At 41.8% G+C, this 57,671-nt stretch carries 46 protein-coding genes, 1 tRNA gene and 3 rRNA genes (2 of these 50 only partly in view); 40 read left to right on the top strand and 10 right to left on the bottom strand.

The window, feature by feature from the left end:
• Nucleotides 1-1,320: the 3' portion of a 5-methyltetrahydropteroyltriglutamate--homocysteine S-methyltransferase gene (metE, locus tag AB6N04_RS19200; protein WP_369309817.1), read on the top strand. 960 nt of this gene lie to the left of the window's left edge; the window shows 1,320 of its 2,280 coding nt (coding positions 961-2,280); its start codon lies beyond the left edge, outside the window; its stop codon occupies nt 1,318-1,320.
• 216 nt (nt 1,321-1,536) lie between these two features.
• On the opposite strand, the gene AB6N04_RS19205 is transcribed toward metE, so the two are convergent.
• Nucleotides 1,537-1,926 carry a YidB family protein gene (locus AB6N04_RS19205; RefSeq protein ID WP_369309818.1) on the bottom strand — a complete coding sequence of 130 codons (390 nt, stop codon included), beginning with the start codon at nt 1,924-1,926 and terminating at the stop codon, nt 1,537-1,539.
• Between the two features lie 381 nt (nt 1,927-2,307).
• On the opposite strand from AB6N04_RS19205, the gene ltnD reads away from it, so the two are divergent.
• From ltnD to tatC, 17 genes are all read left to right on the top strand, one after another.
• On the top strand, nt 2,308-3,216 hold the full coding sequence (ltnD, locus tag AB6N04_RS19210) for an L-threonate dehydrogenase (RefSeq protein WP_369312194.1): 909 nt from the start codon (nt 2,308-2,310) through the stop codon (nt 3,214-3,216).
• Nucleotides 3,213-4,490 (top strand): 3-oxo-tetronate kinase, encoded by a 1,278-nt coding sequence (gene otnK, locus AB6N04_RS19215; protein WP_369309819.1) that lies wholly within the window; start codon nt 3,213-3,215, stop codon nt 4,488-4,490. Before ltnD ends, otnK begins: the two co-directional genes overlap by 4 nt.
• Nucleotides 4,483-5,124 carry an aldolase gene (locus AB6N04_RS19220; RefSeq protein ID WP_369309820.1) on the top strand — a complete coding sequence of 214 codons (642 nt, stop codon included), beginning with the start codon at nt 4,483-4,485 and terminating at the stop codon, nt 5,122-5,124. The genes otnK and AB6N04_RS19220 overlap by 8 nt, the downstream gene beginning before the upstream one ends.
• A 10-nt stretch (nt 5,125-5,134) precedes the next feature.
• A complete protein-coding gene (otnI, locus tag AB6N04_RS19225) occupies nt 5,135-5,914 on the top strand; it encodes a 2-oxo-tetronate isomerase (protein ID WP_369309821.1) in 780 nt (259 codons plus the stop codon).
• A gap of 12 nt (nt 5,915-5,926) precedes the next feature.
• Nucleotides 5,927-6,694 (top strand): DeoR/GlpR family DNA-binding transcription regulator, encoded by a 768-nt coding sequence (locus AB6N04_RS19230; RefSeq protein ID WP_369309822.1) that lies wholly within the window; start codon nt 5,927-5,929, stop codon nt 6,692-6,694.
• 62 nt (nt 6,695-6,756) lie between these two features.
• Nucleotides 6,757-7,716 (top strand): D-erythronate dehydrogenase, encoded by a 960-nt coding sequence (denD, locus tag AB6N04_RS19235; protein WP_369309823.1) that lies wholly within the window; start codon nt 6,757-6,759, stop codon nt 7,714-7,716.
• A 10-nt stretch (nt 7,717-7,726) separates the two neighbouring features.
• Nucleotides 7,727-9,103, top strand: a complete 1,377-nt coding sequence (locus AB6N04_RS19240; protein ID WP_369309824.1) for a GntP family permease — start codon at nt 7,727-7,729, stop codon at nt 9,101-9,103.
• A 425-nt stretch (nt 9,104-9,528) separates the two neighbouring features.
• A complete protein-coding gene (gene udp / locus AB6N04_RS19245) occupies nt 9,529-10,287 on the top strand; it encodes a uridine phosphorylase (RefSeq protein ID WP_206086341.1) in 759 nt (252 codons plus the stop codon).
• A gap of 273 nt (nt 10,288-10,560) precedes the next feature.
• Nucleotides 10,561-11,343: a tyrosine-protein phosphatase gene (locus AB6N04_RS19250; protein ID WP_369309825.1), complete on the top strand. Its 783-nt coding sequence runs from the start codon at nt 10,561-10,563 to the stop codon at nt 11,341-11,343.
• A 137-nt stretch (nt 11,344-11,480) separates the two neighbouring features.
• Nucleotides 11,481-12,011: a DedA family protein gene (locus AB6N04_RS19255; protein ID WP_369309826.1), complete on the top strand. Its 531-nt coding sequence runs from the start codon at nt 11,481-11,483 to the stop codon at nt 12,009-12,011.
• 112 nt (nt 12,012-12,123) lie between these two features.
• A complete protein-coding gene (gene rmuC, locus AB6N04_RS19260; protein WP_369309827.1) occupies nt 12,124-13,479 on the top strand; it encodes a DNA recombination protein RmuC in 1,356 nt (451 codons plus the stop codon).
• A 74-nt stretch (nt 13,480-13,553) separates the two neighbouring features.
• A complete protein-coding gene (ubiE, locus tag AB6N04_RS19265; RefSeq protein ID WP_369309828.1) occupies nt 13,554-14,309 on the top strand; it encodes a bifunctional demethylmenaquinone methyltransferase/2-methoxy-6-polyprenyl-1,4-benzoquinol methylase UbiE in 756 nt (251 codons plus the stop codon).
• Between the two features lies 1 nt (nt 14,310).
• The gene (locus AB6N04_RS19270) at nt 14,311-14,964 is read left to right on the top strand and encodes an SCP2 domain-containing protein (protein ID WP_369309829.1); all 654 of its coding nucleotides are present in this window, start codon (nt 14,311-14,313) and stop codon (nt 14,962-14,964) included.
• Nucleotides 14,951-16,585: a ubiquinone biosynthesis regulatory protein kinase UbiB gene (gene ubiB / locus AB6N04_RS19275; RefSeq protein ID WP_369309830.1), complete on the top strand. Its 1,635-nt coding sequence runs from the start codon at nt 14,951-14,953 to the stop codon at nt 16,583-16,585. Before AB6N04_RS19270 ends, ubiB begins: the two co-directional genes overlap by 14 nt.
• Nucleotides 16,586-16,698: 113 nt before the next feature.
• A complete protein-coding gene (gene tatA / locus AB6N04_RS19280; RefSeq protein WP_369309831.1) occupies nt 16,699-16,980 on the top strand; it encodes a twin-arginine translocase TatA/TatE family subunit in 282 nt (93 codons plus the stop codon).
• A 3-nt stretch (nt 16,981-16,983) separates the two neighbouring features.
• Nucleotides 16,984-17,544, top strand: a complete 561-nt coding sequence (tatB, locus tag AB6N04_RS19285; RefSeq protein ID WP_369309832.1) for a Sec-independent protein translocase protein TatB — start codon at nt 16,984-16,986, stop codon at nt 17,542-17,544.
• 3 nt (nt 17,545-17,547) lie between these two features.
• On the top strand, nt 17,548-18,318 hold the full coding sequence (tatC, locus tag AB6N04_RS19290) for a Sec-independent protein translocase subunit TatC (protein ID WP_369309833.1): 771 nt from the start codon (nt 17,548-17,550) through the stop codon (nt 18,316-18,318).
• A 111-nt stretch (nt 18,319-18,429) separates the two neighbouring features.
• Here tatC and rfaH read toward each other — a convergent pair whose 3' ends face one another.
• A complete protein-coding gene (rfaH, locus tag AB6N04_RS19295; RefSeq protein WP_369309834.1) occupies nt 18,430-18,924 on the bottom strand; it encodes a transcription/translation regulatory transformer protein RfaH in 495 nt (164 codons plus the stop codon).
• A gap of 164 nt (nt 18,925-19,088) precedes the next feature.
• Here rfaH and pepE point away from each other — a divergent pair, with 164 nt between their 5' ends.
• The 3 genes from pepE (at nt 19,089) to fre (ending at nt 22,111) form a co-directional block, all read left to right on the top strand.
• Nucleotides 19,089-19,814 carry a dipeptidase PepE gene (pepE, locus tag AB6N04_RS19300; RefSeq protein WP_369309835.1) on the top strand — a complete coding sequence of 242 codons (726 nt, stop codon included), beginning with the start codon at nt 19,089-19,091 and terminating at the stop codon, nt 19,812-19,814.
• Between the two features lie 112 nt (nt 19,815-19,926).
• Nucleotides 19,927-21,399, top strand: a complete 1,473-nt coding sequence (gene ubiD / locus AB6N04_RS19305) for a 4-hydroxy-3-polyprenylbenzoate decarboxylase (RefSeq protein ID WP_369309836.1) — start codon at nt 19,927-19,929, stop codon at nt 21,397-21,399.
• 10 nt (nt 21,400-21,409) lie between these two features.
• Nucleotides 21,410-22,111, top strand: a complete 702-nt coding sequence (fre, locus tag AB6N04_RS19310) for an NAD(P)H-flavin reductase (protein ID WP_369309837.1) — start codon at nt 21,410-21,412, stop codon at nt 22,109-22,111.
• A 691-nt stretch (nt 22,112-22,802) separates the two neighbouring features.
• Here fre and fadA read toward each other — a convergent pair.
• Entirely contained in the window at nt 22,803-23,969 is a 1,167-nt protein-coding gene (fadA, locus tag AB6N04_RS19315) for an acetyl-CoA C-acyltransferase FadA (RefSeq protein WP_369309838.1), read from the bottom strand.
• A gap of 4 nt (nt 23,970-23,973) precedes the next feature.
• Nucleotides 23,974-26,166 carry a fatty acid oxidation complex subunit alpha FadB gene (gene fadB / locus AB6N04_RS19320; RefSeq protein WP_369309839.1) on the bottom strand — a complete coding sequence of 731 codons (2,193 nt, stop codon included), beginning with the start codon at nt 26,164-26,166 and terminating at the stop codon, nt 23,974-23,976.
• 257 nt (nt 26,167-26,423) lie between these two features.
• Here fadB and pepQ point away from each other — a divergent pair, with 257 nt between their 5' ends.
• The 9 genes from pepQ to AB6N04_RS19365 all read left to right on the top strand — a co-directional run bounded on the left by pepQ (nt 26,424) and on the right by AB6N04_RS19365 (nt 40,311).
• Nucleotides 26,424-27,758 carry a Xaa-Pro dipeptidase gene (pepQ, locus tag AB6N04_RS19325; RefSeq protein ID WP_369309840.1) on the top strand — a complete coding sequence of 445 codons (1,335 nt, stop codon included), beginning with the start codon at nt 26,424-26,426 and terminating at the stop codon, nt 27,756-27,758.
• A complete protein-coding gene (locus tag AB6N04_RS19330; RefSeq protein ID WP_369309841.1) occupies nt 27,758-28,372 on the top strand; it encodes an IMPACT family protein in 615 nt (204 codons plus the stop codon). The genes pepQ and AB6N04_RS19330 overlap by 1 nt, the downstream gene beginning before the upstream one ends.
• Before the next feature lie 28 nt (nt 28,373-28,400).
• Nucleotides 28,401-29,852: a Trk system potassium transporter TrkH gene (gene trkH / locus AB6N04_RS19335; RefSeq protein ID WP_369309842.1), complete on the top strand. Its 1,452-nt coding sequence runs from the start codon at nt 28,401-28,403 to the stop codon at nt 29,850-29,852.
• A 50-nt stretch (nt 29,853-29,902) separates the two neighbouring features.
• Nucleotides 29,903-30,427, top strand: a complete 525-nt coding sequence (gene hemG, locus AB6N04_RS19340; RefSeq protein WP_369309843.1) for a menaquinone-dependent protoporphyrinogen IX dehydrogenase — start codon at nt 29,903-29,905, stop codon at nt 30,425-30,427.
• Nucleotides 30,428-30,922: 495 nt separating this feature from the next.
• Nucleotides 30,923-32,462, top strand: a 16S ribosomal RNA gene (locus AB6N04_RS19345).
• Between the two features lie 88 nt (nt 32,463-32,550).
• Nucleotides 32,551-32,626, top strand: a tRNA-Glu gene (locus AB6N04_RS19350).
• Between the two features lie 465 nt (nt 32,627-33,091).
• Nucleotides 33,092-36,291 (top strand): 23S ribosomal RNA (locus AB6N04_RS19355).
• A gap of 137 nt (nt 36,292-36,428) precedes the next feature.
• Nucleotides 36,429-36,544, top strand: a 5S ribosomal RNA gene (rrf, locus tag AB6N04_RS19360).
• The 16S, 23S and 5S rRNA genes sit together here with 1 tRNA gene alongside, the layout of an rRNA operon.
• 2,216 nt (nt 36,545-38,760) lie before the next feature.
• Complete coding sequence (locus AB6N04_RS19365) at nt 38,761-40,311, top strand: aromatic amino acid lyase (protein ID WP_369309844.1); 1,551 nt, start codon at nt 38,761-38,763, stop codon at nt 40,309-40,311.
• Between the two features lie 16 nt (nt 40,312-40,327).
• On the opposite strand, the gene idi is transcribed toward AB6N04_RS19365, so the two are convergent.
• The 4 genes from idi to AB6N04_RS19385 form a co-directional block, all read right to left on the bottom strand.
• Complete coding sequence (idi, locus tag AB6N04_RS19370; RefSeq protein WP_369309845.1) at nt 40,328-40,849, bottom strand: isopentenyl-diphosphate Delta-isomerase; 522 nt, start codon at nt 40,847-40,849, stop codon at nt 40,328-40,330.
• A gap of 163 nt (nt 40,850-41,012) precedes the next feature.
• A complete protein-coding gene (gene narL / locus AB6N04_RS19375) occupies nt 41,013-41,651 on the bottom strand; it encodes a two-component system response regulator NarL (protein ID WP_369309846.1) in 639 nt (212 codons plus the stop codon).
• A gap of 32 nt (nt 41,652-41,683) precedes the next feature.
• Nucleotides 41,684-43,450 carry a nitrate/nitrite two-component system sensor histidine kinase NarX gene (narX, locus tag AB6N04_RS19380; RefSeq protein ID WP_369309847.1) on the bottom strand — a complete coding sequence of 589 codons (1,767 nt, stop codon included), beginning with the start codon at nt 43,448-43,450 and terminating at the stop codon, nt 41,684-41,686.
• A 471-nt stretch (nt 43,451-43,921) separates the two neighbouring features.
• Nucleotides 43,922-44,830, bottom strand: a complete 909-nt coding sequence (locus AB6N04_RS19385; RefSeq protein ID WP_369309848.1) for a DUF808 domain-containing protein — start codon at nt 44,828-44,830, stop codon at nt 43,922-43,924.
• Nucleotides 44,831-45,369: 539 nt separating this feature from the next.
• Between AB6N04_RS19385 and AB6N04_RS19390 the strand changes: the two genes are divergently transcribed.
• Nucleotides 45,370-46,356, top strand: a complete 987-nt coding sequence (locus tag AB6N04_RS19390; protein ID WP_369309849.1) for a glycosyltransferase — start codon at nt 45,370-45,372, stop codon at nt 46,354-46,356.
• A gap of 47 nt (nt 46,357-46,403) precedes the next feature.
• Here the strand turns inward: AB6N04_RS19390 and AB6N04_RS19395 are convergent, their stop codons facing one another.
• Entirely contained in the window at nt 46,404-47,345 is a 942-nt protein-coding gene (locus AB6N04_RS19395; protein ID WP_369309850.1) for a nucleoside hydrolase, read from the bottom strand.
• A gap of 261 nt (nt 47,346-47,606) precedes the next feature.
• Between AB6N04_RS19395 and AB6N04_RS19400 the strand changes: the two genes are divergently transcribed.
• The 5 genes from AB6N04_RS19400 to AB6N04_RS19420 all read left to right on the top strand — a co-directional run bounded on the left by AB6N04_RS19400 (nt 47,607) and on the right by AB6N04_RS19420 (nt 52,341).
• Nucleotides 47,607-48,353, top strand: coding sequence for a helix-turn-helix transcriptional regulator (locus AB6N04_RS19400; RefSeq protein ID WP_369309851.1), 747 nt, complete (start codon nt 47,607-47,609; stop codon nt 48,351-48,353).
• A gap of 334 nt (nt 48,354-48,687) precedes the next feature.
• On the top strand, nt 48,688-49,992 hold the full coding sequence (locus AB6N04_RS19405; RefSeq protein WP_369309852.1) for an NAD(P)/FAD-dependent oxidoreductase: 1,305 nt from the start codon (nt 48,688-48,690) through the stop codon (nt 49,990-49,992).
• A gap of 48 nt (nt 49,993-50,040) precedes the next feature.
• Nucleotides 50,041-50,409 (top strand): cupin domain-containing protein, encoded by a 369-nt coding sequence (locus AB6N04_RS19410; RefSeq protein WP_369309853.1) that lies wholly within the window; start codon nt 50,041-50,043, stop codon nt 50,407-50,409.
• Nucleotides 50,410-50,437: 28 nt separating this feature from the next.
• A complete protein-coding gene (locus tag AB6N04_RS19415; RefSeq protein ID WP_369309854.1) occupies nt 50,438-51,931 on the top strand; it encodes an aldehyde dehydrogenase family protein in 1,494 nt (497 codons plus the stop codon).
• A 167-nt stretch (nt 51,932-52,098) separates the two neighbouring features.
• Nucleotides 52,099-52,341, top strand: coding sequence for an SDR family NAD(P)-dependent oxidoreductase (locus tag AB6N04_RS19420; protein WP_369309855.1), 243 nt, complete (start codon nt 52,099-52,101; stop codon nt 52,339-52,341).
• Between the two features lie 25 nt (nt 52,342-52,366).
• On the opposite strand, the gene AB6N04_RS19425 is transcribed toward AB6N04_RS19420, so the two are convergent.
• Complete coding sequence (locus AB6N04_RS19425) at nt 52,367-53,032, bottom strand: LuxR C-terminal-related transcriptional regulator (RefSeq protein WP_369309856.1); 666 nt, start codon at nt 53,030-53,032, stop codon at nt 52,367-52,369.
• 403 nt (nt 53,033-53,435) lie between these two features.
• Here AB6N04_RS19425 and AB6N04_RS19430 point away from each other — a divergent pair, with 403 nt between their 5' ends.
• The 4 genes from AB6N04_RS19430 to phoA form a co-directional block, all read left to right on the top strand.
• The gene (locus AB6N04_RS19430; protein WP_369309857.1) at nt 53,436-54,929 is read left to right on the top strand and encodes an APC family permease; all 1,494 of its coding nucleotides are present in this window, start codon (nt 53,436-53,438) and stop codon (nt 54,927-54,929) included.
• Nucleotides 54,904-55,518, top strand: a complete 615-nt coding sequence (locus AB6N04_RS19435) for a DUF3156 family protein (protein WP_369309858.1) — start codon at nt 54,904-54,906, stop codon at nt 55,516-55,518. Before AB6N04_RS19430 ends, AB6N04_RS19435 begins: the two co-directional genes overlap by 26 nt.
• 58 nt (nt 55,519-55,576) lie before the next feature.
• Nucleotides 55,577-57,145: an alpha/beta hydrolase-fold protein gene (locus tag AB6N04_RS19440; protein ID WP_369309859.1), complete on the top strand. Its 1,569-nt coding sequence runs from the start codon at nt 55,577-55,579 to the stop codon at nt 57,143-57,145.
• Between the two features lie 183 nt (nt 57,146-57,328).
• Nucleotides 57,329-57,671, top strand: the 5' portion of a protein-coding gene (gene phoA, locus AB6N04_RS19445) for an alkaline phosphatase (protein ID WP_369309860.1). It continues 1,097 nt past the right edge of the window; only the first 343 of its 1,440 coding nucleotides appear in the window; the start codon lies at nt 57,329-57,331; its stop codon lies beyond the right edge, outside the window.

Consider the following 57,671-nt stretch of genomic DNA (forward strand, 5'->3'; position numbering starts at 1 on the left):
ACATCTTGTTCATTACTTCATAGCCCCATTGATTTAAATGATGAAACTCGCTTAGATACGGAAGTTAAAAGCTGGTTTGCGTTTGCGTTACAAAAATGCGAAGAACTCTCGCTGTTGAGTGATGCTCTGAATCAACCCACTGAAGCAAATGTGGCTGCATTAGAAACATACAGTGCTCCAATTCGTGCTCGTAAAACCTCAACTCGCGTAAATAATATTGCGGTCGCGCAACGTTTAGCGGCAATCCGCCAAGGGGATAGTGAGCGTACTAGCCCATATCCACAACGTGCCCAGCGCCAACGTAAGCGTTTTAACTTACCATTATGGCCAACAACGACGATTGGCTCTTTCCCTCAAACCAGTGAAATTAGAACATTACGATTAGATTTCAAAAAAGGTCATGTGGATAAAACCTATTACCGCACAAATATCAGCGAACACATCAAACAAGCGATCAAAGAGCAAGAGGTTTTGGACATTGATGTGTTAGTACACGGCGAAGCAGAACGTAACGACATGGTTGAGTATTTTGGTGAACACTTTGAGGGTTATGTATTTACTCAAAATGGTTGGGTACAAAGCTATGGCTCACGCTGTGTAAAACCCCCGGTGATCATTGGCGATATTAGTCGTCCGCAGGCAATTACCGTGGAATGGGCGAAATATGCGCAATCTTTAACGGAAAAACCAGTTAAAGGCATGTTAACGGGGCCTGTCACTATTCTATGCTGGTCATTCCCCCGCGAAGATGTCAGCCGTGAAACCATTGCAAAACAAATCGCACTTGCGCTGCGTGATGAAGTGGACGATTTACAAAAAGCGGGTATCGGTATTATACAGATTGATGAACCCGCTTTACGTGAAGGTTTGCCACTGCGTAGAAATGAATGGACAGCATACTTAAAATGGGCCGTTGATGCCTTTAAGCTGAGCGCAGCCATTGCTGAAGATGACACGCAAATCCATACACATATGTGTTATTGCGAGTTTAATGACATTATGGATTCCATCGCGGCACTGGATGCTGATGTGATTACCATTGAAACTTCACGCTCAGATATGGAATTACTGGATGCATTTGAAGATTTTGATTATCCAAATGAAATTGGACCGGGTGTTTATGATATTCACTCACCGAATGTACCAAATGTGGAGTGGATTGTTGCATTGCTCAGAAAAGCAGCAAGCCGTGTCCCTGTTGAGCGTTTATGGGTCAATCCAGATTGTGGACTAAAAACTCGTGGTTGGGTTGAAACCCGTCAAGCGCTAGCCAATATGGTACAAGCGGCAAAATTGTTGAGAAATGAGCACACATCTTAATTGAAATAACAAAAGGCAGGGAAACCTGCCCCAGACGGCTGACAAACATATCATGTTTGGCGGCAGTCTGAATAGGTTTTGAAAATAAACTAGGAAAATCAATATATTGATTTTCGCCTAATAACACAAAGTGGGAAAAACCACGCTTTTATCCCACTTTGTCAACAACCTGAGGCAGGGAAACCTGCCCTTTAGGAGACACAGAAGGTTAATGGATTAACCAAATAATTTGGATTTCAACAGATTCATGCCAATAGAGGCTAGGTCGAGGTTCTCTGGGATCTCGCCATTGGGTGTTGCACTATCAACCAGTTGAGGGAGGTATTTGGCGATTAAATCTGATGTTGATTGTGTATCTAAGCCTACAGATTGTGCGAGCTCTTGGATATTGACGTTGCCAAAAACTTGCATTAATTGACTACCATCAATCGGCAAATTGACGCCTTCGCTAATCCACGAAGTAATAATGCCACCTAAGCCTTGCTCGTTAAATTTATCGATGACACCAGAAAGGCCACCTTGGTTTTCAATCCACTTAATAACAGATTGAAATTGTTGCATTTTATCCCCTGCAACCATGCCTAACATTTGATCTAATAGCCCCATTTTTGACTCCTAAGTTACATGCCAATTGATGCTCTCACTCATAGTATGGAGCATTATTTGAAAAATTGTAGGTCGCTATTGTGATCAATTTATTTTTCAGGTCAATGAAAATGGGGGGAATTATGGCAATTTAATTTAAAAACGATGTGATGGAATGTATGGAAAATGTGAATAATTACAGCCAATGTCACATTTTTTATCACATATTCTTGTGAATGCATCTAGTAATAATTTTTTTATTTACTTGTTTATTTTCAATTGATTGCGTTTGTTTTGGTTGTTTTTTATATTGTTGTTAATGTGATTTTGGTCATGTGTTTGTGAATTTCGTTATGTGAAAATTTAAAGCAATCACGAAGATTAACAACATTAGGGATCATGATGGGAAATTTCGTTAATCATATTGGCGTTATTGGCCTTGGATCTATGGGAATGGGGATAGCGCAATCCTTAATAAAAAATAATATTCCTACCTATGGATTTGATTTAAATAAAGAAGCATGTAAAAGCTTATTATCTAGTGGGGCAAAAGCGGTGAGTCAAAATGCCGCTGATTATGCACAGCAAATCGAGGCTTTGCTATTTGTCGTGGTAAATGGTCGCCAAGTTGAAACGATTTTGTTTGCGGGCGATAAGCCACTTGTTGAGCAACTACGCCCCGGCACAATCATTGTCTTACATAGCACTTTAGCGGCTGAGCAAACTAAGCAAATTGCAAAGCGTCTCGCACATTATCAATTATCGCTGGTGGATGCACCAATTTCAGGTGGTGCAATTAAAGCTGCTGAAGGCAAACTCACCGTAATGGCTTCTGGTGAACCTGCATTATTTGACAAACTGGAGCCTGTATTTAATGCCATTTCTGAGCGCCTATACCGCGTTGGGGACGCCGTTGGCTTAGGATCAACAGTAAAAACTATCCATCAATTACTTGCAGGGGTGCATATCGCCGTTGCGGCAGAAAGCATGGCACTAGCATCAAAAGCAGGGATCGACCTTGATCTGATGTATGACATTGTCACCCATGCTGCTGGGAACTCTTGGATGTTTGAAAACCGCATGCAACATGTATTAGATGGTGATTACACACCAAAGTCATCCGTTGATATTTTTGTAAAAGATTTAGGGTTAGTGATGGAAACAGGGAAAGCATTAAATTTCCCACTTCCACTTGCTGCTACCGCTCATCAAATGTTTATTTCTGCGAGTAATGAAGGCTTTGGCCAGCAAGATGACAGTGCAGTTATTAAAACATTTAAAGGAATTACTTTACCGGAGAAAAAAGCATGACAGTGAAGTTAGGCGTGATTGCCGATGATTTTACCGGTGCGACAGATATTGCGGGCTTTATGGTACAAAACGGTTGGAAAGTGGTTCAACTATTGAACGAGCCCGACGAGAACACCATTGTGCCTCATGATGTTGATGCGATTATTGTTAGCTTAAAAAGTCGCTCTTGCCCTGTTGATGAGGCGATTAGCGCTTCAATAAATGCATGTAACTGGCTTAAACAAAAAGCGCAGTGTCAGCAAATTTTCTTTAAATATTGCTCAACTTTTGATTCGACAAAAAAAGGGAATATTGGCCCAGTCACCGATGCATTAATGGCACAGTTGAATACGCATTTAACTGTTATTTGTCCAGCACTGCCTATCAATGGCAGAACCGTTGTTCATGGGCATTTATTTGTTAATGGTCAATTGCTTAATGAAAGCGGAATGCAACATCATCCAGTGACACCCATGACAGATGCAAATTTATTGCGTGTTATGGAGAAACAGTCGAAAGGGAAAGCAGGTTTAATTTCACTGGCAGATGTACAACAAGGGGGCGACACAATCCGTGCACAGCTAGCGGCGTTTGCTGTGCAAGGCGTCAATTATGTGGTTATCGATGCCATTACGATGGATGACTTATTGCCAATTGCGAGTGCGGTGAAAACAATGCCATTACTTACTGGTGGCTCAGGTTTAGGTGCAGCGCTGGCAAACATTGATAGCCAATGTGTGTGGGGGGGGAATACAAGCCGAGGAGAAAAACCGTCTGGCTCAGCAAGAAAAACGGTGATTTTATCAGGTAGCTGCTCTGTTATGACAAACAAGCAAGTACAAGTTTACCAGCAAATAGCACCTGCAAAAGCGTTGGATGTGGGTGAATGCTTAAATAACCCAGAGTATGCCAAATCATTGGCAGCTTGGGTTCAAGAACAGCAATCTACAGGTTTAGCACCGTTGTTATATGCAACTCAGCCACCGGAGTTATTAAAGAAAACGCAAGAAAAGTATGGCGCTGTGGAGTCTAGCCGTGCGGTAGAAAATGTATTTGGCGAAGTAGTGAAGCGACTTCAATTACAAGGGTTTAATACATTTATTATCGCGGGCGGTGAGACGTCAGGCAAAGTAGTTCAAAGCCTTGGTACTGAGCAATTAAGTATAGGCTCACCGATTGCTCCGGGGGTTCCATGGGTACAGGATTTAGCAAGCGGAAACTGGTTAGCATTGAAATCAGGCAACTTTGGCCAAGAAAATTTCTTCCAGTTCGCACAGGAGATGTTTAATGAGTGATGAAAAGGCGCTGCGCCAAGAGTTAGTCGATTGGGCTAAGTCAATGTTTAACCGTGGATACAGTAGCGGTGGCGCAGGAAATATAAGTGCAAGGCTACCTGATGGCTGCATTATTGTCACACCAACCAATTCCAGTTTTGGGGATCTGGACCCAAACAAACTCAGTAAGTTAGATGCAACAGGAAATTGGATTGATGGCGACAAGCCAACGAAAGAAGTCTCTATGCATATGGCAATGTATCTACAACGCCCTGATTGCCAAGCAGTTGTTCACTTACACTCTCCGTGGCTGACGGCACTATCGTGCTTAGCGGGATTAGATACCGCAAACTGCTTGCCACCCATTACGCCATATTACGTGATGCGTGTGGGGAAACTGCCACTAATTGAGTACTTACCACCGGGGGATGACCGAATTGGAGAGGAAATTGCGAAATTAGCACCGACGCACAACGCAGTACTGCTATCTAACCACGGGCCCGTTGTGGGGGGAAAAACATTAAGACAAGCATTTTTTAATGCAGAAGAGCTGGAAGATACGGCTCGCTTATATATCACATTGCGCCCGCATGGTTTTACGACATTAACGCAAGAGCAAGTCGAACTGCTCGAAAGTCGTTATCCACAACAGTAAGGAGGCAAAAATGGCAAAGTTTGCAGCAAACCTCAGCATGATGTTTAACGAAGTCTCTTTTATGCAGCGTTTTGAATGTGCAGCGAATGCAGGTTTTAAGGGTGTTGAATATCTTTTCCCTTATGGAGAAGATGCCAATTTAATTGCGAATGAACTGGAAAAGTACAATTTAACGCAAGTGCTGTTCAATATGCCTGCGGGGAACTGGGCGGCGGGGGAGCGCGGTATGGCATCTCTTCCGGGACGCGAGTCTGAATTTGCCGAAAGTGTACAAACGGCGCTCAAATACGCAAAAGCATTGGGCTGTAAACAAGTTCATGCTATGGCGGGAAAAGTGAGTGAAAGCTTCACATTAGAACAGCAAAAAGCGTGTTTTATCAAAAACATTCAACATGCTGCGGATGTGATGGCTGAACATGGGATCCGTGTACTGATTGAACCAATTAATACCCGCGATATGCCTGGATATTTTTTAACCACGCAAAAGCAAGCTGAAGCATTATTACCTGAAATTAATCGTGACAATGTGTTTATCCAGTTGGATTTATATCACTGCCAAATTATGGAAGGTGATTTATTGAAAACAATCGAGCGCTTATGGGGTAAATTTAGTCATATCCAAATAGCGTCAGTCCCTTATCGTCATGAACCGGATAGCGGCGAAGTGAATTACCCATGGATATTTAAACAATTGGATAAAATGGGTTATGAAGGCTGGTTAGGATGTGAATATTATCCAGCAGGTCGTACCGAAGATGGCTTAGGCTGGCTTAAACAAGCAAATTCATAGATAGGAGAACCTATGCTTCCTTCTGAGCGTCGTGATTTTATTTACCGTTACGTGCATGAACACCAAACTGTTTCAATCGGTGATTTGGTTGAGCTAATGGATGTTTCTCATATGACTGTACGGCGCGATATTCGTATGTTGGAGGAAGAAGGAAAGGTTCTGAGCATTAGTGGTGGCGTTAAGTTGAATGATGCATTGCACCAAGAGTTACCTTGGCGGGAAAAGGCTCGATTACATCACCGTCATAAGCGTGAAATTGGGCAATTTGCGAGTTCATTGGTTGAAGATGGGCAAGTTGTGTATCTCGATGCCGGTACAACAACCTTTGAAATCGCTCGTGTTCTTGGTGAGCGCTTTAATTTAACTATCGTCACCAATGATTTTTCCATTATGCAGTATTTAATGGATAAGCCGCAGCTCAATTTGTACCACACGGGCGGTCAAGTGGACAAAGGCAACCATTCGTGTGTTGGGAATACTGCGGCGATGATGTTGCGAACATTGAACGTGGATATTGCATTTATCAGTACCAGTTCATGGGATCTACAACATGGTGTTTCAACACCTCATGAAGAAAAAGTACAAATAAAACAAACTTTACTGGATGTAAGCCGACGTTGTGTGTTGGTTTCAGATAGTAGCAAATTTGGCAAGTATGGCATGTTTCGTGTTTGCCCTCTAAATCAATTGCACGACATCGTTTGTGATGATCGGTTACCCGCTGATGTGGTGCAAAGGATAACAGAACAAAACGTCAAACTTCATTTAATAAAGACATAAAACATCAATAATCTTACCTAGAACTGCATAGCTAGAAAAAGGCTATAGCAAGGAGAATTACAATGAAAATTATTATTACTGGTGGCGCAGGCTTTCTGGGCCAGCAGCTAGCCGCTGCTTTGCTTAAAAATAACCAGGGCTTACATTTTGACCACCTTGTTTTAGCTGATATTCACTGCCCTACATCGCCTGTAGAAGATGCGAGAGTGAGTTGTATCGCTTTAGATTTAACTCAGGCTGGCGCAGCCAATAAACTCATTGATGGGCAAACGGATGTGGTATTCCATCTTGCTGCAATCGTCAGTAGCCATGCTGAAAGTGATTTTGACCTAGGCATGAAGGTTAATTTCGACGCAACACGCCAATTATTGGAAGTGGCTCGTGAGAAAAACCCAGCAATTAAATTTTTGTTCACCAGCTCATTGGCTGTTTTTGGTGGTCAGCTGCCTGATGTGATCACTGATTTGTGCGTTGTGAACCCACAGTCATCTTATGGTGCACAAAAAGCAATGTGCGAGTTGATGGTGAATGACTACTCCCGTAAAGGTTATGTAGATGGACGTGTGATGCGTTTACCGACAATCAGTATTCGTCCAGGGGTACCAAATAAAGCGGCTTCATCATTTGCAAGTGGCATCATTCGTGAGCCTTTAAAGGGGGTTGAGAGTGTTTGCCCGGTTTCACCTGACTTGGCGTTATGGTTATCAAGCCCAGAAACAGTCATTAGCAATTTTATTCATGCAATTAGCATTCCCGCAGAGAAATTTGGTCAATCACGGACAGTGAATTTGCCCGGTATCACCGTCACCGTCCAAGGCATGATAGATGCATTACGTGATGTTGCAGGTCAAGAAGTTGTTGATCTTATCCGTTTTGAACCCGATGAGGCGATTAACCGTATTGTGGCGAGTTGGCCGGGCAAATTTGATATTAGCCGTGCATTGGATTTAGGGTTCCGTGCAGATGGCTCGTTTGGTGATGCGATCCGTTCATTTATCACCCACCACGGCTCGTCTAGATAGGAGATAGCCTATGTCCTATATTCCTGTTATTGGCCTTGCGGTGGCCATATTTGTCTTGATATTTTTAGTATTACGAACGCGTGTGCATGCCCTATTGGCAATGTTAATTGCCGCAGCAATCGCGGGGATTTGTGGTGGTTTGACAGGAGCAGAGACGGTAACTGTCATTACAAAAGGCTTTGGGTCAACACTCGGTAGCATCGGAATTGTTATCGGGCTCGGGGTCATGATGGGAAGGGTACTGGAAGTTTCAGGTGCTGCTGAACAAATCGCCTATAGCTTTATCAAATGGTTGGGGAAAAAACGTGAAGAGTGGGCGCTGGCAATTACGGGCTATATTGTCAGCATCCCTATCTTCGTTGACTCTGCTTTCGTCATTTTATATCCACTGGCAAAAGCACTGGCAAAAAACGGCAAGCGCAGCATATTAACATTAGGGGTTGCACTTGCTGGTGGTTTAGTTGTTACACACCACACTGTTCCACCAACGCCAGGTCCTTTAGGTGTTGCTGGTATTTTTGGTGTTGATGTTGGAGCGATGATCCTAGCAGGGATGAGCCTCGCAATTCCTTGTGTGATCGGAATTGTTTTTTATGCCAAATGGTTAGGGAGGAAATATCCTGAATTTATGCCAGATGAAACGGGCAGTGAAGATCTCAAAGAAGTTCACGCACGTTACATGGAAGAAAAAGCAAACAAACCATTACCAAGCTTATTTTTATCTTTGCTGCCGATTGCCACGCCAATCTTATTGATCTTTATTAATGCTATTAATGGCTTGATTTTAAAGACAGAATCATTCCAAGGAATGGAAGGTAATTGGTATTTCCAGACATTTGAATTCTTGGGCGCGCCAATTATTGCTTTATCGATTAGTGTGTTGATCTCAATATATACATTAATGCCAAAAGCAACAAAAGAAGAAGTCATCGACCGTATGGAAGAAGGCTTACAAGCGGCGGGGATCATCTTGTTAGTGACTGGTGCTGGTGGCGCACTCGGCGCGGTATTACGTGATAGTGGGACAGGTAATATTCTCGCAGAGCAGGTTGCAAACTTACCGATTACACCCGTATTAATTCCTTTTATTATCGCGACATTGGTTCGTTTGATTCAAGGATCTGGCACAGTTGCGATGATCACCGCAGCGTCAATATCTGCACCAATCATCAGCCAAATCCCTGATATTAACTTATTGGTTGCGGCGCAAGCAGCAACAATGGGGTCTCTGTTCTTCGGTTATTTCAACGATAGCCTATATTGGGTTGTGAACAGAATGATGGGGATTAAAGACGTGAAACAACAAATGATCGTTTGGTCTATTCCAACAACAATAGCTTGGGCGATTGGTTTAGTTGGCGTCCTTGTCCTTGATGTCATTCTCTAAAATTGTACTTTAATTTTTATCTGCCAAACCAAAGCGCCTTTACAGGCGCTGAGGTTGTTGACAAAGTGGGATAAAAACGTGGTTTTTCCCACTTTGTGTTATCAGGCGAAAATCAATATATTGATTTTCCTTGTTTATTTTCAATAACCTATCCAACCTGTCGCCAAACATGTTATGTTTGTCAGCAGTCTGAAGCGCCTTTACAGGCGCTTTTTTCGATAATCAAATAAATTCATCTATACTGATTGCATCTTAGTTTGACTTTCGTTGATAAGCTTATTTTGTGATGTCAGTCACTTTTTAATGAAAATAAAATGACGCTGTTTTCATTAAAGGTGATTTTCATCACTAAATTAACTTATGCTTATCGCTATATTAATAGTAGCGAATTAATTCAATGATGCCATTGTGTAAAGGAGTTTGATATGTCTGACGTTTTCCACTTAGGTTTAAAAAAAAGTGACTTACAGGGCGCAACCGTAGCGATTGTTCCTGGGGATCCTAACCGTGTTGAAAAAATTGCACGTCTGATGGATAACCCTGTACACCTTGCTTCATTACGTGAATACACGTCTTGGCGTGGTGAGCTCGATGGTAAAGCTGTTATTGTTTGCTCAACGGGTATTGGTGGTCCATCTACTTCTATTGCAGTTGAAGAACTTGCACAATTAGGTATTCGTACCTTCTTACGTATTGGTACAACAGGTGCAATTCAAGAAGATATCAATGTGGGTGATGTATTAGTCACCACGGGTGCGGTGCGTTTAGATGGCGCAAGTCAGCACTTTGCGCCACTTGAATACCCAGCAGTTGCGGATTTTGATTGTACTAATGCATTGTTTGCCGCCGCAAAAGATGCGGGAGCAACGGTTCATGTTGGCGTAACGGCGTCGTCAGATACTTTCTACCCAGGTCAAGAGCGTTATGATACCTATACGGGACGTGTTATGCGTCATTTCAGAGGCTCGATGAAAGAGTGGCAAGATATGGGTGTCATGAACTATGAAATGGAATCCGCCACATTACTGACCATGTGTTCGAGCAGCAAAGGTCTGCGTGCTGGCATGGTTGCAGGCGTAATTGTTAACCGTACACAACAAGAAATTCCAAACGAAGCACTCCTGAAGAAAACGGAAGGTAATGTGCTGAGTATTGTTGTTGAAGCGGCACGTCGCTTACTGTAATCAATGATTTACTGGCTCGCCTATTTAAAATTCACTCGGTTGTGGAAAGGCAATAGGCGGGCTTAGTTTTCCCTCTCAATTATTCACACGAACGACTATCTCACCGCACTTTTAACAATTTGTAATGAATTTCCAGAAAATATACTGATCCTCTTATTCGGTAGATCTGTTATTGTCATAAAAACAACAATCAATATTATGTGCCCTTTAATCATTTGGGTTGCATCTCTTATACGCAACTTGAATGTGTGCTGTGGGCAAAAAGGAATTATTATGTCAACAACACCTTATCTTCATCCTTCTGTCCTGCCACTAAAAGGTGGCATTAACTTCCGCGACTTAGGTGGAAAAACGTTATCAAACGGTAATAAAATCAAGCACGGCGTGTTATTCCGTTCAGGAGCATTAGACCGCCTAACGCAAGATGATGAGTCGGTTCTTCAATCACAAAATCTTTTTCAAATTATTGATTATCGTGATGAAGTTGAAGTTATTGCTAAACCTGATGTGGTTTGGCAGGGGGCGCATTACGTCCACGCTCCAGCGAATCCATTAGCAAAAGAAGTGACCGCAAACTTAGATAAACTCACGCCAGAAATATTGGAACAGTTTGATCCTCAAGCATTTATGTTCCGTTTGTATGAATTATTACCACTGAATAACCCCGCATACCATCAACTGGTTAATATGCTACAGCAGCCAGAAAAAGGGGGAATTGTACAGCACTGTGCTGTCGGTAAAGATCGTACAGGAGTGGGTTCAGCGTTGGTTTTATTTGCTCTAGGTGCCGATCTTGATACCGTTATGGAAGACTATCTACTCACCAATGAAACATTAGCACCGTACCGCAAGTATCTACTTGAAGAACATGCGAAAACTATGAGTGAAAGTGTCGTGAAAAAGTTTGAGTATGTGTACTCTGTTCGTGAAGAATTTTTGCAAACTGCTCTAAAAAGCATTGAAAAACAATATGGTAACATTGATAAATGGCTGGAAACAGATTTTGGTCTCGGTCAGAAACAGCGCGAAGATTTGCAACAACACTTCCTTGAGTAATTAATGTCGATTTGGCTGATGTTATGTGAGCAAGCGCTTTATCACATAACACAGCTTAATTTATTGTTTTGTTTAATCTTGATTTATCAGTTTCTCGCTACTGTAATAGATAAAATCATTGATGATAGGAATGTGTTGTGACGCTCCATGAAATTGTAACCATTGTGACGGACTTTACTCGCGAACATGAAGTCTGGGCGCTACCCATTATTTTCTTCCTCGCCTTTGGTGAATCTCTCGCTTTCTTATCCCTTCTTTTACCTGCAACTGTTATTTTGTTGGCACTTGGTGCTTTGATAGGTGAAAGCAATATTGTTTTCTGGCCTGTCTGGCTAGCTGCTGCATTAGGGGCTTTTTTTGGGGATTGGCTTTCTTACTGGTTTGGCTTTCGTTACAAAGAAAACGTGCGCAGAATGTGGCCAATTTCCCGTAACCCTGAGATGATCGATAAAGGGCAGCGTTTTTTTGATCGCTGGGGAATTTGGGGGATCTTTTTTGGTCGTTTTTTTGGACCATTGAGAGCTGTTGTACCTTTGGTCGCGGGTATTTGTGCGATGCCGCAACGCCATTTCCAGCTCGCTAACATTGCCTCTGCGATGATCTGGGCATTTGGCATACTTGCGCCAGGCGCGCTTGGACTTAAATGGTTTGCCAGTTGGATAGGCTAAGTAAAGCTTGCGAAGCGGCTCGCAAATAAAGGGCGGCAAATGAAATTACCTCTGGACACTTATACAGTATCCCATTACCTTACACTAGATTTTGTAAAGTAAGGATTTAATCGTGGATACCTCTCTTTTATATGCCGTTATTGGTGCGTTGAGTGGCATTTTAGTCGGTGGTTTAGTGACGTGGTTCTCTATTGCGCAAAAAATTGCGCATAAAGATCAGGAACTACAACAGCTCCACCGTCAACTTGCTGCCAGTGATGAAAAAAATATTCATCTTGCTCAGTGGAAAGAGGAATATGATAGGCTTGATCAAGAGCTCCGTACCCAGCGCGATATTAATCGAGAGCAAGAGGCTGAATTACGTGAAGTCATTACCCGGTTAGAGCAAAATCAACTCGCTAACGAAGAAAAACAACGGATTTTACAAAATAGCGAACAGCGCTTGACGGCACAGTTTGAAAATTTGGCTAACCGTATTTTTGAACAAAATGAACGTCGGGCTTCAGAACAGCAACAAAAAAGCTTATTGGCTATGTTATCGCCTTTTCGTGAACAATTAGATGGTTTTCGCCAGCAAGTCCAACAAAGTTTTAGTGAAGAGGCAAAAGAAAGGCATACGCTGGCTTATGAAATTAGGCAATTGCAACAGCTCAATAACCAAATGACTAAAGAGGCGGTTAATCTAACGCGTGCTCTTAAAGGGGATAACAAGATACAGGGTAATTGGGGAGAAACTATCCTAACACGTATCTTAGAAGTGTCTGGTTTACGAAAAGGCAGTGAGTTTGAAACTCAAGTTAGCGTCAATACAGGGTATAATAGTCGCTATCAACCTGATGTGATTATTCACCTTCCTGAAGGTAAAGATGTGGTTGTTGATGCAAAAATGTCGTTGGTGTCTTATGAACACTATTTCAATAGTGAAGATCCTGATGAGCAGCAGCAAGCGCTAAAAAGCCATGTTGCTTCCATTCGTAATCATATGCGAATGCTAAGCCGAAAGGACTATCATCAGTTACCGGGGATCCGCTCACTGGATTATGTTTTAATGTTTATTCCTATCGAGCCTGCATATTTGCTGGCTTTAAAAGAAGCCCCCGAGTTACTTGATGAAGGAATAAAACAAAATATCATGTTAGTTTGTCCATCCACCTTGCTAGTGGCGGTTCGGACAATTAATAATTTATGGCGCTATGAGCGGCAAGGGCAAAATGCCCAGGAAATTGCAGATAAAGCAGCGAAAATGTACGATAAGCTGCGTTTATTTGTTGATGATATGCAGGTTTTAGGCTCCAGTCTTGATAAAGCGAATAATACTTACTACTCGGCGATGAAACGTCTTGCGCAAGGACGAGGTAATCTGATCAGCCAAGCAGAAAGTTTTAAGGAGCTAGGGGTAGAAATAAAACAACCTATAGAGCCTCAACTTGTTGAGAGGTCAGATTCGCCTAATTGTGCGGAATCGTAGAGTTCTAATAGGGTTTTACTTCAAAGGCTGTTACACTTCTTACAAAGTTTGAATGATAAGCAGGCATAAGAGAAATGACTGAACCAACGAAAGAAACCATTGATTTTGGTTTCCGCACTGTCGGCAAAGAGGACAAAGCTGGCTTAGTAGCGAATGTTTTTCACTCGGTAGCATCAAAATATGATTTAATGAATGACCTGATGTCCTTTGGTATTCATCGTATCTGGAAACGTTTTACCATTGAAGCAAGTGGTGTGCGCCGTAATCAACGGGTACTCGATCTTGCAGGTGGAACGGGCGACCTAACCGCAAAATTTTCACGCTTAGTGGGTGAAAAAGGGGAAGTCGTTCTGGCGGATATTAACGACTCTATGCTGAAAATGGGGCGCGAAAAATTACGCGATCTAGGCATTGTGGGTAATGTTAATTATGTTCAAGCTAATGCAGAAGAACTGCCTTTCCCAGACAACTATTTTGACTGTATTACTATCTCTTTTGGCCTGCGTAATGTAACAGATAAAGACAAAGCGCTGCGTTCAATGTTCCGTGTGTTAAAGCCGGGCGGTCGTTTACTGGTCTTAGAGTTCTCAAAACCGGTTATTGAACCTCTGAATAAAGCTTATGATGCTTATTCATTCCATATCTTGCCGCGTATTGGCCAAGCGGTCGTCAACGATCCGGATAGCTACCGCTATTTGGCTGAATCAATTCGTATGCACCCTAATCAAGAAACCTTGAAAGGGATGATGGAAAACGCTGGTTTTGAACAAGTGTCTTATACCAATATGACCGGTGGCATTGTCGCATTGCACAAAGGGTTTAAATTCTAAGATGGAAGCGCCATCAGCACAAGCTGAAACCCAGCATACGATTTTGTATTCTTTAATGACAGCCATGATGGAAACGTCTCTTAACCACATGCTGTTTAAAGAAAAAGTTCTACAGCCCGCTAGAATGCGTTTGGCGGGTAAAGTGATGTCCATTGAATTAAAAGAGCTGAATAAAACATTGACTCTGATTTTTGCAGAAAATCATGTTGATGTATTGAGCGAATGGACTGAAGCAGCAGACTGCACAATTAAAACTTCGCTGTTTACGTTAGTGAAGCTCAAAGATAAACAACAATTATCTCAATTGATCAATCGCGGTGATATCGTGATTGAAGGGGATATGCAAATTGTTCAACATTGGTCTTCCTTGCTAGATTTAGCGATTTGGAATCCAGCCCATTATCTATCACCATATATTGGTGATGTTGCAGCGGAAGGGTTGAGTAAGCTGCTGAATAAAGGTGTTTGTCTTGCATCTCATTTGCTTAAGCGCCAAAAAACATATGTTAAAGATGCACTCATTGAAGAGTGGAAAATGGCACCAAGCCAACTTGAACTTGCACATTTTAGTGATGAAGTTGAGCAAATTGATAGTTCTATGAGTGCACTAGAACAACGTTTAAGCCAGTTGGAGGAGAAGAATGACACCCGGTGAATTAAAACGACTTTACTTCATTATTCGGGTTTTTCTCTCTTACGGATTAGATGAGTTAATCCCCAAAATTAAACTTACGCTGCCACTTCGTATTGGTCGGTTAGGTTTTTTTTGGATCAGAAATCAGCACAAAGATAAAGAAATTGGTGAAAGATTACGCCTTGCATTACAAGAGTTAGGACCAGTTTGGATCAAGTTTGGCCAAATGTTATCGACTCGCCGAGATCTCTTTCCACCAGCAATAGCCGATCAACTCTCTCTACTACAAGACAAAGTTGCCAGTTTTGATGGCAAATTAGCGCGCAGTTATATCGAGGAGTCTTTAGGTGGAGCACTTGAGCAATGGTTTGATCATTTTGATGAACAAGCACTTGCATCCGCTTCTATCGCTCAGGTTCATACTGCTACTTTAAAAGAGAATGGCAAAGATGTCGTTATCAAAGTCATTCGTCCAGATATTTTACCGATTATCAAAGCGGACATTAAATTAATGTACCGTATCGCAAACTGGGTGCCTTTGCTGCCTGATGGTCGCCGTTTACGTCCAAAAGAGGTGGTGCGCGAATATGAAAAAACCTTGATTGATGAGCTAAACCTTTTACGTGAATCGGCGAATGCCATTCAACTACGACGTAACTTTGAAAATAGCTCTATGCTGTATGTTCCAGAAGTCTACCCAGACTATTGCCGCGAAAATGTCATGGTAATGGAACGTATCTATGGGATCCCAGTTTCAGATATTGCTGCACTCAAAGCGCAGGGAACCAATATGAAACTATTGGCGGAGCGCGGTGTTAAAGTCTTTTTTACCCAAGTGTTTCGCGATAGTTTTTTCCACGCAGATATGCATCCTGGAAATATTTTTGTCAGCTATGAACATCCTGAAGATCCGCTGTATATCGGCATTGACTGTGGGATCGTGGGTTCATTAAATAAAGAAGATAAACGCTATTTAGCTGAAAACTTTATTGCATTCTTCAATCGCGATTATCGTAAGGTTGCAGAACTTCATGTGGATTCGGGTTGGGTTCCGCAAGATACCAATGTCGAAGATTTTGAATTTGCGATCCGTACTGTCTGCGAACCGATTTTTGAAAAGCCACTGGCAGAAATTTCTTTTGGGCATGTACTATTAAATTTATTTAATACGGCACGCCGCTTTAATATGGAAGTACAACCCCAGTTAGTACTTTTGCAAAAAACATTACTGTATGTAGAAGGCCTTGGCAGGCAACTCTATCCTCAACTGGATTTATGGAAAACAGCAAAACCATTTTTAGAAGATTGGGTGCATAGTCAAGTTGGCTTACCTGCAATTACGCAGGCGCTGAAAGAAAAGGCACCTTATTGGGCAGAAAAAATGCCTGAGTTACCGGATTTAATTTATGGCGCTCTAAAGCAACATAAATACTTGCAATCAAATATTGAGCAACTTGCACAGCAATTGAAAGCCCAGCGCAGTAAACAACGGAAATCGCAATACCTATTAGGAATAGGGGCTACATTTATTCTTTGTGGCAGTTTATTCTTTATTTCTGACCTAACTAGCCTTTCTATAGCATTTATGGCTGCGGGTGCTTTATCTTGGTTGTTTGGTTGGTGTAAAGCAGGCGAAAATTAAGTAAACTTTGTTTTGCGACAAGTTTATAAGGCTGTGAATGTTTCCGTATTCTGTGTTGGTTGTATATAATAGACCTAATAACACTTGATCCCAAAACTATAGAGGTATTAACAATGGAATCAACTATTGCAATGGCTGCTTTTGGTAGTCCTTGGCAACTCATTATTATTGCTTTGCTTATTATTTTAATTTTCGGCACCAAAAAATTACGTTCTTTAGGTTCTGACTTAGGTGAATCACTCAAAGGCTTTAAAAAAGCGATGAGCGATGACGAAAAAGCAAAAGTAGAACAAGAAAAGCAAGATGCTGATTTTGCGACTAAAAACATTACAGAACAACAGGCTACTGAGAAAAAAGAAAGCCCAGTTGAGAGCAAAAACAAAGAGCAGGGTTAAACCGTGTTTGACATAGGTTTTAGTGAACTGTTGCTTGTTGCCGTAATCGGTCTTGTTGTTTTAGGGCCAGAGCGCTTACCCGTGGCGGTGAGAACCGTCGCCGGGTGGATCCGTGCCATGCGCTCAATGGCTGCAAATGTACAAAACGAATTATCGCAAGAGCTAAAATTGCAAGAACTGCAAGAAACGCTGAAAAAAGTGGAGGAGAAAGCTAACCTAGAAGCCCTTTCTCCTGAACTTAAGCAGTCTATGGAAGAACTGCGCACAGCGGCTCAGTCACTAAAAAGTGGCTATCAAGCAACAACAAATGATATTGAAACAGAGTTAAACAAAGCTAAAGAAATCACGGATAGCTATGATACGGCTGTCAAAGAGGCGAAAAACAGCGTTCAACAGACGCAAGAATCGGATCCAGATCCTGAATACGCGGCTAAAATGGCTGCTGTTGTTGAAGACGTAAAAACTGAGGGAACAGTAAAATCGGAAGAACCCGTTTCTTTAGAAACAACAGACTCGCACGATACCAAAGCTAAAAACTCCAATCAAACCGAAAGTGAAAAATAACACATGGCTGTAAATGATACACAACCACTTATTAGCCACCTCATTGAACTTCGCAAACGGCTACTAAACTGTTTAATTACAGTTTTGATTGTTTTTGCTGCGCTCGCTTATTTCTCAAATGATATTTATCGGCTCGTCGCAGCCCCTTTGATTGATAAGCTGCCAGTGGGTTCGCAAATGAGTGCAACTGATGTGGCATCCACGTTTTTTACCCCGATTAAATTAACAATGATGGTTTCGGTTTTTGTATCGATCCCTGTTATTCTTTATCAAATCTGGGCGTTTATCGCACCTGCACTCTACAAGCATGAGCGTAAACTAATGTTGCCTCTGCTGGTTTCCAGTAGCTTCCTGTTTTACCTTGGAATGGCATTTGCGTATTTTGTTGTCTTCCCACTTGCATTTGGCTTCTTTGTTAAAACAACCCCGGATAGTGTTAATTTCATTCCTGATATCAGTAAGTATCTGAGTTTTGTCATGACATTATTCATGGCATTTGGTGCAGCTTTCGAGGTGCCAATTGCAATTATCTTATTGTGTTGGACAGGGGTGACAACGCCTGAATCCCTAAAACGTAAACGTCCCTATATTCTCGTTGGGGCATTTATTGTCGGGATGTTCTTAACACCTCCAGATGTGTTATCTCAAACGTTACTCGCAGTACCGATGTACTTGCTCTTTGAACTTGGTGTTTTGCTTTCCAATTTCTATGTAGGTAAAGGAAGGAAACAACCTGAAGAAGACGAAGAAGACGAAGAAAAAGAAGGGTCTTAAATTTAAAGTGAGTATTAACACCCTTATTTTATAACATTAAAAAGCCCCCTAGTAATTGGCAGTTAAACTATTGGGGGCACGTTAGATATCGTTTTTATTAATGACACGCGGTTATTGCGATGACTTCTTGAAATGCGTGTTTTCAATCACTTTAGGCACATTTTTATTTAAAATATTAAGTAAAAGTATTGAACGATATTCCCCATTTGGCTCATCGAAAATAGCTTGGATCCCTGCAAAAATACCTTCAGTAATGGTGACTTTATCACCGGAGCTAGGAAGCTCTGGTGCAGTGATATGACCCACAGGCGCTTGTTGCAGTAGTTCAACCACTTTATCTGGTACTACGGTGGGGAATTGGCCAAACCGTACAAAATGACTGACTCCACGAGTGGATTGGATTGTTGTAGTGTGGATCTCGTTATGATCAAATTTCACAAATAAGTAATTAGGAAATAAAGCTTCCTGAACGACGATTCTTTTTCCTCTCACAATTTTTTCCATCTCAGTCATGGGAGTCATACAAATCACACTTTGCCTTTTTAAATGCTCAATAGCGCGCTCAATCTGACCGCGTTTGCAATAAAGCAAGTACCACTTTTCCATTTTTTGAATCCCACATGACAATAATATGTTTATGATAACAAATTACGACATAAGAATGTGACTAATGAACCTCAGCACAATATTATTCATATTCGTAAGCTAAAAGTCATTACGTAGTAGCTTGTAATCACTGTAATAGAGAAGTTAAGTCTGTAGGAGACATAATGGATATCTTTTTGTTAAGTAATGGTAAATTGCCAGGAAATCCAGTTTGGCTGAGTTATGCTTTGCCCAGAATTAAAGAAACGCTCGTTCGTAAAAATATTAAGTCCGCTGTTCTGGTTCCCTATGCCGTGCTTCGAGGTTCTCATGAAGAGCGCGCAGATCAACTTTCAGAAGCGCTTGGTATTAAGGTCACCACAATAGAACATTTTTCAAGTCCCGTTGAAGCCATAGAACAAGCTGAGTGTATTCTGGTTAGTGGTGGGAATACTTGGTGGTTAAACAAATGCTTACATGAAAATGGATTAATTGTTGCTATTCAACGGGCGGTCAAAGAACGTGGTGTGCCTTATATCGGTTGGAGCGCAGGTTGTAACGTAGCAACACCAAGTATTCGTACAACTAATGATATGCCTGTCAGTAACGCTGCAATTATGCCATCGTTGGGGCTTTTCCCATTACAAATTAACCCTCACTATATTGATGCTCACATCTCTGGGCACATGGGGGAAACACGTGATGAGAGACTGCAAGAATTTTGCATTATAAATCCACATGAAGTGGTTGTTGCACTTAGAGAAGGGAGTGGCTTACAAATTAAAGGTAATGAACTTCATTATTTCAGTGGTAAAAATGAAGGTTTTAAATTATTTCAGCACAACAAAACATTCCCAGAACAGTTTAATACATTATTATTAGAAAAATTAGTCCCTTTTGATTGCCAGTAAAATGGTAGACTAAACCAGAAAAAGATTGATTTTTAAATGATTTAGGCAGTAACTTGTAACCTTGGCCGGACGTCTTATAATGAGACTCCCTCTGTAATAGTAAAAGAAGATAATGAAATATCGTGACCTTAGAGATTTTATCGCGCAGCTGGAAAAGCAAGGTGAGTTAAAACGCATTACAATGGAAGTTGACCCTTATTTGGAGATGACTGAAATTGCAGATCGTACCCTAAGAGCAGGGGGACCGGCCCTATTATTCGAAAATCCGAAAGGTTACAACATGCCTGTTTTGTGTAACTTGTTTGGTACAACTAAGCGTGTTGCGATGGGGATGGGGCAAGAAGACATTAAAGCCCTTCATGATGTTGGTAAATTACTCGCATTTTTGAAAGAACCCGATCCTCCGAAAGGCTTTCGTGACTTGTTTGATAAGCTACCTAAATTCAAGCAAGTGCTGAATATGCCTGCTAAACGGCTAAATTCAGCGCCTTGCCAAGAACAAATTTGGGCAGGGGAAGATGTAGATCTAACTAAAATACCTGTCATGCATTGTTGGCCAGAAGATGCCGCACCATTGATTACATGGGGGCTGACTGTTACTCGAGGGCCACATAAAGAGCGCCAAAATCTCGGTATTTATCGCCAACAAGTTCTTGGTAAAAACAAAGTGATTATGCGTTGGTTATCCCATCGTGGTGGAGCCCTTGATTTCCAAGAATGGTGTCAAGCGCATCCCGGAGAAAAGTTTCCAGTCGCTGTTGCGCTAGGTGCTGATCCTGCGACGATTTTAGGGGCGGTCACTCCTGTACCAGATACCTTATCTGAATATGCCTTTGCAGGTTTATTACGCGGCAATAAAACGGAAGTGGTTAAGTGTATCTCTAATGATCTTGAAGTGCCTGCTGGGGCAGAAATTATCCTTGAAGGTTATATTGAACCCGGTGAAATGGCACCAGAAGGACCTTATGGGGATCATACAGGTTATTATAATGAAATTGATAACTTCCCCGTATTCACCGTGACTCATGTAACCCAACGACGTGATGCCATTTACCACTCAACGTACACTGGTCGCCCGCCCGATGAACCAGCGGTATTGGGGGAGGCATTAAATGAAGTTCTAGTGCCAATTTTACAAAAACAATTCCCTGAGATTGTCGATTTTTACCTTCCGCCTGAGGGATGCTCATACCGTTTAGCCGTAGTGACAATGAAAAAGCAGTATGCAGGGCATGCAAAAAGAGTCATGATGGGGGTCTGGTCATACCTGCGTCAATTCATGTACACTAAATTTGTGATTGTTTGCGATGATGATATCAATGCTCGCGATTGGAAAGATGTTATTTGGGCTATTACGACTCGTATGGATCCCGCGCGGGATACCGTTATGATGGAAAATACGCCGATAGATTATCTTGATTTTGCCTCCCCTGTTTCGGGTTTAGGTTCAAAAATGGGGCTTGATGCAACAAACAAGTGGCCCGGAGAAACAGATCGTGAGTGGGGACGGCCGATTGTCATGACTGACAGTGTTAAATCTCGCATTGATGATATCTGGGAACAACTGAACATTTTGGAAAAATAAGAGGGAAAGCATGGCAACTTTAAGCTGTAAAGTCACATCTGTCGAATCGATAACGGATACGGTTTATCGGGTTATTTTGTTGCCAGATGGTCCTTTTCATTTTAAAGCCGGTCAGTATTTGATGGTCGTGATGGATGAGCGAGATAAGCGACCATTTTCCATGGCTTCAACCCTTTGTACTAAAGGCACAATCGAACTGCATATTGGTGCTTCAGAAATTAATTTATATGCCATGGCGGTGATGGATAGAATTTTAGAGCAGCAACGTATTGATATTGATATTCCCCATGGCAAAGCTTGGTTTCGTGAAGATAGCCAAAACCCAATGATTTTGATTGCAGGCGGAACGGGGTTTTCTTATACCCATTCAATACTGCTTGCGGCTTTAGCTGAAAACCCTCAGCGTGATATCACATTTTATTGGGGGGGACGCCAGCTAGAGCATTTGTACGATCTCGGCGAACTTCAGGCTCTAAGTGAAACTTATCCCAGTTTAAAAGTTGTCCCCGTTGTTGAACAGCCTGATGAATTATGGCGAGGTAGAACAGGAACTGTTCTCAGTGCTGTATTAGAGGATTTCGGCGATCTTTCTGCACATGATATTTATATTGCTGGTCGTTTTGAAATGGCGAAAAGTGCAAGGGAGCGTTTTTGTAATGAGCGAGGTGCCAACGTTGAGCGGTTATTTGGGGATGCCTACGAGTTTATTTAATTAGCCATACCCATTATATTTCAGAATATAGCGATATCAGCTTTACTTGCAGCTTTGCCTTGTGCTGTTTGATTCTGTTTGCGTTAATGCAATTTTTTAACCAAAGGCTGTTGATTTTTACCGTGACAAAAGGCCAAAAAATAGCCCAAAAAATGGCTAAATGTATCCGTCGTGCTGACTAACGACGATTTGAATCCAATATTATTCTTAAACGCTGCCCTACCGGTTCGATTAAAGCATATTTCACTTATTTGATGCTGCGCTGAGAGGCTATTGCTTGGTTCACTCGGCGGCGGATCTCTCGCCTTGCCTAAAATGGCTTTAACTCGAATAAAAATTGACCATCAAAGGTCATCGACCTCTAGGTTAATTCGCTGATTTCGACTAAAAAGATAAAAAAACCCGCCCCTGACTTGGCGGGAACATCGACAAAATGCAATGTTTTATAAAAGAGATACTCGGGGCTGTTTATTTTTTCTGCTGATTTTCACAGCTAAAAAAGTCAAAAAACAGCCCCAAAAATGGCTGAATATATCTGTCGTGCTGGCTAACGACGATTTGAATCAACTATTGTCCCTAAACGCTGCCCTACGGGTTCGATTAAAGCACGTTTCACTTATTTGATGCTGTGCTGAGAGGCTCTTGCCGAGTTCACTCGGCAGTGAACCTCTCGCTTTGCTTAGAATAGCCCCTAGACTCGCTCAACAATGGTAGCGATACCCTGACCAAAACCAATACACATTGTAGCTAGACCAAATTGTTTGTCTTTTTGTTCCAACTGATTCAATAATGCAGTAGTGATCCTCGCTCCAGAGCAGCCTAATGGATGGCCTAGTGCGATAGCTCCCCCGCTTAAGTTTACTTTCTCATCAATCACGCTTTCTGCAATATTCAACCCTTTTAAACATGCAATGGATTGAGCCGCGAATGCTTCATTTAACTCAATGATATCAATGTCATTTAAAGACAACCCAGCACGTTTTAGCGCTAATTCAGTAGCAGGTACAGGGCCAAAGCCCATAATGGATGGGTCACAGCCGACCACGGCCATCGCTCGAACTCTCGCTCTTGGTGTTATACCATGTTGCTTTGCATAATTTTCACTACTGAGTAGCATTGCAGAGGCACCGTCTGATAAGGCAGATGAATTGCCAGCAGTTACGGTGCCACTGACAGGGTCAAAGGCAGGACGAAGCGCGGATAAACCTTGCAGACTAGCATCGAAACGGATAACTTCGTCGTAATTAACAGAAATCAGATTTCCATCAGCATCATGCCCTTCAGTCGCAACGATTTCATTGGCAAATTTACCATTTTTTGTGGCAGCGGCGGCCAGTTGATGTGATCTCAACGCAAAAGCATCTTGTTCTTCTCTGCTTATTTTGTACATTTTGGCTAACATTTCGGCGGTGAGCCCCATCGCACCAGCCGCTTTCGCCACTCGTAATGTAAGTTTAGGGTTAAAATCAATACCATGCGTCATAGGGACGTGTCCCATATGTTCCACACCACCAATTAAAACGGAATTTGCATCACCCGTCATAATTAACCGGCTCGCATCGTGTAGCGCTTGCATTGATGAACCACACAGGCGGTTAACCGTAACAGCAGGGACGGTATGAGGAATATCCGTGAGTAAGGCAGCATTCTTGGCAATATTAAAACCTTGTTCTAAGGTTTGCTGTACACAACCCCAAATGATGTCATTTAATTCTTTCTTACTTGCATTAGGGTTACGTTCAAAAATTGCGTTCATAAGGTGCGCAGAAAGGTCTTCGGCTCTCACATGGCGAAATACTCCACCTTTTGAACGACCCATTGGTGTGCGTATTCCATCAATAATGACGACGTTTTCCATAAAATTAACCCCTCGCAACTTTTTTGAGATCAATAGCCACAACAGGTGGTTGTGGATAATAGGTAGCATTGGTAGACGCTTTTGTTTTTAAGCCCTCTGGCACTTGGTAAAGGGGACTTAATGATGCAAACGCCTCTGCTGTTTTTAAGTATGATTGACTACCAATTGTGTCTAAATAGCAGAACACACCACCTCTAAATGGCGGGAAGCCTAAGCCATAAACCAGTGCAATATCTGCATCAGATGGACTTTGAATGATACCTTCCTCCAAACAACGAACGACTTCGTTTATCATGGGAGCCATCATTCGAGCTATAATTTCTTCTTTTGTAAATGAACGCTTAACTTTGCAGATAGAATTCAATAATTCATCAGTCTGTGGGTCATTAATTTTTTTAGGTTTTCCTTTTTTATCTTTTTCATATTGATAAAAACCTTTGCCATTCTTTTGACCAAAGCGTTGCTGCTCAAACATCACATCAATGGCATTTTTACCTGTTTTACTCATACGTTCAGGGAAGCCTTGAGCCATCACTTGTTCGGCATGGAAGGCGGTATCGATACCGACAACATCAAGTAAGTAGGCTGGACCCATTGGCCAACCGAATTCTTTTTCCATGACTTTATCGATTTCTCTGAAATCAGCGCCATCTTGGAGTAATAAATTGAAACCTGCAAAATAAGGGAATAAAACGCGATTGACAAAGAAACCAGGGCAATCATTCACCACAATTGGCGTTTTACCCATTTTATTCGCATAAGCAACCACTTTCGCGACAGTATCATCAGATGTTTGTGCACCACGAATAACTTCCACTAAAGGCATGCGGTGTACTGGGTTGAAAAAATGCATTCCGCAGAAATTTTCTGGGCGTTTTAGTGAGTTAGCGAGTGTAGAAATCGGGATTGTTGACGTATTGGACGCCAGTATTGTTTCTGGGGAAACCAGTGCTTCTACTTCAGATAAGACAGCGGCTTTCACTTTAGGGTTTTCAACGACGGCTTCGACAACAATTTGGCTATTTTCAATGCCATTATAGGATAATGAAGGGTGGATCGCGGCTAAGGTTGTCGCCATCTTAGTTGCGTTAATCCGCCCTCGTTCAAATTGGTTATTTAACAGTTTTTGCGCTTCTTCAACACCCAGATCTAAAGATTTGTCATTGATATCTTTCATTAAAACAGGGACGCCTTTACTTGCAGATTGGTAAGCAATACCTCCTCCCATAATGCCAGCTCCTAACACCGCAGCTTGGGTAGGCGTTTTAACGTGTTGAGCGAGTTTTTTACTGTTAGATTTAATTTGTTGATCATTGAGAAAAATGCTTACTAGTGCACGAGCAACGTCGCTATGAGCAAGGGGAACAAAAGCGGCTGTTTCATGTTTTAGTGCTTCATCACGAGTGCAATTTGCTGCTTTCTCGATGGTATTGACGGCTGCCATTGGTGCTGGATAATGTTTGCCTGCGACTTGATACACCATGCCTTTCGCAACATTGAAGCTCATTGTCTGCTCAAGTGGACTTAATTGAAGAGGTTGCAGTTTGGGTTGGCGTTTCTTTTGCCAATCAAGATCACCAGCTATAGCTGATTCAATAACCGATAATGCAGATTGCGGTAATTTTTCGGTTTCAACAACGGCATCCACTAAACCTAATTTTAATGCTTGTGGCCCACTGACATCCTTTCCTGCTGTAATAATTTCCAAAGCACTATCTAAGCCTATTAGCCTAGGCAAACGGACAGAACCACCAAACCCCGGCATAATACCAAGTTTGGTTTCAGGTAAGCCGATGCGGGCATCCGGGGACGCGATACGAAAATCTGTTGATAAAACACATTCACATCCACCACCAAGGGCATAACCATTGATGGCACAAATTGTGGGAACAGGGAGATCTTCGATACGGTTAAAGATGCTATTAGCATAGTGTAACCATTCGCTGAGCGTTTCTTTTGGCGCTTTAAACAGCGAAAGAAACTCTTTGATATCGGCTCCAACGATAAAGGCAGGTTTATCAGAGCGGAAAATAACACCTTGCAGATCTGATTGTTGCTCAAGAACAGACACGGCTTCATCCAGTGAAGCAACGGTGTGGGTATCCAACTTATTGATTGGTCCTGGTGAGTTAAAAACCAGTTCTGCAATACCTTTTTTCAACCATTGAATATAGATTGTTTCACTTTGATAAAGCATTCTGTTCTCCTTTATTTGATAAAGTTATCTGGTACGACCAGATGAATTGAGTGTGACTAGAATGTTAATTAATTGCAAATGGTTAATGACAAAATTGGAATCTTGGTCACAGCAATTAAGTGAAATAATGTCACTTTAAAATGATATTTTTATTGTTTATCAATGAACTATTTAAGGTTTGCAACAGAGTGCATATCCGTTAAGGATATAACGTGGTAAGCTTGAATTTTCTAATTAACGCTGAAAGGTTGAAGGAAATGGAAAAACTGACTGCACTCTACGCTGATCATATTAAAACGTTACAAAACAGAACTCAGCAAGTCTTACAGCGCAGCAAATTAGATGCCATATTGATTCATTCGGGTGAACCACTTCGCATCTTTCTTGATGATAGCGACTACCCATTTAAGGTTAACCCACACTTTAAGGCTTGGGTTCCTGTAACCGATGTCCCCCACTCTTGGTTATTAGTCGATGGTGTTAATAAACCTAAGTTATGGTTTTATTCACCCGTTGATTATTGGCACAGTGTTGAGCCGCTTCCAAATGGCTTTTGGACGAAAGATATCGAACTTATTCACTTAAAAAATGCTGATGATATCAAAGGGTTCCTTGCTAATGTCTCAAAAGAGAATGTTGCCTACATTGGTGCAGCGACAGACAGAGCGGAATCTTTAGGTATCTCCTTAGATAATATCAATCCAAAACCTGTGTTAGATTATTATCATTTTCACCGCGCCTATAAAACCGATTATGAACTGTATTGTATGCGTGAAGCACAAAAGATGGCGGTGAACGGTCACCTTGCTGCGTTGGAAGCATTCCGCGCAGGAATGAGTGAATTTGACATTAACGTCAGCTACTTACAATCAACGGGTCATCGCGATACTAATGTGCCGTATGGTAATATTGTTGCGTTGAATGAAAATGCAGCGGTGCTCCATTACACCAAATTGCAGCAATCTGTTCCTGCTGAATTACGGAGTTTCTTGATTGACGCCGGTGCCGAATATAACGGTTACGCCGCAGATATCACGAGAACTTATGCAGCAAAAGGAAGAGATGAATTCGCTGAACTTGTTGCGGACGTTAATAGTGAACAACTTTCTCTTATCGACACAATTAAAGCGGGGGTTCGCTATACAGACTACCACGTTGACATGCATCACCGTATAGCAAAAATTCTTGCAAAACATGATATTATTAATGGTATTAGCGAAGAATCAATGGTTGAGAATGGTTTAACTACGCCATTTTTACCGCATGGTTTAGGGCATCCATTAGGTCTACAAGTCCATGATGCGGCTGGTTTTATGCAAGACGATAGCGGGACACATCTTGCGGCACCAAAAATGTATCCTTTCTTGCGTTGTACCCGTGTGATAGAACCTAAAATGGTATTAACCATCGAGCCAGGCCTTTACTTCATTGAGTCTCTGCTTTCATCGTGGAGAGCAGGGGAATTTAGTCAACATTTCAACTGGGATAAAATTGAGTTCTTTAAACCATACGGTGGTATTCGTATTGAAGACAATATTGTGATCCATGGGAACCGTATTGAAAACATGACTCGAGACTTACATTTACGTTAATGAAACCTTATTTAATACCGGCAGAAACGATTTCTTTCACCGAAGAAATTAAAAAAAGCCGGTTTATTACTTATTTAGCTCATACCGAGGGTATTGAAGCAGCGAAAGATTATATTCAATCGATTAAAGCACAATATCCCGATGCCCGGCACCATTGCTGGGCATTTGTTGCTGGACGCCCTGATGATTCTCAACAATTGGGTTTTTCTGATGACGGGGAACCAACAGGAACTGCAGGCAAACCTATCATGGCACAACTGTTAGGAAGTCAGTTAGGGGAAGTTACCTGCGTCGTTGTGCGCTATTTTGGTGGAATAAAACTGGGGACGGGAGGGTTGGTTAAAGCCTACGGCAATGGCGCACAGCAAGCGCTAAAAATATTACCAACACAAACCAAAGTGCCACAGAAAGTGTTTAATTTAGTGTGTGATTATTCGCTGATTAATGCCATAGAGCAGCTACTTGTTCAGGTCAATGGCGTGATTTTGCGCAGTGATTATAATGAAGCTGTCGCTCTGCAAATTGCAATTCCTGCTACCCTTGAGCAGGAGGTCAATGATAAATTACGCGATGTAAGCCGTGGTGCCTTAACACTCACGTCAGAGTCGGAATAGTCAACTGCTTTAGCAAGGAACCTGCCGAATGCATTTTCGTGCAATAACCCGTATTGTCGGGCTGCTTGTCATCATTTTTTCTTTTACCATGGTTATCCCAGGTATTGTCGCATTAATTTATCGCGATGGTGCGGGGCGTGCCTTCAGCCAGACATTTGTGGCGGCCTTATTAATTGGTCTGTTTTTATGGCTACCTACACGCAACAGCAAACACGAATTAAAAGCAAAAGAAGGCTTTCTTATTGTTGTCTTATTTTGGACAGTACTCGGCAGCGTGGGGGCATTACCGTTTATTTTTTCTGAAAGACCAAACCTTTCCATTACGGATGCATTTTTTGAATCCTTTTCTGGCTTAACGACGACAGGTGCAACAACACTCACGGGGCTTGATTCCTTACCCAAAGCGATTTTATTTTATCGGCAAATGCTACAGTGGCTTGGAGGAATGGGGATCATCGTGCTAGCAGTTGCTATCCTTCCGCTACTCGGTGTTGGGGGAATGCAGCTCTATCGCGCCGAAATGCCTGGACCGTTGAAAGACAATAAAATGCGACCTCGAATTGCAGAAACGGCAAAAACCTTGTGGTTTATCTATGTGTTATTAACCATAGCTTGTGCGATAGCATTATGGATAGCGGGAATGGATGTGTTTGATGCGATTTCTCACAGCTTTTCAACAATCGCTATTGGGGGATTTTCTACCCACGATGCGAGTGTCGGCTACTTTAATAGCCCTGCAATTAATACTATTATTGGTGTTTTTCTCATTATATCCGGGTGTAATTTTGGTTTGCACTTTGCGGTTTTAACTGGGCGAAGTCTCGGTATTTATTGGCGCGATCCTGAATTTAGGATGTTTATCAGCTTCCAATTTGTTCTCGTGGTGGTTTGCACAGCGGTATTGATGTATCACTCCGTATACGGAGGTTTTGGTCAAACCCTTGATCAAGCTTTTTTCCAAGTGGTATCTATGGCTACAACTGCCGGGTTCACCACAGATAGCTTCTCTGGTTGGCCATTATTTTTACCGATGCTTTTATTGTGTGCGGCATTTGTTGGTGGGTGTGCGGGCTCAACAGGGGGAGGTTTAAAAGTTATTCGTATCTTATTACTGTTCCTGCAAGGCTCTCGTGAATTAAAGCGACTGGTACACCCAAATGCAGTTTACACCATCAAACTGGGGCAAAGAGCACTTCCAGAACGCATCATTGAGGCTGTTTGGGGGTTCTTTTCTGCGTATGCATTAGTTTTTGTTGTCAGCCTATTATTGTTAATAGCAACAGGGGTTGATGAGTTTTCCGCATTTTCTGCAATTGCTACTACGTTGAATAACTTAGGACCGGGATTAGGGACTGTGGCGGACAACTTCACAAGTATGAATCCAGCAGGTAAATGGATTTTAGTCGTTACCATGTTATTTGGTCGTTTAGAGGTCTTTACCTTATTAGTGTTACTAACCCCAACGTTTTGGCGTGAGTGATCTCGTACAATCTTGCTCTATATAGAAATGATTAAAATTTAGGAAAAATAATGAGTTATTTACTACTGCATTCCAGTACGGATGGGCAAACTAAAAAAATTGTTTTAAAAATTGCAGAACAATTACGCAACTTAGGTCGAGAGTGTGATATTCGTGACTTAAATTCAGAGCAAAGTTTTAATTTAACTGCTTATGATAAAGTACTGGTGGGAGCCTCTATACGTTATGGGCATTTTAATAAAAAACTACAGCGCTTCGTGGTGTCTCACCAAAACCAATTGAATTCAATGAAGAGTGCTTTTTTTGCGGTGAACCTTACGGCAAGAAAAGAAGGCAAAAATACCGTAGAGACAAATGCCTACACACGTAAATTTTTAGACTCTTGTCCTTGGAAACCAACATTGAAGTCTGTTTTTGCTGGTGCGTTGTTTTACCCTCGCTATAAATGGTTCGATAGAGTGATGATCCGCCTTATTATGAAAATAACCGATGGACCAACAGACCCTAATACTGAGATTGAATACACTGACTGGGAGAAAGTTTCCTACTTCACGCTTGAATTCGATAATTTATAGGGTGTTTTTCCGACAAAACATATTTTTTTTGTACGATTTGTTTGATAATCCAGCTATTAATAAAAAAAACAAAAAAAACACTTGCGAGATTTTTTCGTCTCCCTATAATGCGCATCCGTTGTCACGACAAACCGCTTCGGCGAACAAGGTAAAACCTTAGTGATAACAGAGGTGAGAAAGAAAAAGTTAAAAATAAACACTTGACTTTCTGAAAGAAAAACGTATTATACGTCACCTCGCGGCAACGACCTTGAAGTCGAAAATCGAAAGATTCAGTCGCAACGCTCTTTAACAATTTATCAGACAATCTGTGTGGGCACTCACAGGACACTATCAAAAAAATATTTGATTTTAAGTCTTGAAGAGTGACTAACACGTTAATTCATATATATGAACTTAATAGGTAGTAACGTTATTTTGGAAGGGTGGCTGACAAAGCTAACCGAACAAAAGAACGTTACGAGACAGTAACATTCTTTGAGCATCAAACACTTTTAATTGAAGAGTTTGATCATGGCTCAGATTGAACGCTGGCGGCAGGCCTAACACATGCAAGTCGAGCGGTAACAGGGGAAGCTTGCTTCCCGCTGACGAGCGGCGGACGGGTGAGTAATGTATGGGGATCTGCCCGATAGAGGGGGATAACCACTGGAAACGGTGGCTAATACCGCATAATCTCTAAGGAGCAAAGCAGGGGAACTTCGGTCCTTGCGCTATCGGATGAACCCATATGGGATTAGCTAGTAGGTGAGGTAATGGCTCACCTAGGCGACGATCCCTAGCTGGTCTGAGAGGATGATCAGCCACACTGGGACTGAGACACGGCCCAGACTCCTACGGGAGGCAGCAGTGGGGAATATTGCACAATGGGCGCAAGCCTGATGCAGCCATGCCGCGTGTATGAAGAAGGCCCTAGGGTTGTAAAGTACTTTCAGTCGGGAGGAAGGCGTTGATGCTAATATCATCAACGATTGACGTTACCGACAGAAGAAGCACCGGCTAACTCCGTGCCAGCAGCCGCGGTAATACGGAGGGTGCAAGCGTTAATCGGAATTACTGGGCGTAAAGCGCACGCAGGCGGTTGATTAAGTTAGATGTGAAATCCCCGGGCTTAACCTGGGAATGGCATCTAAGACTGGTCAGCTAGAGTCTTGTAGAGGGGGGTAGAATTCCATGTGTAGCGGTGAAATGCGTAGAGATGTGGAGGAATACCGGTGGCGAAGGCGGCCCCCTGGACAAAGACTGACGCTCAGGTGCGAAAGCGTGGGGAGCAAACAGGATTAGATACCCTGGTAGTCCACGCTGTAAACGATGTCGATTTGGAGGTTGTTCCCTAGAGGAGTGGCTTCCGGAGCTAACGCGTTAAATCGACCGCCTGGGGAGTACGGCCGCAAGGTTAAAACTCAAATGAATTGACGGGGGCCCGCACAAGCGGTGGAGCATGTGGTTTAATTCGATGCAACGCGAAGAACCTTACCTACTCTTGACATCCAGAGAATTTAGCAGAGATGCTTTAGTGCCTTCGGGAACTCTGAGACAGGTGCTGCATGGCTGTCGTCAGCTCGTGTTGTGAAATGTTGGGTTAAGTCCCGCAACGAGCGCAACCCTTATCCTTTGTTGCCAGCGATACGGTCGGGAACTCAAAGGAGACTGCCGGTGATAAACCGGAGGAAGGTGGGGATGACGTCAAGTCATCATGGCCCTTACGAGTAGGGCTACACACGTGCTACAATGGCGTATACAAAGAGAAGCGACCTCGCGAGAGCAAGCGGAACTCATAAAGTACGTCGTAGTCCGGATTGGAGTCTGCAACTCGACTCCATGAAGTCGGAATCGCTAGTAATCGTAGATCAGAATGCTACGGTGAATACGTTCCCGGGCCTTGTACACACCGCCCGTCACACCATGGGAGTGGGTTGCAAAAGAAGTAGGTAGCTTAACCTTCGGGAGGGCGCTTACCACTTTGTGATTCATGACTGGGGTGAAGTCGTAACAAGGTAACCGTAGGGGAACCTGCGGTTGGATCACCTCCTTACCATTGAAGTGTACTTGTGAAGTGCTCACACAGATTGTCTGATGAAATAGAGAGTAAAGCCAATCTAAGATTGACTGAAGAACTTGTTGTCCCCTTCGTCTAGAGGCCTAGGACACCGCCCTTTCACGGCGGTAACAGGGGTTCGAATCCCCTAGGGGACGCCACTTCAGGATATCGAAAGGCTGCGCGTCAACATTTCTGTGTTGTGCGGTGCTCGCGATGCTCACGTACCTTAAGTACGCTCCGCTCGCTGCGCGCCTCCGCCGAGAAATGTTATAGCTCGCACTTTCTCGCGATAGCTTTTACTCAATAATGATTAAGCCTATTACAGCGTAGTAGGTTTAACAATTATGCTCTTTAACAATCTGGAACAAGCTGAAAATTGAAAACAACGCACATCGTTTATCGCTTAAACGATGTGAGAGTCTCTCAAAAATCTCAACTCAAGATGTTCTTTGTCATGATGGCAAAACGTAATGAGCGAGCAGTCAGCGATTCAAGGCGGCCAGCGCACAGCCAGCGCAGCGTACATGAGTACGTGAGCATTGCGAGCACTGCCCAACATAGAATCGATGCACGCGCAGCCATTACCCGTCAGAATGACACGAAAAGACACCTTCGGGTTGTGAGGTTAAGCGACTAAGCGTACACGGTGGATGCCTAGGCAATCAGAGGCGATGAAGGACGTGCTAATCTGCGAAAAGCGTCGGTAAGGTGATATGAACCGTTATAACCGACGATATCCGAATGGGGAAACCCAGTGCAATTCGTTGCACTATCGTTTGATGAATCCATAGTCAAACGAGGCGAACCGAGGGAACTGAAACATCTCAGTACCTCGAGGAAAAGAAATCAACCGAGATTCCCCTAGTAGCGGCGAGCGAACGGGGAGCAGCCCAGAGTCTTAATCAGCATCAGCATCAGGAGAACGGTCTGGAAAGTCCGGCAGTAAAGGGTGATAGCCCCGTATCCGAAGGTGTTGGTGTTGTGAACTCGACGAGTAGGGCGGGACACGTGTTATCCTGTCTGAATATGGGGGGACCATCCTCCAAGGCTAAATACTCCTGATTGACCGATAGTGAACCAGTACCGTGAGGGAAAGGCGAAAAGAACCCCGGCGAGGGGAGTGAAATAGAACCTGAAACCGTGTACGTACAAGCAGTGGGAGCCCCATCACTCAAGTGCCTCGGCAATTGAGTGATGGCTTAAAACACCACCACAAGAGCAGCGCAGCATTGGCTAACAAGGTTGGTCGATTTTTTCAAGCCGCAGCGCAGTGGACATAGAAGTCCATGAGCAGCGGAAGTTAAAAAATCGGGCAAGATTGGAGGGCAAGGCAAGCGGGACATTTGAGGATGGGGTGACTGCGTACCTTTTGTATAATGGGTCAGCGACTTATATTCTGTAGCAAGGTTAACCGAATAGGGGAGCCGTAGGGAAACCGAGTCTTAACTGGGCGAATGAGTTGCAGGGTATAGACCCGAAACCCGGTGATCTAGCCATGGGCAGGTTGAAGGTTGGGTAACACTAACTGGAGGACCGAACCGACTAATGTTGAAAAATTAGCGGATGACTTGTGGCTGGGGGTGAAAGGCCAATCAAACCGGGAGATAGCTGGTTCTCCCCGAAAGCTATTTAGGTAGCGCCTCGTGAACTCATCTTCGGGGGTAGAGCACTGTTTCGACTAGGGGGTCATCCCGACTTACCAACTCGATGCAAACTACGAATACCGAAGAATGTTATCACGGGAGACACACGGCGGGTGCTAACGTTCGTCGTGAAGAGGGAAACAACCCAGACCGCCAGCTAAGGTCCCAAAGTCATAGTTAAGTGGGAAACGAAGTGGGAAGGCTCAGACAGCCAGGATGTTGGCTTAGAAGCAGCCATCATTTAAAGAAAGCGTAATAGCTCACTGGTCGAGTCGGCCTGCGCGGAAGATGTAACGGGGCTAAACTATGCACCGAAGCTGCGGCAGCGAACGTATCACTTAAACTGATTAAGTGGTACTGCAATGTATCAAAACGATTGACGGAACGCAGTGACGTCAATGCGTTCATCAAAGTCGAGGCGGTAACGCACGGCAAGTCAGTTTAAGGATACGTTCGTTGGGTAGGGGAGCGTTCTGTAAGCCTGTGAAGGTGTACTGTGAGGTATGCTGGAGGTATCAGAAGTGCGAATGCTGACATAAGTAACGATAATGCGGGTGAAAAACCCGCACGCCGGAAGACCAAGGGTTCCTGTCCAACGTTAATCGGGGCAGGGTGAGTCGACCCCTAAGGCGAGGCAGAAATGCGTAGTCGATGGGAAACGGGTTAATATTCCCGTACTGGTGATAATTGCGATGGGGGGACGGAGAAGGCTAGGCTGGCCGGGCGACGGTTGTCCCGGTTTAAGGATGTAGGTGGGTGAATTAGGCAAATCCGGTTCACTATACACTGAGATCTGATGACGAGTCACTACGGTGGCGAAGTAGCTCATGCCCCGCTTCCAGGAAAAGCCTCTAAGCTCTAGATTATCATTAATCGTACCCCAAACCGACACAGGTGGTCAGGTAGAGAATACTCAGGCGCTTGAGAGAACTCGGGTGAAGGAACTAGGCAAAATGGTGCCGTAACTTCGGGAGAAGGCACGCTGGCATTAGGTGAAGTGGTTTACCCATGGAGCTGAAGCCAGTCGCAGATACCAGCTGGCTGCAACTGTTTATTAAAAACACAGCACTGTGCAAACACGAAAGTGGACGTATACGGTGTGACGCCTGCCCGGTGCTGGAAGGTTAATTGATGGGGTTATCCGTAAGGAGAAGCTCTTGATCGAAGCCCCAGTAAACGGCGGCCGTAACTATAACGGTCCTAAGGTAGCGAAATTCCTTGTCGGGTAAGTTCCGACCTGCACGAATGGCGTAATGATGGCCAGGCTGTCTCCACCCGAGACTCAGTGAAATTGAACTCGCTGTGAAGATGCAGTGTACCCGCGGCAAGACGGAAAGACCCCGTGAACCTTTACTATAGCTTGACACTGAACATTGAGCCTTGATGTGTAGGATAGGTGGGAGGCTTAGAAGCGTGGACGCCAGTCTGCGTGGAGCCAACCTTGAAATACCACCCTTTAATGTTTGATGTTCTAACGTTGCCCCATAATCTGGGGTGCGGACAGTGTCTGGTGGGTAGTTTGACTGGGGCGGTCTCCTCCCAAAGAGTAACGGAGGAGCACGAAGGTTGGCTAAGCATGGTCGGACATCATGCGGTTAGTGCAAAGGCATAAGCCAGCTTGACTGCGAGAGTGACGGCTCGAGCAGGTACGAAAGTAGGTCTTAGTGATCCGGTGGTTCTGAATGGAAGGGCCATCGCTCAACGGATAAAAGGTACTCCGGGGATAACAGGCTGATACCGCCCAAGAGTTCATATCGACGGCGGTGTTTGGCACCTCGATGTCGGCTCATCACATCCTGGGGCTGAAGTAGGTCCCAAGGGTACGGCTGTTCGCCGTTTAAAGTGGTACGCGAGCTGGGTTTAGAACGTCGTGAGACAGTTCGGTCCCTATCTGCCGTGGGCGTTGGAAGATTGAAAGGGGCTGCTCCTAGTACGAGAGGACCGGAGTGGACGCACCACTGGTGTTCGGGTTGTCATGCCAATGGCACTGCCCGGTAGCTAAGTGCGGAAAAGATAACCGCTGAAAGCATCTAAGCGGGAAACTTGCCTTGAGATGAGTCTTCCCTGACCCTTAAAGGGTCCTAAAGGAACGTTTAAGACTAAGACGTTGATAGGTTGGGTGTGTAAGCGTAGCGATACGTTGAGCTAACCAATACTAATGAACCGTGAGGCTTAACCTGACAACACCGAAGGTGTTTTAGAGAGAGTATGTTGATTTTCAAGAGGGTGAGAAGCCGAAAGGTGAAGGACACACAGCTTGTTCAGATTGCACTTCTGGTTTAGTGAAAGATAGCTAAACGGGAAGAAACAGAATTTGTCTGGCGGCAATAGCGCGGTGGTCCCACCTGACCCCATGCCGAACTCAGCAGTGAAACGCCGTAGCGCCGATGGTAGTGTGGGGTCTCCCCATGTGAGAGTAGGGAACTGCCAGACATTAAATTAGTGAGAAAGCCACCCAATGGGTGGCTTTTTTGCGTTTGGCGAATGGTAAGCTAATAAAATCATCGCATCAAGCACAGCCAGTACTGGGTAAATCACGATAAAATGGGTTCAGCCGCAAGGTTGCAATTTTTAACTCAGCAATGATAATCGTATTATATATCCCCTTAGCAATTACCTTTTGTGTGAGCACAATTTTAGCTATCTCGATATACAAATGGAGCATTGAGTGTGAGCCGTTTTTTAGCTATCTCGATGTGCAAATAGGGCATTGAGTGTGAGCTCGGATTAAACGTTAGATATAGCCATCTTGCCTGCGCTAGCTACGCGCTGACCGAGCTTATGGATAATAAATAGCACAAGAATAGTCAGGCAATGATTTGTCACCTGAGCAATTACCTTTCGTGTAAGCACAATTTTAGCTATCTCGATGTACAAATAGGGCATTGAAGACAGGCTCGGATTAATCGATATGTATAGCTATTTAATCTATGTTAGCCACGTGCTGACTAACCTTATGAATAAAGGATAACAACAGAATGGTTAGGCAAATATTTGTCCCCTTAGCAATTACCTTTTGTGTGAGCACGTTTTTAGCTATTTCGATGTACAAATAGGGCATTGAAGACAGGCTCAGATTAATCGGTATTGATCGCCATCTTGCCTGCGCTAGCTACGCGCTGACCGCTCTTATGGATAAGAAATAGCATAAGAATAGTCAGGCAAGTATTGGTCCCCTTAGCAATTACCTTTTGTGTGAGCCGTTTTTTAGCTATCTCGATGTGCAAATAAGGCATTGAGAGCGAGCTCGGATTAAACGATAGATATAGCCATCTTGTCTGCGCTAGCCACGCGCTGACTAACCTTATGAATAAGGGATACAAAAGAATGCTAAGGCAAGTATGAGTCCCCTTAGCAATTACCTTTTGTATGAGCACATTTTTTAGCTATCTCGATGTGTGAATAGGGTATTAAAGATAGGCTCAGATTAATCGATATGTATAGCTATTTAATCTATGTTAGCTACGCGCTGACCGAGCTTATGGATAAGAAATAACACAAGAATGGTTAGGCAAGTATGAGTCCCCTCAGCAATTACCTTTTGTGTAAGCACGTTTTTAGCTATTTCGATGTGCAAATAGAGCATTGAGTGCGAGCTCGGATTAATTGATATGTATAGCTATTTAATCTACGTTAGCCACGCGCTGACTAACCTTATGAATAAGGGATACAACAGAATGCTAAGGCAAGTATGAGTCCCCTTAGCAATTACCTTTTGTCTAAGCACGTTTTTAGCTATTTCGATGTGCAAATAGGGCATTGAGTGTGAGCTCGGATTAAATGATAGATATAGCCATCTTGTCTGTACTAGGCACGCGCTGATCGCTCTTATGGATAACGGATACAAAAGAATAATCAGGCAAGTATGAGTCCCCTCAGCAATTACCTTTTGTGTGAGCACAATTTTAGTTATCTCGATATACAAATGGAGCATTGAGTGTGAGCTCGGATTAAACGATAGATATAGCTATTTAATCTATGTTAGCTACACACTGACCGAGCTTATGGATAAGAGATACAAAAGAATAGTCAGGCAATAATTTGTCACCTTTGCAATTATCTTCAGTGTTTTTACGGTTTACGATTGGATAGGTACTTTCAGCGTGTATTTCTTTAAATATGGTGGTTATTTCGTACTTAGTTATCGTTCTTATCATTGTGGCAAAAAAATGGCCATTTAAGTAGGTACTTGTTTGATTTTGTGTGATTAACAGGGCTTAAAGTGACTTTCACAATTACGTTTAAAGCAGACTCACTATCATCAATAGCATTTTAGATAACTACAGGCTCTACAATTTTTTTTTTGATATAAATACTTAGCGAGCTCACTATTTAAAGTGGCTTTATCATTAATTCGGTCATCAATTGGGTAAAAAGATTATGACCTGCATTAGTTTTAATGCCTCTGATAAATTAAGTTGTAAAGCTGTGCGTTTTCTCGTCTATTATTTATCTCCTTTTATCCGGAGATTAAATCGAACAAAATTACGAAGGTACATAATTTAAGTTTTATAATATTTATTGAATCGCACTAACTTATAATAATTGATGTTAATGTTTACAGGGAATTAACTTTGGTTTTAAATGTAAATACAGAAAGTAATTATTTTCTTTGAGGCTGTTTGTATATTTATTTTAATTGGAGGGGTATGGTTCTATTAAATGGTAAAGATTTAACACTTTATGATATAAATTTAATTATGAATGGTGAAAATATTGCAGTGGATGGTGCAGTGATGAAATATCTAGAAGAAAAACATCGACTGCTAATATCAGAAGCAGAGAAAGGTGCGAAAATATATGGTTTAACAGTAGGTGTTGGTTTAAATAAAGATACAGAATATATCAAATTAAATGGTAAATTTACTCCAGAACTAATTAAAAAATCAATTAGGTTTAATAAAAAACTAATACGCGCACACTCTGTGGGAGTTGGTGAACCAATAGACAGCTGTTTAGCTAGGGTTGTCATGGGGATCCATCTTAATATGCTGCTCAATGGCTATAGTGGAATTCAACCAGAGATCATTAATATCTATATTGAATTGATTAATAAAAATATTATTCCTTTTATCCCTAATATGGGCTCTATAGGTGAGGGGGATATCACTATTTTGAGTCATATAGGGTTAACAATGTTAGGTGAGGGAGAGGTCATTTTTCAGGGCGAAGCAATGCCTTCTTCAATAGCATTTCAACTTGCAGGGATTACACCGATAGAACCTTGGGCAAAAGATTCATTATCTTTATTATGCTCAAATGCTTATTCTGTTGCCATTGCAGCGGTTGCATTATTAAAAATAGCGCATTACATAAATATAAGTGAATTGTTGTATTGTTTAAACCTGCAAGCTTTAAATGGCAATCTCTCCCCTTTAAATCCACTCGTTTTGGATGCTTGTGCTTACCCTGAAGTTATTGCAATGGGAGCAAAGCTTAGAAGTTTATTAATCGGCTCCTCATTAGAGTCCCATGACGATGAGCGGCATTTACAAGATCCATTAAGCTATCGTTGCGGGGTATATCGACTAGCAGAATTGCGCTTAAGTTATCAACAAGCGAAAACCCAACTGCTTATTCAGGTAAATAGCTCAAATGATAATCCGTGTGTATTAACTAAAAATATTAATGACAATATGACTGGGAAAGATAGTCATCAGGTCGTGGTTCCAAGTGGAAACTTTGAAACATTACCTTGGGTGTTAGGCATTGAAAAATTAAGTTTAGCAATTGCTCATAATGCACTGGCAAGTGTACAACAGATAATAAAACTCAATGATCCTTATTTTACAAAATTAACTCGATATTTGGGTAATAAGTCTGCATTTCATGCACTTGGTGCCATCGAAAAACCCGCAGTTGCTTTAGCGATGAGAATTAAAAATCTAGCCCTACCGGTTTCATTAGATTACTTTCCTGTTGCAGGTGGTGTTGAGGATACAGCGACAAATGCGCAACTAGTTGCTGAAAAATTACAAAAGCAATTAGTATATGGTTATGAGTTAATTTCGATTGTGTTTTTATGTGCAGCGCAGGCAATTAACTTAAGAAGAAAGGAATATAGTTCCTACATATTATCTCCTAAAACAGAGGTTTTTTACCGCACAATAAGTGAATGTATTAATTTAAATGGTGAAGATAAATCACTATTTAAAGAATTAAAAATGATAAATAATGGTATTTTGCATTATAAAGTATAATCACAATATCGTTATGTTAAGATAATTCAAAATTTAACGACGGGTATTTAATCAATATTTTTTTGAACCAGGGTGTAAAAATATCAGGCTGTTGGTTTATTTCATGAAGCAGTTGTGGAATAGTGACCCAACGTACAGCTGCAACTTCTTCAATATTAGGTTGAATAGCCTGGTTATAGAAACCTACGTATAAATGGTCGTATTCATGCTCAATGAGCCCACCATTGACATCAGCTTTGTAGATAAGAGAATCAACATAAGTGAGCGGGGTAATAAAACCTAACTCTTCTTGTAATCTACGTAGAGCTGCATCTTGTGTGTTCTCATTTGGTTTTGGATGACTACAGCATGAATTGGCCCATTGCCCCGCAGAATGGTATTTATGAAGAGCTCTTTGTTGAATTAATAGCTCTTTTTTATCATTAAAAATAAAAATCGAAAATGCGCGATGTAAACGGCCTAGTTGATGAGCTAGTAATTTAGGCATTGTGCCTATTTCTACATCATTTTCGTTAACCAAAATTAAATCGTCTTCCATTTATTACGCTTCCATGATTAAAATTATTGCTATAGTTTATTATAGTTAAATAAACAAAATTGCAGATTTGAGCTATCCACTAAAAATACTTCGTTTGTGATCTTTAGTTTATTTCTTTAAACAATGGCAGCTATATCATTATTTGTACTGCCATTATGATTTTCTATTTTTGTTGTAAAACCCACACAGCAGCTTCTACTCGAGACTTCAAGTTTAATTTTTTTAGTAAATGCTTTACGTGTACTTTTACGGTACTTTCTGCGATATCAAGTTTACGCGCAATCATTTTATTTGAAAGCCCCTGAGAGATTAGCTCTAAAATATCAGCTTCTCTTGGTGTTAGGGTGGCAATATTACTTTCATCGTGACTCGGATTATCACGTAAAGACTCAGCAAGAACCGATGTTAGTGTTGGGCTCACAACCAGTTTCCCACTAGCCGCTTCTTTAAGTGCGACAATAAGCTCCTCTGGCTCCATATCTTTCAATAAATAGCCATCAGCCCCGCGTTTTAAAGCATTCACGAGGTCATCACTATAATTTGAAACGGTGAAGAGGATAATTCGTCCTGATAATTCTCTCTTTCTTAATTCATCAAGCGTTTCAAACCCATTCATTCCAGGCATATTTAGGTCGAGAAGGATAAGATCTGGATCTTGTTCTTCAGCGATTTGGATCCCCGCTTTCCCATCGCCAGCTTCGCCAATAACCTGCAATGAGGGTTCTAAACTAATAAGTTGTTTTACGCCATTTCTTAGCATCGGGTGGTCATCAATCAGTAGGATGGTTGATTTATCATTCATTGTATTTTCCATAGATGATTTGCTCCGGTGTATTAAACATCAGATAAAGGGAAAGTGACCTTAACTTCTGTTCCGCCTTGAGATCTGGGGATAACAAAACATTCACCGTTAAGACTGAGTGCTCTTTCTCTCATAATAATTAAGCCATAGTGATTAAGTTTGTCGGCATTTGCCGTAATTCCAGCGCCATTATCGATAATGCGAATACAAATGATCCCTGCATTTTGGGTTAACGAGACTTCGGCCGAACTTGCATTAGCATGTTTTAAAATATTGCTTAGGGCCTCTCGGATGATTTGTATAATATGAATTGATTGGTGTGGCGAAATGCTTTTCGCTGGAATATCATAGTGTAACTTAATCGCATAACCCATTCGCTCACTAAATTCACTAATTGTACTTTCTAAAGAGGGAAGTAAGCCGGGTTCAGTTAGTTTTAATCTAAAAGTGGTTAAAAGCTCCCTTAACTGACTATAAGCCGTGTTAATTTCACTGCGCATTTCGGTCAATAATTGCTGAGGTTTTTCAGGTAATGGTTCAGGTTGCAGTTGCAGGTAGCTTATTTGCATTTTTAAACAAGATAGTGACTGTGCAATTGAATCATGTAATTCACGCGCAATCGCTGAGCGCTCATCCATAATTAATAATTGCTGCTGTTGTTCAATTTGGTGTTCCATTGCTAGCATGCCAGATATTTGTTTAACCAGCATTGAAACTAAATTATTTTGTTCATCAGACAATGTTTGATCAGCTGCAATTTCACCAATAATGACACCATAACGATGCATATTATCTGACAGTTCCCACTGCAAAATTGTTATTTTTTTATTTTCTAATAAACGCTCTTGCTGTACCTCGAGATGGGAAGGGGCATCGTCTAATCCTGTCGATTGGCAGTCTATTTTGTGAAAATAAGCCTCATTACTGTCTTCATATAATCGTAAACTTAGATTATTTAATATTGTGATATTTTTCAGTTCAATAAGCACTTTTTGCAATCTTAAGTAAAGCGGATCAGACGAGTGAAGAATTTGATTTGATTGATATAAATAGGATAAGACACGATTTTTTGTTGTAAGGTCGGCCGTTTTTTCCGCGACTCTTTTTTCTAGTTGGTGGTAGCTTTGCGCCAACTCTTCAGACATCTGATTTAATGTTTCACCTAATGCATTTAATTCGTCTTGTCGGCTATTTTTTGGGTAGCGTTGGCTGAAATCTTTTTGCCCAATGGCGGTTACCATTGATAGTAATTTCATCCATGGGTAGTAAATTTTTCGCCGTAAATGCCATATTGTTCCCATCAGGAGTAAGAAAACCAAACTAATGAAAATGAGTTGTGTCATGGCGACATAGGCTATTTTCCTTTCGGTTTTTTCGTCGATGTTGTGGACTAATTCATCGAGTCTATTAACGAACGAAATAACTTCGTATCTTGCATCATTTGGCGTGTTAGCATCCACCAATGCAGGGCGCAAGGTGAGTAACCAAAAGTTGTGTAGTTCATTGAATTGCTGTGTTAAGTTCTCAACTTTTACAACTTGGGTAAGTTCGGGGCTTAATAAATCACTTTCGAGTGCATCTAGATAATGTTGATTTTGCTGATTAAGAGGAACTAATGAGAGCAATCGATAGCTCTGCATGCGTAATGAGCCTGATTTGTTGATTGCATGAGCGTTACCTTGCACGCTGATGATCATTCTATTTGAAATCGTCATTCCAATAATACCAAGGACAGCAATTAGCAACATCAGGCCAATAACTTGGTTAATAATAGAAAATCGACGATACAGGGTCGGCATTTGTCATTCCTCAAAAATCTATGGTGTAGCTAATTTTAAGGTTAGGTTGGCTATATTGTTCATAAAGGCAACCTAATTAAATATACCACTTTAGTATTAGCTTAAAGGGACGAACTTTACGTATAAGGCATTTATATGGGGCTGTAGGAATCTAATGATAATCTTACCTATTGATATATATAAGTAAAGTTATAGTTTTATTCAACAGCTAGTTACTGTGATGATGTATTATAACGTAAATTAAAGATGAGTTTTTTTTGATTTAGATCAGATTGGAAGCTTTAGTGTCGCTAAAAAGCCGACTCTAGTAACCTTTTAATACACAACATTTGAACTTATCATTATGTATTTAATTATATATCGATAGTGAGAAAAAAATAAATCAATAAGAGGTTGGGGAGAAAAGTTTCTATACATTTAAAGAAACGAAATAGAATAATACGAATAAAATGCATTATTCTATTTTTGATATTATGCCTTTTTAATTTTTGTGATTAAAGATAAAGCCATAACAAGACACATTCCAACAATCAAACCAAAAAATAAGTTAATTATTGCGGGGAGAATAAACTGCATAGCGCTACCAATAATAGGTGTTAATAGGGCAGTAAAGGATATTTCTTCAATCCATTCAGATAAATAGTGAATACCATGAGTAAGAATACCGCCTCCTACCATAAACATTGCGGCAGTTCCAACAATGGACAGGGTTTTCATTAGATATGGCGTAGCATAAATAAGTCCATTTCCCATTTTTTTTAACGATGTAGATGCTTTCTTTTGGAGATAAAGCCCTAAATCATCAAGTTTAACAATCCCAGCAACGAGCCCGTAAACACCAATAGTCATGGTAATTGCAATAATGGAAAGTACCACAAACTGATTAATAATAGTTGTGGTAGAAACGACACCCAATGTAATCGCAATAATTTCAGCAGATAAAATAAAATCAGTGCGTATAGCGCCTTTGATTTTTGCTTTTTCGAACTTTGCGAGTTTTTCTTCTGATAAAGGGTGTGTTTGCGCCGCTATTTTTTCCTCGGAGTGAAAAATTTTATGCGCAATTTTTTCTGCCCCTTCAAAGCACAAGTAAGCGCCACCTAACATTAATAAAGGTGTAACCGCCCAAGGAATAAATGCGCTAATCGATAAGGCTAAAGGAACTAAAATTAATTTATTGATAAATGAACCTTTAGCGACAGACCAGACAACTGGAATTTCTCGTTCAGCACGAACCCCAGTGACTTGTTGGGCATTTAACGCAAGATCATCCCCTAAAACTCCTGAGGTTTTTTTCGCAGCCATTTTCGTCATCATCGCGACGTCATCTAGTACAGCTGCAATATCATCAAGTAATGTGAGTAAACTACTTCCAGCCACAAGAAACCCTCAATTCAGTTTGTTTAATATATCGTTAATGTTTATTAGGCTGATTAAGTGATAATTAGTTCATTAGCGTTTAAGCACATATGTAAATTTTTAATAATATTTTATTGTTTACATGTAGGGGGGGAGCTTCGCTGCTGATTTTTATCGCTAATAAAGGTCAAAAACAATCCAAGAAATGGATAAAATCCGCCGTGCTAACTGACGGCGATTTTAATCAAATATTGTCCTACGGGGTCGATTAAAGCAGGTTTTACTTATTTGATGGTGCGTTGAGAGGGGGTTGCCTGGTTCACCAGGTGGCGAACTTCTCGCCTTGCCTAAGATGGCTTTAATTCGAATAAAAATCGACCATCAAAGATAAACTGCCCCTAGGGAGAATGGATTATGAATTTTTTATGACAATTGAACCAATGCGTTTTTCCCTTTTCTAACTAGTGAACTTTTAAAAACGTAAAAAATCAGTTCTTCTTTGTTTTTCAGCAATGTTGTATGGATAAGTAATTTTAAATCGATTGGTATAAGGTTAATACATGTCTTCTCAGCCAGTTTTGAGTGTTGTTGTTGCGGTTTATAATGGTGAAAAATTTTTACCTCAGTTTTTTGATAGTCTGCTAGCGCAAAATTTAGAAAACTGGGAGCTTATTGTCGTTAATGATGGCTCTAAGGATAACAGTGAAGGGGTTATCAAAGAGTATCAAGGTAAATTTAGTCATCTAAAAATATTGTCTCAAGAAAACCAAGGCGTATCCGTTGCTCGTAATACAGGGATGGTTGAGGCCACTGGAAAATACATTACCTTTCCGGATATCGATGATGAAATTAGCCCGAAAATGTATGGCAGATTACTCGAAATTGCATTAGCGGGTGACTTGGATGTTGCAACCTGTAATGGTACCTATGTTTATACTAATGGTGATGCGCCAAAAGCTATTTTTCCACCTAATAAGGTGCCTTCTACCGGAGTAATTAGCGGTCCGCAATGGTTAGAGAAGGGGCTGAGTTCACGTAAGTTTTTGCACGTGACTTGGTTGAATTTATACCGTTTAGATATGTTACGTGAACACAAGTTTTTTTTTGAACCGAAGCTACATCATCAAGATATTCCGTGGACAACCGAAGTGTTATTGGTTGCAAAACGTGTGCAGTTTATTAATGAGCAATATTATCGCTATTTGATCCATAACCAATCTGTTTCCCATTCATTGAGTGGTGACGAGCGTTCCGTTCGTAAGATCAATACCTATTTAAAAATTATTGATATGTTGTTAGCAATTTATCAGCGCTATCCAGAGCAAGTTAAACAAGCACCTGCATGCATTTGGCAGGTAGGTAAAGAGGGATTAGGCGTAGTTCAAGCCTTATTAGCGATTAAATCCCCTGAAATACGTAAAGAGATGGTGCAGCAATTTTTTGATAAAGGGTATTGGGAAATCGTGTGGAAGCATGCAACAACAGTGAAGTTAAAATGGCGTTTAATTAGGCGTTATACAAAGTTAAAAGACATCTTAAAAGCGTAATTTATTACATTGGTAGCTTACCAAATTGATAAGCTACCTTACGGTTATTAACCCAATTGTTTTAGCGCATCGATGAACATTTCCCATAATCGCGGGTTATCCAGCTTTGTTGCCACTTGTGTATGGCAGTCGGCGGGGGCTTGAGCACGAAAATCGGTTACCGTCATCCCAAGTGTTAATGTTCCTTGCAGCTCAATATCAACAGGTGCTCGGCGCGTTTCTATCATTGACGGGTCAATGACATAGGCAACCGCACAAGGATCATGAACAGGTGCATGGTCGCTGTAGCCATTACGTTGACGATATCCTGCCGTGTAGTAATTCAAAGATTCAACAACAAATCGGCTAATCGGCGTATTAAGCGCAGCAATTTCAGCCATGATGGCATCAGTTGGTTTCGCTTGGTGAGTTAAATCCAGCCCAACCATAGTTAGCGGCCATTTCTCGTTGAAAACGATATGTGCGGCTTCTGGGTCTATAGCAATATTGAATTCCGCGACGGCTGAGCGATTTCCTTTATGGTATCCCCCGCCCATTAGGACAACTTCCTTTACTAATTCAACGATTTCAGGGGCTTTTCTCACAGCAAGGGCAATATTGGTTAGTCCACCAATTGGCACAAGCGTAATGGTTTTTGCTGGATGAGCTTTAAGCGTATCGATAATTAGGTCGACGGCGTGGCGCTTATCAAGTGGTAATGTGGGGGCAGGGAGATGTGTGCCATCTAAGCCACTGATCCCATGCACTTCAGCAGCATTTTGAATTGCTCGAACTAAGGGGCGAGGACAACCAGCGGCAATAGGAATATGTTTTGCACCTGCAAATTCAACAATTGCTCGCGCATTATGAGTGACTTTTTCTAAGGTTTGGTTTCCCACAACAGTGGTAACCGCTAATAATTCCACATTCGGATTACCTAATGCCAATAAAATCGCCATGGCATCATCATGGCCTGGGTCACAATCCAAAATAATTTTGTGTGAAGGCATTATATCTCCTTGTATAAAAACATTTTTATTAATTGAGTAGACTAATAAATTATGAAAGGGGTTCCTGTGATCTGCTTCTTGTTTACTTATTCCATGCCCAATATTGAGTAACAAAATATTAATACTTTTGGTCGATACTGTGATTTGATTAACATATTAATAACAATCGGTTTGAGCTTCTGCAAATAATGTGTTTTTTATACCCTTTAGCTTTATATATTGGGTGGGTGAATTTTGTAAATGAATAAGTGTGGGGGCAAAATGGATAATTATCTCAACAAATTACCTGATGTAATTGATTCTGTTGCAACTAACCAGTTTTACCCTAATTTATTATCATGGCTATCATCCTTTATTGCATTTGATAATGCGATTGTTTACGCCTTTGAAAAGGGGGCTTCTCCGTGTTTTCTTTCCAAAGTTGAGCGACGCAATAGTGATAGTGTAAATCGAATTTACCAACGTGGCGCCTATTTGATGGATCCCTTTTACCAAGAGATCCAAAAAGGGGGAAGGTCTAAGGTCCTCACCTTAAAAGAGTTAGCGCCTAAAAATTTTTATCATACTGATTATTATCTAAATTTTTATAGAAAAACAGGTTGGTGCGATGAAGCTGGTTTGCTGTTAGAAATCTCAGCAGATAGGCAATTGGGAATATTTTTTGGTAATGAAGATAGGCCATTTTACGCCGAAAAGTACACCCAAGCCCCACTAAAAGAAGCCTTTGAGATTATTTGTAGTCTGGCCCGTTTACATAAAGAAGCCTCACCCAATACCGTATCGAGCCATTATCAAAATGTGGATAGGCAAACCCGTTTTGGACTAACCCCAAGAGAGTGTGAAGTGGTGGATCTGATCCTTGAAGGTAAAGGGTCGCCTCAAATAGCAGAATCCCTTTTCATCAGTCTTGGTACCGTGAAAAACCACCGTAAAAATATTTACCAAAAGTTGAATATTAACTCACAGGCTGAATTATTTAACTTGTTAATGAAACGGATCATTCAGTAATTTGTTAGGGTGAATTTCAGTGCGAGTGAATAGTAGTCATTAATAATTATACGAAGTTAATCATGTGATTACGGGAAATTTTATTTTTTATTCATACTGGTCATCATTTTGTTAAAAAAATGCATTAAATTATTGTTAATATCATAACGCTATTTCAATTAATTGAATTTTAAGGTTAAAAAGTTATTTTAATACATTTTGTTTTTATTTAAATATTCTACGTGGCTCACAATTGTTAACTTAATGTTTCGAATGTCCCTAAAGGGCTATGTAATTGTTAATGTAAGGTTAAGATAATCGAGGTTATCGCCAGGTACTAAATAAGGTATCCATTATGAATAACCAAGTAGAATCATTAACTTATTATGCTGCTACAAAGAAATATGATTTACGCTTTCCTATCTTAAAAGAAGACCTTGATGTAGATGTAGTGATTATTGGGGGAGGCTTTTCCGGGATCCACACAGCCCTTGAGTTGTGCGAAAAAGGGATCACCAATATCGCTATCTTGGAAGGTCGTTACCTCGGTTATGGTGGTTCAGGGCGTAACGGCGGTCAAGTGATGGCCGGAATTGGCCATGATATAGACGCAATCAAAAAATATGTAGGCTCGGAAGGATTAGAAACTATTTTTAAGCTCAGCAATATGGGCGCAGGGATCATGCGTGAACGTATTGCTAAGTATAATATTGATGCTGATTTTTGTCGTGGGTACGCCTATTTAGGTAGCAATTCACGACAAGAAAAAACATTACGTAACTGGCTAAAGGATTTTAAAGCTGTTGATCCTGATGAAGAAATCGAATTTTACAGTGGTTCTGAACTAAAACAGATTATCGGCTCAGATGCTTATACTTGTGGTATCAAACATATGGGTGGTGGGCATGTGCACTCATTGAATCTGTTATTGGGTGAGGCGAAAGCCATTAGCGAGATTTATGGCGCGAAGATTTTTGAGAATAGCCAAGTTCTGAATGTTGAGTACGGTAATACCATCAAAGTGAGAACAGCGATGGGCACCGTTAAAGCCCAGAAAATGTTGTGGGCATGTGACTCATTCTTAAATGGTCTTGAGCCAACGATTTACCCAAAAACGATTAATACTTATGCCTATCAGTTAATGACGGAAGAGTTATCCGATGAGTTAATTGAACAAATTAGCCCAATCCGTGGTGCGTACAGCGATATTCGACCAGTGATTGATTATTACCGGGTAACTAAGGAAAACCGTTTGTTGTTTGGTAGTTCAACACATTTTCTTGAGTACATTCCGTCTGACTTAAAAGCGTGGAACCGTAACTTAATGCTAAAAGTTTTTCCTTATCTAAAAGATGTAAAAATCGAATTAGCATGGGGAGGGCCGATGGCATGTAGTGCGAACCTTTTCCCGCAGATTGGCTCATTACCTCAACATAAAAATGTGTTCTACGCACAGGGCTACTCAGGTTTTGGTGTGACACCAAGTCAGATCGTGTGCAAGGTGCTGGCTGAAGGTATGGTGGAGGGGTCTCATCGTTATGACTTAATGAGCTCGATCCCTCATGCCAATATTATTGGCAAAGATAGCATGCGCAATGTGATTGTTTCACTTGCAAAAATCATGCACCAGACATCGGGTTACTGGCAAGGTCGCCGTTAATTCATATTCGTTTAATTAATTTATTGGAATCGATTAAAGGTAAACATCATGATTAGTCCATTATTGCTGAATAAACCACTTCCAGAACTGCTAAATATCGGTAGCGTAACAAACTTAGGCTCTGTGGTGGTTGAGGGTGATCCACAAGCGAGCGTCGCAATGGTTCACGGTGAACCAACAGATAACCTAACTTGCGGCATTTTTGCTTGTACAACAGGTAAATTCAAGATGGTTTATCCATTTGATGAAATGGCAACCGTGCATGAAGGATCTGTGAAATTGACAGATATAAAAACAGGCGTGACTGTAGAGTACCATAAAGGTGATACTTGGTTTGCTGCCAAAGGTACTGAAGTTTTATGGGAAATTGAGGCCCCACGTTTCGTTAAGCACTATCTTGCTTGTGTGAATGCTTAATTAATGTCTATTTAGTGGAGGGATTGCAATGAGTGAGTTAACCCTATTACCAGAAGTTAGCGAATTTCTGAAACGTCAACATGGGCATTTTATCAATGGCTTGCCAGTTTCTGGCAAGGGTGAGACTTTTTTTGACGTCGTCAATCCAGCCACTGAACAGGTGATCGCAAAAGTCAAAGACGGGACTTTTGCTGAAGTGGACGCAGCAATGCATGCTGCACACACAGCATTTAAAGGCGTTTGGGCCAATACCACCCCAATGGAGCGTGGAAATTGCCTAAACCGCCTTGCCGATTTAATTGAAAAGCACCTTGAGGAACTCGCTCAACTGGAAACTTTATGTTCTGGTAAAACGATTCAACTTTCTCGCTTTTTGGAAGTGGGTTCTGCCGCACAGTTTTTGCGTTACTTTGCTGGCTGGGCGACAAAAATTAGTGGTGAAACGCTAAATGTGTCATTGCCATCATTTAATGGTGAAAAGTACTCTGCATTTACACAACGCGAACCTGTTGGCGTTGTGGCTGGGATCATTCCATGGAATTTCTCCATCATGATTTCTATTTGGAAGCTAGCGGCAGCGCTAACTTGTGGTTGTACGATTGTATTGAAGCCCAGTGAGTTTACCCCTTTGACCATGTTACGTGTGGTGGAATTAGCAAAAGAAGCGGGTATTCCTGATGGCGTGATTAATGTTGTTAATGGTGGCGGTCGTGAAGTTGGTCCGGCACTTATTCAACACCCACTGTGTTCGAAGGTAACATTTACGGGATCTGTACCGACTGGGCTGGCGGTAGGGCGTACAGCGATGGAAGAGAAGTTGACTCGTGTGACATTAGAGCTCGGTGGTAAGAATGGGGCCGCATTTTTGGCTGATTTACCCGTTGAAAAAATTGTTAATGGCATTATTGAAGCAGGTTACCTCAATCAAGGGCAAATTTGTGCGGCGGCGGAGCGTTTTTATATCCCATCACAATTAATGGATGAAGTGTTGACCGAGCTTAAACGCCGTTTGTCTGCGCTAAAAATCGGCTCTCCATTAGATGAAACGACAGAAATGGGGCCTCTCGCCAATAAAGCCCATTATGAAAAAATTCTTAGCTTATTTGAGAAAGCACGCCAAGATGGCTGCGAAATTATTTATGGTGGTCAGCCAATCGCCGGCGCAGGTTATTTTGTTCCACCAACCATCATTCGAGCGAATAGTCCAGAAGATGCATTAATGAAGGAAGAGACCTTTGGTCCTGTAGGGACGTTCTTAAGTTACGATGATGAAGAGGAACTTATTGAGATGATGAATAGCACGCCATTTGGTTTAGCGGCTAGTGTATGGACAAATGATCTCAGTAAGGCAATGCGAATGATTTCACGTATAGAAGCAGGAACGGTTTGGGTCAATATGCACACCTTCCTTGATCCCGCAGTACCATTTGGGGGTATTAAGTCCTCCGGTATTGGTCGTGAATTTGGTAGTGCTTTTATCGAATATTACACTGAATTAAAATCTGTCATGGTGCGTTATTAGTGGTTAATTTTTAGCATTAACCAACTGCTTCCCGGTCATTGTACCGGGTTTTTTATGCTTTTATTCGCCCCGTCGAAAGATAGGCTTATGATAACTATATCTTATCGCAGCGTTAGGTCATGGTATGAAAACAGTGTTGCTTATCGGTGAAAGCCGCGGGATTGGTCGTGCAATGGGCAATACTGCTTGCATGTCTTGGTATGCGAATACTCATTAATTATAAAAGTGGTCATCAGGCGGCAAAAAGGGTTATTACAGAAATTCAGGCAATTGGTGACCTTGCATATGCATTGCCATGTGATATTAGCAGTGAAGAGGAGGTTGTTAGGCTATTCGAGGTAATTAAAGAGCAATATAGTGACTTGCATTACTTAGTGAATAATGCAGGTATTTTATATCAGCACTGCTGAACAGAGGCTTTAACCGCACAGCGGATTAAAATTTTTCCTGACGAATAATAAACCCTGACGACACCAGTTCCGTTCGGTTAGTGACATTTGCTTTGGTGAAGATATTGCGTAAGTGAGTCTTCACCGTAGAGAGTGAGACCCCTAACAATAACGCAATACGCTTATTACTTGCCCCTTCACGTACTAAATGAATAATTTCCTGTTCTTTCGGTGTGTAAGACACGAGAGAATCGGGAATGATATCGAACGTCATTAGCTCAGCGACAGGTAAAATAGCATTTAATCGCATAATTTCGTGTTGAGAAAACGGGCTGTCTCGCAACACGGAAATCCCAGCAATTATTTTATTTTTTCGGCGAATAAAAATCTCTGCCATATCGGTTAGGTTATTGGGCTGCATAAAATCATGGAAAAAAACCTGATTTTGCTGACGAACGTCGGGATCCATTTTGATTAACCGCAGATCGTCCCCTCGAAATTTATCTGGATGCAGCGGATCGAGCTGGCGAAAATAAGCCAGATAATCACGATGCATTTGAGTGGAGATGCCGTGCAACACATAGTTATCTGGTTGCCAGTGATCATTGACAAGGTAATACACTGACGCAGATATGGGGATAATGTGCGCAATAGTATTTAAGCAGCAATCAATTAATGTTTGCTGGTGGCTGTTAAATTGAGGTGGGCTCATTTGATTACCTCTCATAGTGAGTCGGAATAATTATCATGCGCTTTATTGCTGTTAACATAAAGTAAACATGTTAATAACGTGAGGTGGGTAACAGTATTTGAAAGTGATAAATAATGGCTCAGTGTTGATTTGTCGGGTTTTGGTATCTTTTGTAAATATGTTATTAATATATTAATAACCAGTTTGTTTGTTATCTATTGATATATCAGTAGATATTTTTATTCCCTTCCATTTTTTGGGTACTTTTCGAATAATTGTAAGGCGTTCCCTCTATCTCTAGGCATCGTTCTTTAGGACGATGTGACCGATTTATGCTTCTTTTTATAGTGGCAATGTAGTCACGTTATTTTTACAAAAAATTCACATTTATGACTGCGTATAGAGCAAGAGAGAGGGAAGCAAAATGAATTTATCCTCAAAATTATCGTCACATCTCGAAAAAGGGAAAGTTGGGTTCCCAACGACTCTGGCGAGTTCAGCGGGCCTAATTATGGCGAGCCCAGTTATTTTAACCGTCACCAGTGGTTTTGGTATTGGTGGCGATACCTTTGCGTTAGCGGTGTTACTGAGCTTTATTATGATGCAGGCACAGCTCACCACCTTCTCAGAGGCTGCGGCGATTTTACCGACCTCTGGCTCAGTGTATGACTATATTTCTTGTGGTATGGGGCGTTTTTGGGCTATCACTGGGGCACTCTCCGCGTATTTGATTGTGCACGTCTTTGCGGGAACGGCGGAAACCATTCTGTCGGGGATCATGGCGTTAGTTAACTTTGAACATCTTAATACGGTACTGGAAACCAGTAATTCGTCTTGGATGGTTGGCGTTGGATTAGTCGTCACCTTTGGCATCTTAAATGCTTTCGGTATTGAGGCGTTTGGTAAGGTTGAAGTGGTGCTGACTTTCGCTATGTGGTCAACGCTCGTGATTTTTAGTATTACCGGCTTGTTGCTACCGTTTAATGTCCCGATGGAAGGGTGGTTTGGTGCCGAGTTAAATATCTCAGATCCAACACTGGTTTTAAGCTTTGTGGGAATGGCGATGTTTATGTTTGTAGGGTGTGAATTGGTCACGCCAATGGCACCAGAAATAAAAAATTCCGCTAAAGTGATTCCTCGAGCCATGACAACGGGTTTATTCTGTGTGGCTTTATGCATGGTGTTATTTGGTGCTGCGTTAGCTAATCAAATTGAAAACGTGGTCGTTGACCCACAAACGGGCACGCGCTTACTGGAAACACCGATGGCAATCCCAGCGTTTGCTGAGCGGGTGATGGGGGAATTTGGTAAATATTGGATTGGTGTCGCGCTATTATTAGCAGGTGGTGCAACGATCAATACGCTGATGGCGGCTGTACCACGTATTTTATATGGCATGGCATTAGATGGCGCATTACCGCGCATTTTTACTTACTTACATCCACGTTTTAAAACACCTATATTCGGTATTTTAGTGGCAGTTATGATCCCATGTTTGCATGCTTTTGCTATTCAAGGCGACCTCGATCGTATTATTCCGCTGGTTTTAGCTGCCGTATGTTCTTGGGGTACAGCCTATCTATTAGTCACTATTTCCGTGGTGTTATTGCGTATTCGTCGTCCTGATTTACACCGAGCTTACCGTTCGCCGTTCTTCCCAATCCCTCAAATTATATCCAGTGTGGGGATTATTTTAGCAATTGTGTACATCACTCCACCAGGGATGAATCAGTCCGATGTCTATATTCCATTTGCAATCATGTTAGGTTTAACGGCGGGTTATGCACTGATTTGGACCGTGTTCGTCCAGAAAGTGAATCCGTTCAAACCGGTTGATGTTGAAGTTGTTCTGTCTAATTCATTGAGAGATGAAGATAATGAGGAGGTACAACTTGAGCCATTACGTCACCTCGCCTAAACCATCACTATTACAGCGTTTGGGCGGCTTAACAAAAAAACGGTTACCAGCAGGGTACCAAGCAGGGTTAACATTAAATCGAATCGAAAGGGATATGACGCCTTACCCATGTGAGTGGGGCGCTCCTGGTGTGCTGCTTATTCAACCGCACCCATTGTTGAACATTGAAGTCACTGAGCGTGTTAGAAAATTATTTCTGGCATTTATTGTGTATAGTCGCTTTTCTGTGTCGGGTTTTTGTGGTGAAAATTTGAATGCTCACATTGTGGTGAAAACCCGCGGTAGCGTAAGGAAAAAACATATACATTTTGTGTCAAAGCAGCCTGATGGCCAAAAAGTGATTGATTGGTTGAATGCCTACCCAATCATTAGAGAGACACTAGAAGAGTTAGATTTTAATTCTTGCCAAATTACGTTTAATCATGGTCATTGGCATTGTGAAATAGAGCCTTTTACGGGTTCGGAACTGGTTAGCCGAGTTCCCGCCACACGGCGTTACTTGAAAATAGGTCAAAAACAACGACATCGGTTATTAAGTGCCCTTCAGTTGATTAACCAACTGATGGAAAAACATACCGCGAGCCATTGAGTTTAAAAGGTTTTTTTGATAGTAATAATTATTATCAGTTGACTCCTTGGAATTAGATGTGAAATCTCTGCCGCTTTTAGGTTGTATTTTGTTTTCCTCCGCAGCGATGGCTACGCAATCGAGTTGCCTGCGTTTAGCTGAGCTTTCTTCTGTAGAAGGTGTGCATGATAGTGAAGGTCATAGCTGCGTCTATTTTGAAGCTTTGCAGCAAGATTTTATTAAGCAGCGCGGTGAGGGGGTATCTCAAGTCGTTTTGTTAAATGCCAACAAACAGCCTGTCCGTGTATTGCAAGCTTATGGCTCTACTTTAGAGCCTCATACCGCAGACTATATCGTTCCACAAAATGGTGTGTATTATCTCGATTTACAAGGCTCTCCGGGGAAACCATGGCAGCTACAGTTTGATATAAGCGATTACCAACCTTTAGAGATTAAAAAAGACAACGAGCCTGTTAGCCCAAAACTGCAAAGCTTATTGGATGAACATTATCATCATGGTGATACCAACGCGTTTTGGCAGGCGGTTGCCGCGCAAGGGACGCCACTTATTGAAGATCTTGCGGGGCATCAAAAACGCGCGACATTTTTATGGCGCGGTGCGAAATCAAATGCCTATATTTTAGGTGCGCCTTCAGGGAACCATGAAAGAATGGCGCAAATCGCGGGGACAGATATTTGGTATCGTTCTTTTATCATCCCAGGTGATACATTGACCCAATATAAAATTGCTCCTGATATTCCGAACGTTCCAGAGGGCGGGCCTGCACAGCGCAAAGCGATTTTAGTCACTGCACAGGCTGACCCTTATAACTCACAAAGTATCCCTTCTGCTTCAACGGATACCTATAATCGTTTTTCTTTGTTATCCCTGACACCGAATATCCGCCAGTGTCAATTTGCTGCCATTGAAAAAAGCCAAATGAAAGGGCAATTAGAGACCTTTACGTTATCCAGCCAAGTTTTAAATAATGAGCGGCAAATTACGCTTTATCGACCAAATATCCCGATGGAACAGCCTGCTTTACTTGTACTTTTAGATGGGCAAATTTACCTTCATACTTATCAAATGGCCAAATTTTTTGATCGCTGGATAAACAAAGGCGATTTCCCACCAATGCATATTGTGTTTGTTGATAGCGTTAGTGCCGACAGGCGTGGTAAAGAACTACCACCTAATGCACTTTTCCCGCAATTGCTGGTGGATGAATTAATGCCCAAATTAGCGGAAAAAGGTATTCGTGCGAAAGCAGAACACACCATTATTGCTGGCTCAAGTTTTGGGGGGCTAGGGGCAACATGGAATGCATTACAGCACCCTGAAGTGTTTGGTAATGTGCTCAGTATGTCAGGATCTTATTGGTGGACACCAAAAGGAGAAGATCCTGAATGGCTAATTCGTGAAATTGAAACTATGCCAGCGCAGCCAATTCGTTTTTTCCTTGAGGCGGGCTTATTTGAGCAACGGGGGAGTTGGGGGGGGATCATTCAAAACCATTACCAACTACTGGAAGTATTGAAACATAAAGGCTATTCCGTGGATGCCATCGAATTGCCCAGTGGGCACGATTATGTTTCTTGGTGCGAAACGTTATACGAAGGGACTAAACAGCTAACTTCCCAATGGTAACAATCGGTAAGTTTCAACCGCGAAAGGCAGCTTATGATGGGCTGCTTTTTTCACATTTATGACAATCGTCTTCATTTCGCCATAAAAGCGTCATTCAACTGTCATCTAGCTACTTTAGCATGCCTATCATTATTTGTAGCATTCTTTCTCTTTTCTCATTATTGATTGGCAAGGAAAACAGTTATGACTGGTAATTTTATGAAGTCCTTTTTAGCTGTCACAGTCAGCACATTAATGTTAGGTAGCACTCTTCCGGCTTATGCGGCGGATAAAAATGATGCCGTTTCAGAAAACCGTGCAGCGCAAGGTGATATCACCAAGTTTGGTGGTGCACGCCGTTTAGCAACCGAGCAAACGGATATAATGAAAGCAGCCTTACATAATGGCAAAGCGAAGAACGTTATTTTATTTATTGGTGATGGCATGGGGGATTCAGAAATCACCGTTGCACGTAACTATGCAGAAGGGGCTTCAGGCTTCTTTAAAGGTATTGATGCATTGCCGATTACGGGTCAATATACGCACT

It is taken from the genome of Providencia rettgeri (assembly GCF_041075285.1).
Lineage (GTDB): Bacteria > Pseudomonadota > Gammaproteobacteria > Enterobacterales > Enterobacteriaceae > Providencia > Providencia rettgeri_G.

Coding starts and splice junctions, on each gene's coding strand:
- AB6N04_RS19330 (WP_369309841.1), top strand. CDS start 27,758: ATGAAACCTTATTTAATACCGGCAGAAACGATTTCTTTCACCGAAGAA.
- otnI (WP_369309821.1), top strand. CDS start 5,135: ATGGCAAAGTTTGCAGCAAACCTCAGCATGATGTTTAACGAAGTCTCT.
- AB6N04_RS19430 (WP_369309857.1), top strand. CDS start 53,436: ATGAATTTATCCTCAAAATTATCGTCACATCTCGAAAAAGGGAAAGTT.
- AB6N04_RS19395 (WP_369309850.1), bottom strand. CDS start 47,345: ATGCCTTCACACAAAATTATTTTGGATTGTGACCCAGGCCATGATGAT.
- pepE (WP_369309835.1), top strand. CDS start 19,089: ATGGATATCTTTTTGTTAAGTAATGGTAAATTGCCAGGAAATCCAGTT.
- fre (WP_369309837.1), top strand. CDS start 21,410: ATGGCAACTTTAAGCTGTAAAGTCACATCTGTCGAATCGATAACGGAT.
- AB6N04_RS19425 (WP_369309856.1), bottom strand. CDS start 53,032: ATGAGCCCACCTCAATTTAACAGCCACCAGCAAACATTAATTGATTGC.
- udp (WP_206086341.1), top strand. CDS start 9,529: ATGTCTGACGTTTTCCACTTAGGTTTAAAAAAAAGTGACTTACAGGGC.
- AB6N04_RS19220 (WP_369309820.1), top strand. CDS start 4,483: ATGAGTGATGAAAAGGCGCTGCGCCAAGAGTTAGTCGATTGGGCTAAG.
- denD (WP_369309823.1), top strand. CDS start 6,757: ATGAAAATTATTATTACTGGTGGCGCAGGCTTTCTGGGCCAGCAGCTA.
- AB6N04_RS19230 (WP_369309822.1), top strand. CDS start 5,927: ATGCTTCCTTCTGAGCGTCGTGATTTTATTTACCGTTACGTGCATGAA.
- AB6N04_RS19415 (WP_369309854.1), top strand. CDS start 50,438: ATGAGTGAGTTAACCCTATTACCAGAAGTTAGCGAATTTCTGAAACGT.
- tatA (WP_369309831.1), top strand. CDS start 16,699: ATGGAATCAACTATTGCAATGGCTGCTTTTGGTAGTCCTTGGCAACTC.
- AB6N04_RS19205 (WP_369309818.1), bottom strand. CDS start 1,926: ATGGGGCTATTAGATCAAATGTTAGGCATGGTTGCAGGGGATAAAATG.
- AB6N04_RS19270 (WP_369309829.1), top strand. CDS start 14,311: ATGGAAGCGCCATCAGCACAAGCTGAAACCCAGCATACGATTTTGTAT.
- otnK (WP_369309819.1), top strand. CDS start 3,213: ATGACAGTGAAGTTAGGCGTGATTGCCGATGATTTTACCGGTGCGACA.
- idi (WP_369309845.1), bottom strand. CDS start 40,849: ATGGAAGACGATTTAATTTTGGTTAACGAAAATGATGTAGAAATAGGC.
- ubiE (WP_369309828.1), top strand. CDS start 13,554: ATGACTGAACCAACGAAAGAAACCATTGATTTTGGTTTCCGCACTGTC.
- ubiB (WP_369309830.1), top strand. CDS start 14,951: ATGACACCCGGTGAATTAAAACGACTTTACTTCATTATTCGGGTTTTT.
- AB6N04_RS19400 (WP_369309851.1), top strand. CDS start 47,607: ATGGATAATTATCTCAACAAATTACCTGATGTAATTGATTCTGTTGCA.
- narL (WP_369309846.1), bottom strand. CDS start 41,651: ATGAATGATAAATCAACCATCCTACTGATTGATGACCACCCGATGCTA.
- hemG (WP_369309843.1), top strand. CDS start 29,903: ATGAGTTATTTACTACTGCATTCCAGTACGGATGGGCAAACTAAAAAA.
- rfaH (WP_369309834.1), bottom strand. CDS start 18,924: ATGGAAAAGTGGTACTTGCTTTATTGCAAACGCGGTCAGATTGAGCGC.
- AB6N04_RS19390 (WP_369309849.1), top strand. CDS start 45,370: ATGTCTTCTCAGCCAGTTTTGAGTGTTGTTGTTGCGGTTTATAATGGT.
- AB6N04_RS19405 (WP_369309852.1), top strand. CDS start 48,688: ATGAATAACCAAGTAGAATCATTAACTTATTATGCTGCTACAAAGAAA.
- narX (WP_369309847.1), bottom strand. CDS start 43,450: ATGCCGACCCTGTATCGTCGATTTTCTATTATTAACCAAGTTATTGGC.
- AB6N04_RS19240 (WP_369309824.1), top strand. CDS start 7,727: ATGTCCTATATTCCTGTTATTGGCCTTGCGGTGGCCATATTTGTCTTG.
- fadA (WP_369309838.1), bottom strand. CDS start 23,969: ATGGAAAACGTCGTCATTATTGATGGAATACGCACACCAATGGGTCGT.
- tatC (WP_369309833.1), top strand. CDS start 17,548: ATGGCTGTAAATGATACACAACCACTTATTAGCCACCTCATTGAACTT.
- AB6N04_RS19410 (WP_369309853.1), top strand. CDS start 50,041: ATGATTAGTCCATTATTGCTGAATAAACCACTTCCAGAACTGCTAAAT.
- ubiD (WP_369309836.1), top strand. CDS start 19,927: ATGAAATATCGTGACCTTAGAGATTTTATCGCGCAGCTGGAAAAGCAA.
- fadB (WP_369309839.1), bottom strand. CDS start 26,166: ATGCTTTATCAAAGTGAAACAATCTATATTCAATGGTTGAAAAAAGGT.
- pepQ (WP_369309840.1), top strand. CDS start 26,424: ATGGAAAAACTGACTGCACTCTACGCTGATCATATTAAAACGTTACAA.
- ltnD (WP_369312194.1), top strand. CDS start 2,308: ATGGGAAATTTCGTTAATCATATTGGCGTTATTGGCCTTGGATCTATG.
- AB6N04_RS19250 (WP_369309825.1), top strand. CDS start 10,561: ATGTCAACAACACCTTATCTTCATCCTTCTGTCCTGCCACTAAAAGGT.
- AB6N04_RS19365 (WP_369309844.1), top strand. CDS start 38,761: ATGGTTCTATTAAATGGTAAAGATTTAACACTTTATGATATAAATTTA.
- trkH (WP_369309842.1), top strand. CDS start 28,401: ATGCATTTTCGTGCAATAACCCGTATTGTCGGGCTGCTTGTCATCATT.